The 57671-nt window shown below is 69.3% G+C and carries 49 protein-coding genes (1 of these 49 only partly in view); 22 read left to right on the top strand and 27 right to left on the bottom strand.

All coding sequences use genetic code 11. From position 1 onward, the window contains the following. Nucleotides 1-132, top strand: the end of a protein-coding gene (locus RAB71_RS06085; RefSeq protein ID WP_234006595.1) for a hypothetical protein. It extends 324 nt beyond the left edge of the window; the window shows 132 of its 456 coding nt (coding positions 325-456); the start codon falls outside the window, past its left edge; it ends in the stop codon at nt 130-132. A 231-nt stretch (nt 133-363) separates the two neighbouring features. On the opposite strand, the gene gap is transcribed toward RAB71_RS06085, so the two are convergent. After that, a complete protein-coding gene (gene gap, locus RAB71_RS06080; protein WP_010341487.1) occupies nt 364-1365 on the bottom strand; it encodes a type I glyceraldehyde-3-phosphate dehydrogenase in 1002 nt (333 codons plus the stop codon). Nucleotides 1366-1525: 160 nt separating this feature from the next. Here gap and RAB71_RS06075 point away from each other — a divergent pair, with 160 nt between their 5' ends. From RAB71_RS06075 to RAB71_RS06065, 3 genes are all read left to right on the top strand, one after another. Continuing rightward, complete coding sequence (locus tag RAB71_RS06075) at nt 1526-2152, top strand: OmpW family protein (protein ID WP_010341486.1); 627 nt, start codon at nt 1526-1528, stop codon at nt 2150-2152. Nucleotides 2153-2395: 243 nt separating this feature from the next. After that, a complete protein-coding gene (locus RAB71_RS06070; RefSeq protein WP_010343103.1) occupies nt 2396-3016 on the top strand; it encodes an OmpW family protein in 621 nt (206 codons plus the stop codon). A 143-nt stretch (nt 3017-3159) separates the two neighbouring features. Further along, nucleotides 3160-3972, top strand: a complete 813-nt coding sequence (locus RAB71_RS06065) for a S1/P1 nuclease (RefSeq protein WP_010343104.1) — start codon at nt 3160-3162, stop codon at nt 3970-3972. Nucleotides 3973-4059: 87 nt separating this feature from the next. Here the strand turns inward: RAB71_RS06065 and trxC are convergent, their stop codons facing one another. From trxC to RAB71_RS06045, 4 genes are all read right to left on the bottom strand, one after another. Next, entirely contained in the window at nt 4060-4503 is a 444-nt protein-coding gene (trxC, locus tag RAB71_RS06060) for a thioredoxin TrxC (RefSeq protein ID WP_010343105.1), read from the bottom strand. After that, the gene (locus tag RAB71_RS06055) at nt 4500-4979 is read right to left on the bottom strand and encodes an OsmC family protein (RefSeq protein ID WP_010343106.1); all 480 of its coding nucleotides are present in this window, start codon (nt 4977-4979) and stop codon (nt 4500-4502) included. The genes trxC and RAB71_RS06055 overlap by 4 nt, the downstream gene beginning before the upstream one ends. A gap of 79 nt (nt 4980-5058) precedes the next feature. After that, on the bottom strand, nt 5059-8274 hold the full coding sequence (locus RAB71_RS06050; protein ID WP_010343107.1) for an efflux RND transporter permease subunit: 3216 nt from the start codon (nt 8272-8274) through the stop codon (nt 5059-5061). Between the two features lies 1 nt (nt 8275). Continuing rightward, nucleotides 8276-9319, bottom strand: coding sequence for an efflux RND transporter periplasmic adaptor subunit (locus RAB71_RS06045; RefSeq protein WP_158255555.1), 1044 nt, complete (start codon nt 9317-9319; stop codon nt 8276-8278). Between the two features lie 294 nt (nt 9320-9613). On the opposite strand from RAB71_RS06045, the gene RAB71_RS06040 reads away from it, so the two are divergent. The 7 genes from RAB71_RS06040 to RAB71_RS06010 all read left to right on the top strand — a co-directional run bounded on the left by RAB71_RS06040 (nt 9614) and on the right by RAB71_RS06010 (nt 14029). Further along, on the top strand, nt 9614-9982 hold the full coding sequence (locus RAB71_RS06040; protein WP_010340898.1) for a rhodanese-like domain-containing protein: 369 nt from the start codon (nt 9614-9616) through the stop codon (nt 9980-9982). Nucleotides 9983-9986: 4 nt separating this feature from the next. Further along, nucleotides 9987-10337, top strand: coding sequence for a helix-turn-helix transcriptional regulator (locus RAB71_RS06035; protein WP_010340897.1), 351 nt, complete (start codon nt 9987-9989; stop codon nt 10335-10337). Beyond that, on the top strand, nt 10334-11164 hold the full coding sequence (locus RAB71_RS06030; protein WP_010340896.1) for an MBL fold metallo-hydrolase: 831 nt from the start codon (nt 10334-10336) through the stop codon (nt 11162-11164). Before RAB71_RS06035 ends, RAB71_RS06030 begins: the two co-directional genes overlap by 4 nt. 115 nt (nt 11165-11279) lie before the next feature. Beyond that, the gene (gene modA, locus RAB71_RS06025; protein WP_010340895.1) at nt 11280-12059 is read left to right on the top strand and encodes a molybdate ABC transporter substrate-binding protein; all 780 of its coding nucleotides are present in this window, start codon (nt 11280-11282) and stop codon (nt 12057-12059) included. Between the two features lie 10 nt (nt 12060-12069). Then, complete coding sequence (gene modB / locus RAB71_RS06020) at nt 12070-12765, top strand: molybdate ABC transporter permease subunit (RefSeq protein ID WP_010340894.1); 696 nt, start codon at nt 12070-12072, stop codon at nt 12763-12765. Between the two features lie 28 nt (nt 12766-12793). Next, on the top strand, nt 12794-13411 hold the full coding sequence (locus RAB71_RS06015; protein ID WP_010340893.1) for a molybdenum ABC transporter ATP-binding protein: 618 nt from the start codon (nt 12794-12796) through the stop codon (nt 13409-13411). A 60-nt stretch (nt 13412-13471) separates the two neighbouring features. Then, nucleotides 13472-14029 carry a flavin reductase family protein gene (locus RAB71_RS06010; protein WP_010340892.1) on the top strand — a complete coding sequence of 186 codons (558 nt, stop codon included), beginning with the start codon at nt 13472-13474 and terminating at the stop codon, nt 14027-14029. 45 nt (nt 14030-14074) lie between these two features. Here the strand turns inward: RAB71_RS06010 and RAB71_RS06005 are convergent, their stop codons facing one another. Genes RAB71_RS06005 through RAB71_RS05995 form a run of 3 tightly spaced genes read right to left on the bottom strand, consistent with a single transcriptional unit; the run spans nt 14075 to nt 16471 of the window. Continuing rightward, the gene (locus tag RAB71_RS06005) at nt 14075-14671 is read right to left on the bottom strand and encodes a hypothetical protein (RefSeq protein ID WP_010340891.1); all 597 of its coding nucleotides are present in this window, start codon (nt 14669-14671) and stop codon (nt 14075-14077) included. Then, nucleotides 14668-16113, bottom strand: a complete 1446-nt coding sequence (locus RAB71_RS06000; RefSeq protein WP_010340890.1) for a TonB family protein — start codon at nt 16111-16113, stop codon at nt 14668-14670. The genes RAB71_RS06005 and RAB71_RS06000 overlap by 4 nt, the downstream gene beginning before the upstream one ends. Continuing rightward, nucleotides 16103-16471, bottom strand: a complete 369-nt coding sequence (locus tag RAB71_RS05995; RefSeq protein ID WP_010340889.1) for a BlaI/MecI/CopY family transcriptional regulator — start codon at nt 16469-16471, stop codon at nt 16103-16105. The genes RAB71_RS06000 and RAB71_RS05995 overlap by 11 nt, the downstream gene beginning before the upstream one ends. A gap of 196 nt (nt 16472-16667) precedes the next feature. Here RAB71_RS05995 and RAB71_RS05990 point away from each other — a divergent pair, with 196 nt between their 5' ends. The 8 genes from RAB71_RS05990 (at nt 16668) to RAB71_RS05955 (ending at nt 28291) form a co-directional block, all read left to right on the top strand. Beyond that, nucleotides 16668-18617 (top strand): acetyl-CoA hydrolase/transferase C-terminal domain-containing protein, encoded by a 1950-nt coding sequence (locus RAB71_RS05990; protein WP_175300575.1) that lies wholly within the window; start codon nt 16668-16670, stop codon nt 18615-18617. Nucleotides 18618-18846: 229 nt separating this feature from the next. After that, complete coding sequence (locus tag RAB71_RS05985; protein ID WP_010340887.1) at nt 18847-19965, top strand: phosphatidylinositol-specific phospholipase C1-like protein; 1119 nt, start codon at nt 18847-18849, stop codon at nt 19963-19965. Nucleotides 19966-20097: 132 nt separating this feature from the next. Next, nucleotides 20098-22836, top strand: coding sequence for a TonB-dependent receptor (locus RAB71_RS05980; protein WP_010340886.1), 2739 nt, complete (start codon nt 20098-20100; stop codon nt 22834-22836). 303 nt (nt 22837-23139) lie between these two features. Beyond that, entirely contained in the window at nt 23140-23574 is a 435-nt protein-coding gene (locus RAB71_RS05975) for a hypothetical protein (protein WP_010340884.1), read from the top strand. 126 nt (nt 23575-23700) lie between these two features. Next, complete coding sequence (locus RAB71_RS05970) at nt 23701-24432, top strand: DUF3348 domain-containing protein (protein ID WP_010340883.1); 732 nt, start codon at nt 23701-23703, stop codon at nt 24430-24432. A 10-nt stretch (nt 24433-24442) separates the two neighbouring features. After that, entirely contained in the window at nt 24443-26899 is a 2457-nt protein-coding gene (locus tag RAB71_RS05965; protein ID WP_010340882.1) for a DUF802 domain-containing protein, read from the top strand. After that, the gene (locus RAB71_RS05960; protein WP_010340880.1) at nt 26896-27552 is read left to right on the top strand and encodes an OmpA family protein; all 657 of its coding nucleotides are present in this window, start codon (nt 26896-26898) and stop codon (nt 27550-27552) included. The genes RAB71_RS05965 and RAB71_RS05960 overlap by 4 nt, the downstream gene beginning before the upstream one ends. Continuing rightward, nucleotides 27542-28291 carry a DUF2894 domain-containing protein gene (locus RAB71_RS05955; RefSeq protein ID WP_010340879.1) on the top strand — a complete coding sequence of 250 codons (750 nt, stop codon included), beginning with the start codon at nt 27542-27544 and terminating at the stop codon, nt 28289-28291. Before RAB71_RS05960 ends, RAB71_RS05955 begins: the two co-directional genes overlap by 11 nt. Nucleotides 28292-28503: 212 nt before the next feature. Here RAB71_RS05955 and tkt read toward each other — a convergent pair whose 3' ends face one another. The 13 genes from tkt to RAB71_RS05890 form a co-directional block, all read right to left on the bottom strand. Further along, on the bottom strand, nt 28504-30504 hold the full coding sequence (gene tkt, locus RAB71_RS05950; protein ID WP_010340878.1) for a transketolase: 2001 nt from the start codon (nt 30502-30504) through the stop codon (nt 28504-28506). 237 nt (nt 30505-30741) lie between these two features. Then, nucleotides 30742-32031, bottom strand: coding sequence for a dicarboxylate/amino acid:cation symporter (locus RAB71_RS05945; protein WP_010340877.1), 1290 nt, complete (start codon nt 32029-32031; stop codon nt 30742-30744). A 196-nt stretch (nt 32032-32227) separates the two neighbouring features. Further along, entirely contained in the window at nt 32228-33988 is a 1761-nt protein-coding gene (locus tag RAB71_RS05940) for a BatD family protein (protein WP_029561813.1), read from the bottom strand. Then, entirely contained in the window at nt 33985-35835 is a 1851-nt protein-coding gene (locus RAB71_RS05935) for a VWA domain-containing protein (RefSeq protein ID WP_010340875.1), read from the bottom strand. The genes RAB71_RS05940 and RAB71_RS05935 overlap by 4 nt, the downstream gene beginning before the upstream one ends. Further along, nucleotides 35832-36854, bottom strand: coding sequence for a VWA domain-containing protein (locus RAB71_RS05930; RefSeq protein ID WP_010340874.1), 1023 nt, complete (start codon nt 36852-36854; stop codon nt 35832-35834). Before RAB71_RS05930 ends, RAB71_RS05935 begins: the two co-directional genes overlap by 4 nt. Further along, complete coding sequence (locus RAB71_RS05925; RefSeq protein WP_010340873.1) at nt 36851-37321, bottom strand: DUF4381 domain-containing protein; 471 nt, start codon at nt 37319-37321, stop codon at nt 36851-36853. The genes RAB71_RS05930 and RAB71_RS05925 overlap by 4 nt, the downstream gene beginning before the upstream one ends. Then, nucleotides 37318-38265: a DUF58 domain-containing protein gene (locus tag RAB71_RS05920; protein ID WP_104609593.1), complete on the bottom strand. Its 948-nt coding sequence runs from the start codon at nt 38263-38265 to the stop codon at nt 37318-37320. Before RAB71_RS05920 ends, RAB71_RS05925 begins: the two co-directional genes overlap by 4 nt. Nucleotides 38266-38323: 58 nt before the next feature. Then, nucleotides 38324-39343, bottom strand: coding sequence for a MoxR family ATPase (locus RAB71_RS05915; RefSeq protein ID WP_010340870.1), 1020 nt, complete (start codon nt 39341-39343; stop codon nt 38324-38326). A gap of 154 nt (nt 39344-39497) precedes the next feature. Next, the gene (locus RAB71_RS05910; protein ID WP_029561812.1) at nt 39498-41417 is read right to left on the bottom strand and encodes a type IV pilus secretin PilQ; all 1920 of its coding nucleotides are present in this window, start codon (nt 41415-41417) and stop codon (nt 39498-39500) included. A 20-nt stretch (nt 41418-41437) separates the two neighbouring features. Continuing rightward, entirely contained in the window at nt 41438-41977 is a 540-nt protein-coding gene (locus RAB71_RS05905; RefSeq protein WP_010340868.1) for a pilus assembly protein PilP, read from the bottom strand. Further along, complete coding sequence (locus tag RAB71_RS05900) at nt 41974-42648, bottom strand: type 4a pilus biogenesis protein PilO (RefSeq protein ID WP_010340866.1); 675 nt, start codon at nt 42646-42648, stop codon at nt 41974-41976. The genes RAB71_RS05905 and RAB71_RS05900 overlap by 4 nt, the downstream gene beginning before the upstream one ends. Beyond that, nucleotides 42645-43427, bottom strand: coding sequence for a PilN domain-containing protein (locus tag RAB71_RS05895; protein WP_104609592.1), 783 nt, complete (start codon nt 43425-43427; stop codon nt 42645-42647). The genes RAB71_RS05900 and RAB71_RS05895 overlap by 4 nt, the downstream gene beginning before the upstream one ends. Further along, on the bottom strand, nt 43427-44485 hold the full coding sequence (locus tag RAB71_RS05890; protein WP_010341533.1) for a pilus assembly protein PilM: 1059 nt from the start codon (nt 44483-44485) through the stop codon (nt 43427-43429). Before RAB71_RS05890 ends, RAB71_RS05895 begins: the two co-directional genes overlap by 1 nt. Before the next feature lie 218 nt (nt 44486-44703). Here RAB71_RS05890 and RAB71_RS05885 point away from each other — a divergent pair, with 218 nt between their 5' ends. Further along, nucleotides 44704-47130: a penicillin-binding protein 1A gene (locus RAB71_RS05885; RefSeq protein ID WP_010341534.1), complete on the top strand. Its 2427-nt coding sequence runs from the start codon at nt 44704-44706 to the stop codon at nt 47128-47130. A 153-nt stretch (nt 47131-47283) separates the two neighbouring features. Further along, nucleotides 47284-47928 (top strand): hypothetical protein, encoded by a 645-nt coding sequence (locus RAB71_RS05880; RefSeq protein WP_010341535.1) that lies wholly within the window; start codon nt 47284-47286, stop codon nt 47926-47928. A gap of 157 nt (nt 47929-48085) precedes the next feature. Here RAB71_RS05880 and RAB71_RS05875 read toward each other — a convergent pair whose 3' ends face one another. The 3 genes from RAB71_RS05875 to RAB71_RS05865 all read right to left on the bottom strand — a co-directional run bounded on the left by RAB71_RS05875 (nt 48086) and on the right by RAB71_RS05865 (nt 50992). Further along, a complete protein-coding gene (locus tag RAB71_RS05875) occupies nt 48086-49375 on the bottom strand; it encodes a citrate synthase (RefSeq protein WP_010341536.1) in 1290 nt (429 codons plus the stop codon). Nucleotides 49376-49665: 290 nt separating this feature from the next. Then, nucleotides 49666-49908 (bottom strand): type B 50S ribosomal protein L31, encoded by a 243-nt coding sequence (locus RAB71_RS05870; protein WP_010341537.1) that lies wholly within the window; start codon nt 49906-49908, stop codon nt 49666-49668. A gap of 145 nt (nt 49909-50053) precedes the next feature. Beyond that, nucleotides 50054-50992 carry a nucleoside hydrolase gene (locus tag RAB71_RS05865; RefSeq protein WP_010341538.1) on the bottom strand — a complete coding sequence of 313 codons (939 nt, stop codon included), beginning with the start codon at nt 50990-50992 and terminating at the stop codon, nt 50054-50056. A 455-nt stretch (nt 50993-51447) separates the two neighbouring features. Between RAB71_RS05865 and RAB71_RS05860 the strand changes: the two genes are divergently transcribed. After that, entirely contained in the window at nt 51448-52419 is a 972-nt protein-coding gene (locus RAB71_RS05860) for an IS110 family transposase (RefSeq protein WP_353940057.1), read from the top strand. 106 nt (nt 52420-52525) lie between these two features. On the opposite strand, the gene recG is transcribed toward RAB71_RS05860, so the two are convergent. From recG to RAB71_RS05845, 3 genes are all read right to left on the bottom strand, one after another. Next, the gene (recG, locus tag RAB71_RS05855) at nt 52526-54673 is read right to left on the bottom strand and encodes an ATP-dependent DNA helicase RecG (protein WP_104609504.1); all 2148 of its coding nucleotides are present in this window, start codon (nt 54671-54673) and stop codon (nt 52526-52528) included. Between the two features lie 9 nt (nt 54674-54682). Beyond that, entirely contained in the window at nt 54683-55066 is a 384-nt protein-coding gene (locus RAB71_RS05850; RefSeq protein WP_010341827.1) for a RidA family protein, read from the bottom strand. Nucleotides 55067-55410: 344 nt separating this feature from the next. Further along, nucleotides 55411-57582, bottom strand: coding sequence for a bifunctional (p)ppGpp synthetase/guanosine-3',5'-bis(diphosphate) 3'-pyrophosphohydrolase (locus RAB71_RS05845; protein ID WP_010343102.1), 2172 nt, complete (start codon nt 57580-57582; stop codon nt 55411-55413). Nucleotides 57583-57671: the final 89 nt, after the last annotated feature.

Here is a 57671-nt window from a genome sequence, read left to right as displayed (position 1 = left end):
AACGAGGCGCAGGAGCACGGCGTCGGCGCGCGCAACGTCAAGTCCTACGACCTGGAAGTGGAATTCGACGCCAAGGGCGTGGTCACCGATTACCAGCAGAGCGAAAGCAACGTCTCCAAGGACGCGCTGTAACGGCGAGCAGATGGCGGCGGCGCGGATCGCGCCACTTCCCCCGTTGCATCCACGCCGACGTCGCGGCGGGCAAGCCCCTCGTAGCACAGCCACAAAAAAGGAGCGCCGAGGCGCTCCTTTTTTGTGGGTACGTTCGCGATGGCGTGTGCAGCGTGCCAACGGCGGCGGGCTGCAGCGGTCGCTGCCGCACAAGGCCGCGTCGCCCGCCACCGGCGGACGACGCGCGGCGGCTTACTTCGCCACCACCTTGACCATCTCCAGGCACTTGTTGGAGTAGCCCCACTCGTTGTCGTACCAGGACACCAGCTTGACGAAGGTGCCGTCCAGAGCGATGCCGGCATCGGCGTCGAAGATGGAGGTGCGCGCGTCGCCGCGGAAATCGGTGGCGACCACCTTGTCCTCGGTGTAGCCGAGGATGCCCTTCAGTGCGCCTTCGCTCTGCGCCTTCACCTCGGCACAGATCTCGGCGTAGGTGGCCGGCTTCTCCAGTTCCACGGTCAGGTCGACCACCGACACGTCCGAGGTCGGCACGCGGAAGCTCATGCCAGTGAGCTTCTTGTTCAATTCCGGGATCACCACGCCGACCGCCTTGGCCGCGCCGGTGCTGGACGGAATGATGTTCTCCAGGATGCCGCGGCCACCGCGCCAATCCTTGTTGCTCGGGCCGTCCACGGTCTTCTGCGTGGCGGTGGCCGCGTGCACGGTGGTCATCAGGCCGCGCTTGATGCCCCACTTGTCGTTGATCACCTTGGCCAGCGGCGCCAGGCAGTTGGTGGTGCAGCTGGCGTTGGAGACGATGGCCTGGCCGGCGTAGGTGCTGTCGTTGACGCCGTACACGAACATCGGCGTGTCGTCCTTGGACGGCGCCGACAGGATCACCTTCTTGGCGCCGGCGTCCAGGTGCTTCTGCGCGGTGTCCTTGGTCAGGAACAGGCCGGTGGACTCGATCACCACGTCCACGCCGACCTCGCCCCACTTCAGCGCGGCCGGATCGCGTTCCTGGGTCAGGCGGATCTTCTTGCCGTTGACCAGCAGATGATTGCCCTCGACCGACACCTCCGCCTGGAAGCGGCCGTGCACGGAGTCGTACTGCAGCATGTAGGCCAGATAATCCGGCTCCAGCAGGTCGTTGATGGCGACGATCTCGATGTCGCTGCCGAAATTCTGCACCGCCGAGCGCAGCACATTGCGCCCGATGCGACCGAAACCGTTGATGCCGACCTTGATTGCCATTTCAGTAGCTCCTGCGGCCGCGCCTGGCGCGGCGGATGGAAGGGGAAATCCCATTCTAGCAGGCCGGCCGCGTCACGCCGGACACGCCGGTTTGATCAGGATCAAGGCGGCATGGGGCAGCGCGCCGGACACTGCGCCCACACCCAACCGAGACTCCACCATGCGCACCACCTCCCCCCTCCTGCTCACCGGCCTGGCCGCCCTGTCCCTGTGCGCCCTGCCGGCGCTGGCGCAGTCGCAAGGCGACTGGACCCTCGGCATCGGCGCCCACCAGGTCAACCCGAAGTCCGACAACGGCACGCTGGCCGGCGGCACCCTGCCGCTGCGCATCGACAGCAACATCCGCCCGACGGTGACCTTCGAGTACTTCGTGCACCAGGATCTGGGCGTGGAAGTGCTGGCCGCGCTGCCGTTCGAGCACGACATCAGCGTCAAGGGCGTGGGCAAGGTCGGCAGCACCAAGCACCTGCCGCCGGTAGTGTCGCTGCAGTACCACTTCAACAGCGCCGGCAAGGTCTCGCCGTTCGTCGGCGCCGGTATCAACTACACCACCTTCTTCAGCGAGAAGACCACCGGCGCGCTGGCTGGCAGCAAGCTCAAGCTGGACGACTCCTGGGGCCTGGCCGCGCACGCCGGCGTGGATTTCGCACTCACCGAGAAGTCGGCGCTGCGCGTGGACCTGCGCTGGATCGACATCGACAGCAAGGTCAAGGTCAACGGCAGCGACCTGGGCACTGCGCACATCGATCCGCTGGCGTACGGTCTGGCCTACGTGATGAAGTTCTGAGACGGGCGCCGGCGCCGCTGCGAACTGCGGCGCCGGCGGTCACACGGTCGGCGCCGCGCGTCGCAGCGGCGCCATCGCGCGCGGCGGCCCAGGCCGACGCGGCATGCCGCAAGCGGCAGCCCCGGCGCGCAGCGCGTCCGCGGCGCTTCTCTGGCAGACTACGCGCCACACGGATGTGGATCGGCGCCCGCTGGGCCGACACGGGGTTCGCATCCGCCCACTCGTCGTCCACCGGGGTCCCCCATGCCGCCACGCCTGTTCCGTCGCCTCGCCGTCGCCGCCCTCGCCAGCATCGCCCTGCCCGCCGCGGCGCAATCGGCCGGCCATTTCACCACCAGCTACGGCTTGCACGGCATGGTGCCGGGGTCGTCCAACGGCACGCTGCGCGGCAGCGATCAGCGCTTCGACGCCGACGTCGCGCCGGCCGTGTCGTTCACGTACGAATACTTCTTCCGCGGCAACCTGGGCCTGGAGATCCAGGGCCTGGTCGGCCAGCAGAAGATCGGCGTGGACCGCGGCGGCGATATCGGCAGCGCCTGGATGCTCTCGCCCACCATCTCGCTGCAGTACCACTTCAACGGCAACGGCGACATCTCCCCGTTCGTCGGCGCCGGCCTCAACTACACCGCTTTCCTCGGCAGCGACGGCAAGGGCGCGTTCGCGTCCAACGACGTGAAGTTCAAGGACACCATTGGTCCGGCGCTGCATGCCGGCGTGGATTTCGCGGTCGGCGAACGCAGCGCGATCCGCGTGGATGCGCGCTGGACCGGCATGCGCAGCGACGTGCAGGTGGACGGCAGCACGCTCGGCAAGGCCAAGCTCGATCCGGTCACCTACGGCGTCGCGTATCTGATGTATTTCTGAGCCTGCAGCCGGGTCGTGTCCTCGGACGCGGCTCGGCGCGCTCGGCGACGCCGTCTGGTACCGGCGTCCGCCGTGCTGAGCGGCAACGCAACAGACCTGATGCGCGTCATGGCCGCGTCGTCGGCGCCGGCTAGAATCGGCGCATGAAAATCTCTCCCTTCGTTTGCACCGCGCTCGCCGCAGCCCTCACCGCCGCACCGTCCGCCGCCTTCGCCTGGGGCCCGCTGGGCCACCGCCTGGTCGCCGATCTCGCCGACACCCAACTCACCCCGCAAGCCCGCGCGCAGGTCCGTACCCTGCTGCAGGGCGAACCCGACCCGACCCTGGCCGGCGTCGCCAACTGGGCCGACCAGCTCCGCGAACACGATCCCGACCTGGGCAAGCGCAGCGCGCGCTGGCATTACGTCAACCTGGCCGAAAACGACTGCCACTACGAACAAACCCGCGACTGCCCGGACGGCAACTGCGCGGTCGAGGCGCTGCGCCGCCAGGCCGCGATCCTCGCCGACCGCAGCCAGCCACAGGCCGCGCGTGCGCAGGCGCTGAAGTTCGTCGTGCATTTCGCCGGCGACGTGCAGCAGCCGCTGCATGCCGGCTACGCCCGCGACAAGGGCGCCAACACCGTGCAGATCCAGTTCGAGGGCAAGGGCAGCAATCTGCACTCGCTGTGGGACAGCGGTCTGCTGCGCAGCCGCGGGCTGGACGAACAGGCCTACCTGGCCGAACTGGAAAAGCAGCCGCTGCCGGCGCCCTCGCCGGCGGGCAGCGCGCTGCCGCCGCCGGCCGCGGCGTGGGCCGAGGCCTCCTGCAGGATCATGATGCGTCCGGGCTTCTATCCGCCCGGCGCCACGCTGCCGGCCGATTACGTGGCGACCTGGCGCCCGGTCGCCGAGGCGCAGTTGCGCCAGGCCGGTGCCGACCTGGCGGCCACCTTGAACGCGGCGCTGGGCAAGTAAGCGCGGCGCACCGTGTAGGAGCGGCTTCAGCCGCGATGGGCTTTCCTGGGCAAGCCCATCGCGGCTGAAGCCGCTGCTACGAGAGCATTACGCAGAATTCAACTGTGCCCGCGTCCAGCGCACGATCTCGGCGGTGCCGATGGCGCCGCTGTGTCGGCCGAGTTCGCGGCCCTGGCGCAACAGAAGCAGCGTCGGGATGCTGCGAATGCCGAAGCGCCCGGCCAACGCCGGCTGCGCGTCGCTGTCCAGCTTGCCCAGGCGCAGCCGCGGCTCGAGCTGCGCGGCCGCGGCGGCGAAGTGCGGGGCCATGGTCCGGCACGGGCCGCACCACGGCGCCCACACATCCACCAGCAACGGCAGCTCGCTGCGCTCGGCGTGCGCGGCAAACGTCTCGGCGGTCAGCGTGACCGGTGTGGCGTCGAACAAGCCGCGATGGCAGCGTCCGCATTGCGGCGCGTCCGCCAGTTTCGCCTCCGGCACCCGGTTGAGCGCGGTGCAGTGCGGGCATGCGACATGCAGCAGCGTGGTCATGCGCCGGCCTCGATGCTCTTGTCGCCCAGCAACACCGTGCCTTGCGCGTCCTTGACCGTGACCTGCACGTCGATGCCCTGGCGCACGCTCTGGGTGACCACGCAGAACTGCTCGAACTGCGCCAGGATCCGTTCCAGCTGCGCATAGTCCTGATTCGCGCCGGGCAGTTGCAGTTCCACCGAGGCCTGCGGAATGCGCCAGAACCCTTCAGGATTGCGCATCGGCGTGGCGGTGATGTGCGCGACCACCCCGGCCGGATCGTTCTTGTACTTGCGCATCGCGAACAGCAGGCTGACGGCCAGGCAATTGGCGATGCCGGCCAGCAGGATGCGCGTGGGATTGGGGCCGCGCTCCTGGCCCAGCGGCGCGGTTTCGTCGCTCAGCCAGGGCTCCAGCGCGGTTTCGTCGAAGCGAATGCGGAACGCGAAGTCCGTGTCCTGCTCCAGGGTGACGCGGATCGGATCGCCGATGGGCATCGTGGAAACTCCACTTCGCAGAAAGGGATTTCCGACTCTACGCCGGCACCGGTAACGGCGTGTGGACGCAGCGTCGTGCTCACGCCGCCGCTTCGCGCCGTGCCAGCGGGTAGTACAGCAACGGGATGACCAGCAGGGTCAGCGCCGTGCTGACCAGGATGCCGAACAACAGCGCCACCGCCAGGCCGTTGAAGATCGGATCGTCGAGGATGAACAGCGCGCCCAGCATCGCCGCCAGGCCGGTCAGCACGATCGGCGGTGCACGCACCGCACAGGCCTCGATCACCGCCTGTTCGGCGCTGCGTCCCTGCGCCAGGGCATGACGGATGAAGTCAACCAGCAGGATCGAATTGCGCACGATGATGCCGGCCAGGGCGATCATGCCGATCATGCTGGTCGCGGTGAACTGCGCGCCGAGCAGGGCATGACCCGGCATCACCCCGATCACCGTCAGCGGAATCGGCGCCATGATCACCAGCGGCAGCAGATAGCTGCGGAACTGCGCCACCACCAGCAGATAGATCAGCAACAGGCCCACCGCGTAGGCGATACCCATGTCGCGGAAGGTCTCGTAGGTGATCTGCCATTCGCCGTCCCATTTCACCGCGAAGTCGGCGGTGTCGGTCGGCGGTGCGATGAAATACTGCTGCAGCGTCTGCCCATCGAGCCGGTGGCCGCGTAGTTGCCCGACCAGGTCGAACATGCCGTACAGCGGGCTGTCCAGGCGCCCGGCTTCGTCGCCGGTGACGTACACCACCGGCCGCAGGTCCTTGTGCGCGATGCTGTCGTCCCAGGGCAGGCGCTGCACCGCGACCAGTTCCGACAGCGGCACCAGTTGCCCATCGCCACCGCGCACGCGCAGCGCCAGCAGGCGTGCGCTGGCGGCCTGCGCGGCGCCCGGCAGGCGCAGCCGCACCGGCTGCGCCACCTTGGACGTGCCATCGTGCAGCCAGGTGACGTCCAGACCCTGCACCGCCGTGGTCAGGGCATCGGCGATGGAGGCCTGGCTCACGCCCAGGCGCGCGGCGCGCACGCGGTCGACCACCAGCGTTTCGCGGGTGGCCGCACTCTCCACGCTGGTGTCGACATCGACCACGTTCGGCGTGCGCAGGAAGCGTCGCTCCAGCGCCAGGGCGAGCTGGCGGCTGCGCGGATAGTCCGGCCCATAGACCTCGGCCACCAACGGTGACAGCACCGGCGGCCCCGGCGGCACCTCCACCACCTTCAGCGACGCGCCATGCCGGCGTGCGATCGCCGCCAGCGGCGGCCGCAGCGCGCGGGCGATGGCATGGCTGTGGCGCGTGCGCTGGTGCTTGTCGACCAGATTCACCTGCAGGTCGCCGACGGTGTTGCCGCTGCGCAGGAAGTACTGCCGCACCAGGCCATTGAAGTTGACCGGCGCCGAGGTCCCGGCATAGCCCTGGTAGTCGTGCACCTCGGGCGTGCGGTCGAGCACCCCGGCCAACTCCACCAGCAACGCATCGGTGTCCTGCACAGTGCTGCCTTCGGGCAGGTCGACCACGATCTGCAGCTCGGACTTGTCGTCGAACGGCAGCATCTTCAGCACCACCCACTGCAGCCCGACCAGGCCCACCGCGGCCAGCAGCAGCGCCGCGATGCCGGCGAACAGCCAGCCACGCCGGCGCGCGCCGCGGATAGGATCCAGGAACGGGTGCAGCAAGTACCCGAACACGCGCTGCAGGCGCGGCGGCGCATCGTTCCCCGCCGCTACCTGCGCGGCGTGCGCCGGCACATGCCGCTTCAGCAGCTTCAGCGCCAGCCACGGCGTCACCACCAGCGCGATCGCCAGCGACAGCAGCATGCCGACCGAAGCGTTGATCGGGATCGGCCGCATGTACGGCCCCATCAGGCCGCTGACGAAGGCCATCGGCATCAGCGCCGCGATCACGGTGAAGGTGGCGAGGATGGTCGGGCCGCCGACTTCGTCCACCGCCGGCGGAATCGCCTCGCGCAAGGTCTTGCCGCCGGCGCGCAGATGGCGGTGGATGTTCTCCACCACCACGATGGCATCGTCGACCAGGATGCCGATGGAGAAGATCAGCGCGAACAGCGACACGCGATTGAGGGTGAAGCCCATCGCCCACGAGGCGAACAGCGTGAGCGCCAGGGTCAGCACCACCGCGCTGCCGACCACGATGGCCTCGCGCCAGCCCAGCGCGAACAGCACCAGCAGCACCACCGAGGCGGTGGCGAACACCAGCTTGTGGATCAGCTTGGCGGCCTTGGCCGCCGCGCTGGCGCCGTAGTCGCGGGTGACCTCGGCATGCACGCCCTGCGGCAGCAGTTCGCCGCGCAAGGCCTGCAGGCGCGCGCTCACCGCGCGGGTGAGCGCCGAGGCGTCGCTGCCCGACTTCTTGGCGATGGCCAGGGTCACCGCCGGCGCGCGCCCCTGCGCCGGGCCGCCGCGCGTGGGTGGCGCGCCGTACCACACGTAGGCCGTGGGCAGGTCGGCACCGGCCTGGATCTGTGCCACATCGCGCAACTGCAGCGGCCGGCCGTCGTGCACGCCGATCACCAGCTCGCGCACGGCATCGGCATCGGCCAGGAACCGCCCGGCACTGAGCGGCACCGCACGGCCGCCGCCGATACGGTCGCCGAGCGGGCGCACCACGTTCGCCCCCTGCAGCGCCTGGCCGAGGTCGGCCACGGTGAGGTCGTAGGCGGCCAGCCGCGCCGGATCCAGCGTCACCGTGACCACCCGCGGCGGCGCGCCGATGCTGTAGATGTCGCGCGTGCCCGGCAGACGCTTGAGGTCGGTCTCCAGGGTGCGCGCGATCGCGCCCAGGTCGGCGGCGCTGCGCTGCGGATCGTCGCTCCACAGGGTCACGCTCATCACCGGCACGTCGTCGATGCCCTTGGGCTTGACCAGCGGCGCGCTGGCGCCCATCTGCGTGGGCAGCACGTCCAGATTGGAATACACCTGGTTGTACAGGCGCACCAGCGCGGTCTGCCGCGGCACCCCGACCTGGAATTCGACGGTCAACACCGCCTGCCCGGGGCGGCTCACCGAGTACACGTGCTTGATGCCCTCGATCTCGTCGAGCTTCTGTTCCAGCGGCGTGCTCAGCAGCTGTTCGACCTCGCGCGCATCTGCGCCCGGCAGCGACACGAACACGTTGGCCATGGTCACGTCGATCTGCGGCTCTTCCTCGCGCGGCGTGATCGCCACCGCCGCCAGGCCGAGCAACAGGCCGAGCAGGGCCAGCATCGGCGTCAGCGGATTGGCCTGGAAGAATGCCGCCAGGCGGCCGGACATCCCGAAACCGGTGGCCATCTCAACGCTCCGCCAGCGCGCGCCGCTGCGCGGCCAGCGCCTGTCCCGCAGCGACCGGATCGCGCGCCACCCGCTCGCCTGCGCGCAGCCCGGCCAGCACTTCCACCCGCTGCGCACCGCGCTGCCCGATCCGCAGCTGCCGCAGGCTGAGCCGACCGTCGGCCAGCACATAGGCCGCGCTGAGTTCGCCCCGTTGCAGCAGCGCCGACAGCGGAATGCGCAACGGCGCCGCCTCCGCGGCATCGCCGGCAGCCAGCGGCACCTCGACCTTGGCCGTGGTGCCGGGTGCCGGGGCCGGCTGCAGCAGCGGCAACGGCACCCGCACCGTCACGCTGTGGCTGCGCGGATCGGCGGTGGGGAACACCGTCACCTGCGGAATCTGCAGGATGCGCCCATCGTCCAACCGCACCTGCGCGCGCGGCACGGCACGGATGGCGTCGGCATCGGACTGCGGCACCTGCACCTCGATGCGCTGCGCGCCGGGCACGTACAGCGACAGCAAGGCCTGCCCGGCCGCCACCGCCTCGCCCGGCTGCACCTGGCGCGCGCTGATGACACCCGCGAACGGCGCGCGCACCACGGTGTAGTCGGCCGGCTGCTGCGCCTGCGCCAGTTGCGCGGCGGCGGCAGCGCGTGCGGCAATGGCCGCATCGCGGGTGGCGCGGGCCTGGTCCAGTTGCGCGCGCGACACGTATTGCGCCCCGGCCAGGGACGCATAGCGGCGATAGCTGGCCTCGGCCTCGTCGGCGCTGGCCGTCGCGGCACGCACTTGCGCCCGCGCACCGGCCACGCCGGCGCGCTGTTCCACTGCGCTGAGTTGCAGCAGCACCTGGCCAGCGGCGACCCGGTCGCCCACGTCCACCGCGACGCTGCGCACGCGCCCGCCGGTCTGCGCGCTCAGATCGGCGTACTCCACCGCGGTCACGACGCCGTCCCAGGAGCGCGATGCCATCGCCGCGGGCTCCACCGGCGCGGTCGCCAGCGCCGGCAACGGCGGCGGCGCGACCGCGGCGGCGTCATGCCGACAGCCGGCGAGCGCCAGCATCGCCAGCGCCGCGAGCGTGCCCGCCAGGGGCGCCCGGCCGTTGCCGCGGGCCGCTGTAGCGGCAGGTGCAGCAAGCCTCCCGCGCAGCCGTCCGCCACGCCAGACACCCCGGATCGGCCAACGAAGCACACGCATGCTCGAACTCCAGAAAAAGGGCGCATCCGCGCCGTCGGTGGGTATTCCGCCGCGGCAGGCCGGGCGCGGCCGCCCCAGGCTGGCCGCTAGATAAATTAGAATTTTCTTATATTAGAGTCAACTGATATGATGGCCGCACTTTCCCGCCGAGCACCCCCAATGCCCGCCTCCTCCGCCCAAGCCCTGGTCGACCGCGCACGCGCGCAGATCCACGAACCCCCTGTCCACACCGATGCCGCCGCCACGCCCCTGCCCGGCGAATGGATCATCGACGTGCGCGAACCCGGCGAGTTCGCCATGGGCCACCTGCCCAACGCCATCAACATCCCGCGCGGCATCCTCGAATTCCGCCTCGATGCCGATCCGGCGCTGGCCCGACGCGACCAGCCGATCCTGCTGTACTGCGCCAGCGGCGGCCGCTCCACCCTGGCGGCGCTGAGCCTGCAGCACCTGGGCTACACCGCGGTGCGCTCGCTGACCGGCGGCTTCCTGGGCTGGACCGCGGCCGGTGGCCCGGTCGATTTCTGAGCCCATGCCGCGCCGCGCCGCAACCGCCATGGACCCTGCCGCGATGCGCGCGCACGCCAGCGAGGCGGCGCGCCTGCTGAAGGCGCTCGGCAACGAGAAGCGGCTGCTGCTGCTGTGCCTGCTGGTGGACCACGAGCAATCGGTCGGCGAGCTCAACGCGCGCGTGGAGCTCAGCCAGTCGGCGCTGTCGCAACACCTGGCGCTGCTGCGCGAGGATGGACTGGTGCAGACCCGCCGCGAGGGTCAGACCATCTATTATTCGCTGGTGCCCGGCCCGGTGCAGCGCATCCTTGAGGTGTTGCACGGCATCTACTGCAGCGCCGCGCCACCTGCCGCCCCCCGGAGCGATCGATGAGCCAGCATCCGCACGTCCACGCTTTCCACCATGCTGGTTCCGGCACCTGGAGCTACGTGGTCGAGGATGGCAACGACGCCGCGGTGATCGACCCGGTGGTGGGCTACGACCCGCAGACCGGCGCGCTGGACGACGCGCCGGCGCAGGCGCTTGCCGCGTGCCTGGACGCGCGCGGACTGCACCTGCGCTGGATCCTCGAGACCCACGCCCACGCCGATCATGTCTCCGCCGCGCAATGGTTCAAGCGACGCTGGCCGCAGGCGACGCTGGCGATCGGCGACGGCATCCGCGAGGTGCGTGCCCGTTTCGCGCCGCAGTACGGCCTGGACGCGGACCCGCAGGCGCGCTGCGGCTTCGATCACCTGTTCGCCGATGGCGAGCGTTTCGCGATCGGCAGTGTGCAGGCGCAGGTCATCGCCGTGCCAGGCCACACCGGCGACAGCGTCGCCTACCTGATCGGCGATGCGCTGTTCCCGGGCGATTCGCTGTTCATGCCCGACAGCGGCACCGCGCGCTGCGACTTCCCCGGCGGCGACGCGACCACGCTGTACCGTTCGATCCAGCGGCTGTACGCGCTGCCGGAGGCGACGCGCGTGTTCGTGTGCCACGACTACGGCGCAGGCGGCCGCGCGGTGGCCTGCCAGACCAGCATCGGCGAACAACGCCGCAGCAACATCCACGTGCGCGACGGCATCGACGAAGCGGCCTTCGTGGCCCTGCGCCAGGCGCGCGATGCGACGCTGGCCGAGCCGCGGCTGATGCAGCCGTCGGTGCGCGCCAACATCCAGGCCGGCCGCACCGACGACCTGGCGCCGCCGCCGGCGTGAGCAGGCAGCGCGCCGCCGGCGCGCTAGGATGCGGGTTTGCGACAGCGCTGCGCGACCGTACGCGCGCGCCGCCGCGCACTGCCGCATCGCCTACCTGCCCCCGCTGGAGTGACCCATGACCCGACCGCTGCGCCGCCTGCTGTGCCTGTGCACCTTGATCGTCGCCACCGCGATCGCGCCGGTCTCGGCGCAGACGCCGCTGACCGTGTTCGCCGCCGCCAGCCTCAAGGAATCGCTGGACGAGGCCGCCAGCGCCTACCAGCGCGCCAGCGCCCCCCCCGTGCAGGTGTCCTACGCCGCCAGCTCCACGCTGGCCCGGCAGGTGGAACAGGGCGCGCCGGCGGACGTGTTCGTGTCCGCCGACCAGGAGTGGATGGACTACCTGCAGCAGCGTAAGTTGATCGATCCGGCACTGCGCCGCGACCTGCTAGGCAACACCCTGGTGCTGGTGGCGCCGGCCACCAGCAAGGCGCAGGTCGACCTGCGCAAACCCGGCGCGCTGCTCGCCGCGCTCGGTGCGCAGGGGCGCCTGGCGATCGGCCAGACCGCCAGCGTGCCGGCCGGCAAGTACGCGCGCGCCGCGCTGCAGGCGCTGGGCCAGTGGGACGCGGTGCAACCGCGCCTGGCCGAAAGCGAGAGCGTGCGCAGCGCGCTGATGCTGGTGGCGCGCGGCGAGGCGCCGCTGGGCATCGTCTACGGGTCCGACGCCCAGGCCGAGCCCAAGGTGCGGGTGGTGGCGACCTTCCCCGCCGACAGCCACGCACCGATCGTGTATCCGGTGGCGCCGCTGCGCGCGAGTGCGCAGGCGAAGCGCGCCGCCGATTTCGTACGCTGGCTGGGCACGCCACCGGCACAGGCGATCTTCCGTCGCCACGGTTTCTCGCCCGCCCACTGAGAACCTGCCATTGTTCGACTTCACCGCGCAGGAACTGACCGCGATCGCGCTGAGCGTCAAGGTCGCGCTGGTCGCGGCGCTGGCCAGCCTGCCGTTCGCAGTGGCCTGCGGCTGGCTGCTGGCGCGGCGACGCTTCTTCGGCAAATCCTTGCTGGACGCGCTGCTGCACCTGCCGCTGGTGATGCCGCCGATCGTCACCGGCTATGCGTTGTTGCAGCTGTTCGGCCTGCAGGGCCCGATCGGCGGCTGGGTGTTCGAGCATCTCGGCGTGCAGTTCGCGTTCCGCTGGACCGGCGCGGCGTTGGCCAGCGCAGTGATGGGCTTTCCGCTGATGGTGCGGGCGATCCGCCTGGCCCTGGAAGCCACCGACCGCCGCCTGGAAGCGGCCGCCGCCACGCTCGGCGCCGGCCCCTGGCGGGTGTTCTTCACCATCACCCTGCCGCTGGCGTGGCCCGGCGTGGTCGCCGGCGGCGTGCTCGGCTTCGCCAAGGCGCTGGGCGAGTTCGGCGCCACCATCACCTTCGTCTCCAACATCCCGGGACAGACCCAGACCCTGGCGTCGGCGATCTACAGCCTGCTGCAGGTACCCGGTGCCGAAGCCGGCATCTGGCGGTTGGCGGCGGTAGCACTGGCGATCTCGCTGGGCGCCCTGCTGGCCTCGGAGTGGCTGGTCCGCCGCCAGCGCGGCACGGAGGTGGACGCATGAGTCGCACGTGCGCCCGGAGCCGGCGCCGATGCTGAGCATCGACCTGCACCTGCAGCGCGGCCGCTTCGCCCGCCACGTGCGCATCGAGGAACAGGCGCGCGTGGTCGCCCTGGTCGGTCCGTCCGGCGCCGGCAAGACCAGCCTGCTCAACGCCATCGCCGGCGTGCTGACGCCGCGCAGCGGGCACATCGCCATCGATGGCCGGGTGCTGTACGACAGCGCCGCCGGCATCGACCTGCCGGCGCATCGCCGCGGCATCGGCTACGTGTTCCAGGACGCGCGCCTGTTCCCGCACATGGACGTGCGCCGCAACCTCGGCTACGGCCGCCACGGCCGCGGCCAGCCGGCGCGCTTTGCACTCGATGCGGTGGTCGAGCTGCTCGGCATCGGCGCGCTGCTGGAACGGCGCCCGGACACGCTTTCCGGCGGCGAAGCGCAGCGCGTGGCGATCGGCCGTGCGCTGCTGTCGCAACCGGCGCTGCTGCTGTTCGACGAGCCGTTGTCGGCGCTGGACGCGGACCGCCGCAGCGAACTGATCCCCTACCTGCAGCGCGTGCGCGACGAAGTGCGCCTGCCGATGCTCTATGTCAGCCACCAGGCCGAGGAAGTGGCGCGCATCGCCGACGCGGTGCATCGGCTGGACTGACGCCGACATCGCGTTCACCGGAGCCGGCGAGACTGAAGGCCCCACCACAGCAGACTGCGCATGCGCCGCTACCGCAAGCTCGACTTCCCCACCCAGGACGTGCGCCGCTTCCTCGAGCCGGGCCCGGTGGTGCTGGTCAGTTCGGCGTGGAAGCAGCAGCGCGACGTGATGACCCTGGGCTGGCACATGGTGCTGGAGTTCTCGCCCTCGCTGCTGGCCTGCTGCATCTCCAGCGCCAACCACAGCTTCGAGCTGATCCGGCGCAGCAAGCAATGCGTGATCAACCTGCCTACCGCCGACCTGGTCGACACCGTGGTCGGCATCGGCAATACCAGCGGCGCGGACCTGGACAAGTTCGCGCACTTCGGCCTCACCGCGGTGCCCGCCACGCACGTGGCGGCGCCGCTGATCGCCGAGTGCTACGCCAGCTTCGAGTGCCGCCTGCACGACGGCAGCCAGATCGGCAAACACGGCCTGTTCGTATGGGAGGTGGTCAAGGCGCACGTCGCCGCGTCGCCCAAGCGGCCGCGCACCCTGCACTACCGGGGCGACGGCCGCTTCATGCTGTCGGGCGCGGAGATCTCGCGGCGGCGCCTGTTCAAGCCGGAGATGCTGTAGTTTCCGGCAACGGACGAGGCAGACCGCACGTGGCGATCGCGGCGCTCAGCGCGCGCCGCCGACGCGTCCCGACTGCACGGTGGCCTTGCCCTGTCGGACCTCGAAGGTGAACGCGTAGGCCAGCGTCACCGGCACCTCCTGCACCGACTGCGCATCGTCGCAGCGCCCCTCCTGCGCCGGCCGCCGCGCCGGATCGGCATAGGTGCAGATCGCCGCCGGCACGAAGCGCCACTGCGCGACCGTCGCCTGCACCGCCTGCAGCAGATCGGCCATCTCCGGCTGCGCGCCCGCGCTGCAGTCCGGGCGATCGTTCAACAGGGCGCTGCGCTCCACCGTGCCTTGTGCGGACAGGATCACCCGCACGCAGACCGTGGTCGGGGCCAGCGTGCGGCGCGGCAACTCGGCTGGCAGCTGCGGCGTCGGCGCCAGCAGTGGTTGCGGCATGCGAAACACTTCCTGCGGCTGCATCCGATACGACTGCACCGCCGCCGCACCGGGCGCCGCGCCGAATCCTGTTTCCAGCATGCGCTGATCCACCGAGTCGATGCGCTGGGTCGGTTGCGGCGCGTCTTTCGGCACGTGGCTGGCGCAGCCGGAAAGGACCAGTGCCAGCAGCATGCCGGCCCGCCCGTGCGCACTCATCGCACGGTCCGCGCCATGCCGCACAGCGGCGAGGCGCCGCCGGTGCCGGGGAATGTGCGGTCGCACAGCCCCTCGACCTCCCCGACGGCATCCTCGCCCAGGCGATACCAGCGGTAGTTCGCAGCATCGGCGACGCCAGCCGGCGCCTCCTCGGGATACATTTCCACATCGAACGCGACCGGAATCTTCAGGCGGCTGGCCACAGCACGTCCGTGCGCAGTCGCCGGCGAGAAGCGCCATTTCCAGGCGGCGGTAACCGCGGCAGCATCCAAGACTGCGCTGCCACTACCATGATCCAGCACGCGCACGCCGCTCGGCGCCCCGTGCGCATCCACGTCGACCAGCAGGACCAGCTTGCCGGAGACGCCCGCACGCACCGCTTCATCCGGGTATTTCGGAGGTGGCATGTCGATCACCTTGGCAGGCCGCGCTCCGGTCCGCGCGGCGACCACTGACGCTTTCTGCGTCGGTCGTGCCGACGTGCCATCCACCTCGCTCGCCACCAGCTCTCGCGCCACGCCCGTGGCATCTGTTCCAGTTGGCAACGCCAGTGCCATTGCACTCCCGCTCAACGCGGCCAACGTCACTGCCGCCAGGCCCAGACGACGCCGCCAACCACGCACCGCCGGACGCCGCAGCAAGGCAATGCGCTGGCACAGGACGCTGCCCGCCTGCCAATGGCAGCCCACCGGCAAGGCAAGCGCGTCCAACTGGGTCTGCAGCATCGCTTCGGCGTAGTGCCGGCGCGTGCCGGGATGGCGAACCAGCACCGCGGCATCGCAGGCCAGTTCCTGATCCAGGCGGAAGCGCGTGGCGGCCCAGTGCAGCAGCGGATTGAACCAGTACACGCAGCGCAGCACGGCGAGCAGCAGATTGCTGCGCGTGTCGCCGCGGGCGATGTGCATGCGTTCGTGCGCCAGCACCAGTTGCGCCTGCGGCGGCGGATAGCGCGCGGCGAAGTCCATCGGCACCACCACCTGCGGCCGCCACGCACCCAGCACCAGCGGCCCATGCAGCGCATGCTCGGCGACCAGCACGCCGTCCTCCCCCGGGCGCAAGCGGCCCAGGCTGCGTCGGTAGCGGCGCTGCTGCCGCCACTGCACGGCTGCCGAGGCCAGCGCACCGGCCAGCCACAACGACAGCAGCCCCACCGCGGCATGACCGCTCGCGTGCACGCCGTCGCCCACCGACATCTTTGCCTGCGGCACGCCGACCAGCACCGTCGGCATATCCAGCGCCAAGCCCGCCGGCAACGCTGGACGCCAGCCGCTGGGCAACAGTGCCGCCAGCAGCGCCAACGGCACCGCGATCCATAGCGCGTAGGCGATGCCGGCGCCGAACGCGCGCCGCATCGGCACGCGCAACGCCAGCACCGCCGCGATGACCACGCTGACGACCAGCGCGGTGCTTCCGAGGTCCCTCACGATCCCGTCAATGCTCATCGTCCAGCTCCTGGATCAGTCGTTTGAGTTCGGCGATATCGGCATCGCTGAGCTTGCCGCGCTCGCTGAAGTGCGCCACCAACGGCGCGATACGGCCGCCGAACAGGCGGTCGAGCAGGCCTTCGCTCTGTTGCTGCACCCACTGCGCGCGCTGCAGCAGGGGCGTGTACAGATAGCGGCGGCCTTGTTTGTCGGCGCGGATCGCGCCCTTGTTGAGCAAGCGGTTGAGCAGGGTCTTGACCGTGGGTTCGGCCCAACCGCCGTGGCCGGACAAGGCGGCGAACACCTCCTCGGCGCTGAGCGGGTGCCGCTCCCACAGCACCTCCATGACCACGGCTTCCGCGTCGCTGATCGACATTGCGTTTACGTCCGTAAATTTTCAATGATTACGCGCGTAAACAAAACGCATGTCAAGCGTTTTTTTGCGCAGCGGCCGATGCGCTGGCGATCGGCATGCCCCCATGCCCGGAGGCCGTCGCCGGCCGCCGCGTGCGCCGCGGCACCGCGCGCACCACGATCAACGCAATCCACGGCGCACCCTCTAAGCTATGCCGATGACCGATCACCTCGACGACCTCGACGCCGCTGCCGACCTGATCCTGCAGCGCATCGCCGGCCCGCTGCGCGTAGGCGCGCCGCTGGGCCTGGGCAAACCGCATCGCCTGCTCAACGCGCTGTACGAGCGCATCGAACACGATCCGACGCGGCCGCTGCAGATCTACACCGCGCTGTCGCTCAATCCGCCGGCGCCCGGTGGCGGAATGCAGGGCCGTTTCGCGCGGCCGTTCGTGCAGCGCCATTTCGGCGAGGACTTCCCGCGCCTGCGCTACGTGCAGGCGATGCAGCGCAATGCGCTGCCGGCGCACATCCAGGTCGAAGAGTTCTACATGCAGTCCGGCGCGCTGCTGCGCTCGACCCAGGCGCAGCGCAGCTACACCAGCCTCAACTACACCCATGCCGCCGACGCGGTGGCGCAGCGCGCGCCGAACCTGATCGTGCAGAAGGTGGCGCGCGAACCCGACGGCACCCGGCTGTCGTTCTCGTGCAACAACGACATCACCCAGGACACCCTGGCGGCGGTGCAGCGGCGCGGCCTGCCGCGGCCGCTGCTGGTGGCCGAAGTCGATCCGCAGTTGCCGTGGATCGGCGGCTGCGCGGCGGTGGAGCCGAGCTTCTTCGACGTGGTGGTGACGCCGCCGGGGCCATATCCGCGCCTGTTCGGGCTGCCGCGGCAGCCGGTCGCCGATGCCGATTACGCCATCGGCCTTTACGCCAGTACCCTGGTGCGCGACGGCGGCACCCTGCAGATCGGCATCGGCACCCTGGCCGATGCGCTATGCCACGCGCTGGTACTGCGGCACACCGACAACGCGCGCTACCGGCAGGTGCTGGCGGCGCTGGACCCGGAACTGGAGCGGCATCCGGCGGTACGCGAATGCGGCGGCCTGGAGCCGTTCGCGGTCGGCCTGTTCGGCTGCAGCGAGATGCTCAACGAAGGCTTCCGGCAACTGGTCCAGTGCGGGGTGATCCGGCGCAAGGTGCTCGACGACGCGCCGCTGCTGCAGCGCGTGGCCGACGGCACTGCCGATGCGCAGGACCTGCAGCGGCTGGAGCGCGAGGGCGAATACCTGCAAGGCGCGTTCTACCTGGGTTCGCCGGAGTTCTATGCCTGGCTGCGCGACATGGACCCGCAGGCGCGCGCGGCGATCGGCATGCGCCGCATCAGCGAGATCAACCAGCTCTATGGCGGCGAGACGCTGCGCCGGCTGCAGCGGCGCGAGGCGCGCTTCTTCAACTCCTGCATGATGGCCACAGCGCTCGGTGCGGCGGTGTCCGATGCGCTGGACGATGGCCGCGTGGTGTCCGGCGTCGGCGGCCAGTACAACTTCGTGTCCATGGCGCACGCGCTGGACGATGCGCGCAGCGTGCTGATGTTCCGTGCCGTGCGCAGCGACGGCGGCGCGGCGCAGTCCAACGTGCGCTGGAACTACGGCCACACCACCATTCCGCGGCACCTGCGCGACCTCTACGTCAACGAGTACGGCATCGCCGACCTGCGCGGCCTGACCGACGAGGATTGCATCGCGGCGATGGCCGGCATTACCGATGTGCAGGCACAACCCGGGTTGTTGGAGACGGCGAAGGCCAACGGCAAGCTGGCCGCCGGCTTCGCCGCGCCAGCGCACTGGCAGCGCAACCACGGCGCGCGGGTGCGCGACGCACTGGCGCCGTTCCGCCGCGACGGCACCCTGCCCGACTATCCGTTGGGCAGCGATTTCACCGAGGTCGAGCAGCGCCTGCTGCGCGCCCTGACCTGGCTACAGCGACACACCGCCAGCACCGGCGCCAAGCTGAAGACGCTGGCCAGCGCGGTGCTGGCGCGTCCTGCCGCGGATGCCGCCTGCCTGCAGCGCATGGGCCTGGACGCACCGCGCAGCATCGGCGAGCGCCTGGAGGCGGCGTTGCTGGCGTTCGCCCTGCAGCGCACGCGCACGCCGCTGTGACACGCGCACGGGCCTGACGCACAGCACGCAGGCGCGGCGATCGCGGACCGCGACGCGAGACAGTGACCGCGGTCGCGCGCGAAAGCGACGTGTCGCACGATCGCCGCACATGAGGGACGCTGACACGATTCGGCAACACGCTGGCAGGAAACACGTCAACTCCGCTGGCGATGCTGTCGGGATATCGTTACCAAACGTGGCCGCGATGCATTCCCACCGTTCTGCCCCGATGTCGTCGTCGCTCTCCCATCGCATCACGCTGCGCGTGCTGCTGGCGATGCTGGCGCTGCTGCCGTCGGCGCTGTTCGCCGACCCCAGACTCAACGACCTGCAGTACATCGGCAGCCACAACAGCTACCACGCCGGCTTCGCGCCCAGCGAAGCGGCACTATGGAAACGCCTGGACCCGGCGACGTTCGCTGTGCTGGATTACCGGCACCCGCCGCTGACGCAGCAACTGGACGACGGCGTGCGCCAGATCGAACTGGACATCTACGCCGACGCCAAGGGCGGGCGCTACGCGCACCCGGCGATGATCGAGCAACTCGCCAAGGCGGGGCTGCCGCCGGCCCCGCCGATCGCCGCGCCGGGTGTGATGCAGCGACCCGGCTTCAAGGTCATGCACATCCAGGACCTCGACCAGCGCAGCACCTGCCAACCGCTGCTGGCCTGCCTGCGCGAGGTGCGGGCGTGGTCGCAACGGCATCCCGGGCATCTGCCGATCTTCATCCTGCTGGAAACCAAGCAGTCGAGCGTGCCTGCGGCCTTCCCTACGGTGCAGCCGGAACCGTTCGACGGCAAGGCGCTGGACGCGCTGGATGCCGAACTGCGCTCGGTGTTCGCCGCCAACGAGTACATCAGCCCGGACCAGGTGCGCGGCACGGCACCGACGCTCAACGCCGCCGTGCTCGCGCAGGGCTGGCCTGCGCTCTCCGCGGCGCGCGGCAAGGTGGTGTTCCTGCTCGACCAGCGTTCGGTCGGCCCGGCCTACCTGGCCGGCCATCCTTCCCTGCGTGGCCGCGTGTGCTTCACCAACGCCGACCCCGGCACCGACGATGCCGCCTTCGTCGAGCGCAACGACGGCAGCGCCGAGGACATCGCGCACTTGGTGAAGGCCGGCTACCTGGTGCGCACGCGCACCGATGCCGACCTGAAGGAAGCCAAGGACAACGACACCGCGCGGCGCGACGCCATGCTCGCCAGCGGCGCGCAACTGCTCAGCACCGACTTCCCCGATCACGAACCGGCCACCTCCGGCTACGTGGTGCGCTTTCCCGGCGACGCCGTCGCCCGCTGCAATCCGCAACGTCCGCACGCCGACTGCCAAGGCGTCGACCTGCGCCACTGATCGCCCAGTGCCGCGCCGGGTCGCGGCCACCCCCTAGACGCACGCAATGGAAGGCCTTGGCGATCCGCGCGCCGGCATCGGCGCGCCTGGACCTCGGATCGCAACCGCTGTTTCCCCCAACGAGCCACCCCCATGCTCCCGTTCCATCGCCCCCGCCCCTTGTGCTGTGCCATCGCCCTCGCGCTTGCGCTCTCGCCGGCCGCGCACGCCAGCGACGCCAACGACCCCGCTGACGCCAGCGCGCGCACCACCACCCTGGACTCGGTCAACGTGCAGGCCGCCCAAGCCACCGTGCCGGGCTCATTGGACGAACAGCGCCTGTCCAACGGCGTCAACAGCGTGATGAGCAAGCAGCAGATCGATGCGATTCCCTCCGCCGGCATCGCCGACGTGGTCGCGCACCTGCCCGGGCTGTCGGCCTACAGCGACATGCACCTGGGCCAGGCCACCACCGGCGAGAACGCCTACGTCAGCATCCGCGGCCTGGACGCCAGCTACAACAGCTACCGCCTCAACGGCTTCGGCATGCCTGAGACCGATTCGTCCACGCGTGCGATCTCGCTGAACATGCTGGCGCCGTTCGGCATCCAGTCGGTCAAGGTCTCCAAGTCGCCGACCCCGGACCTGCCGGGCGACGCGATCGGCGGCGCGATCGACATGCGCACGCCCAGCGCGTTCGACTTCGATGGCGACTTCTACGGCAAGACCACCGCGCAAGGCCAGTTCAATGCGCTCGCTTCCGACCTCGGCGGCAAGCACACCGGCGGCACGCTGCAACAGGAGCTGGCCTGGAAGTTCGGCGACGACCACGCGTTCGGCGTCTATGCCTCGGCCTACTACGGCAAGAACAACAACATGGCGCAGGCGCCGGCGCCCAACAGCGCGTACTTCCCGGCGGACCCGGCGCAGGCCAAGGCGGTGGATCTGCGCGACGTCGGCCCGCTGCTCAGCGCGCGCTACAAGTACAGCGTCTACACCAGCCAGATCGAGCGCTATGGCGGCAATCTCGCCTTCGACTGGCAGGGCGACCACACCTCCCTCTTCGCCCGCGCCATCTACGGCAGCTACAACGTCACTGGCCAGCAGGACCAGTCCAGCGCACGCCTGGAAACTGTCAACAACCAGCCGACCGCGGTGCGTGGCGGCTACTTCAATACCCACGACATCAAGGAGACCCTGGCCACGCTGCAACTGGGCGGGCAGACCACGCTGGATCGCCTGCGCTTCGACTACGGCGGATCGTTCGGCCGCGGCACCCGCAGCCGCCCGGACTACGTCGCCGCGAGCCTGTACGGCTTCACTCCGGGCAGCTTCGCGTTCGACCTGAGCGATCCCACCTATCCCAGCATCGAACCCAGTTCGCCGGCCCTGAAGAACTTCTTCTACAGCCTGGATTCTGCGCTGTTCTGGAAGACCCAGGGCCACGATGCCGGCAGCCACGACAACCGCGCCAGCGCGCATGCCGACATCAGCTACCGCGTGGACGGCGACGTGCTCGACGAGGTCAAGACCGGCCTGTCGCTCGACCATGCCGACCGCGGTTCCTACGATCACCCGTTCTTCCACAAGGATGGCAACTTCGTCTACAACGGCCCCTACTTCGGCGGCCGCAACTACGTGTTCCCCAACGCCGGCGGCCCGCCGCTGAGCGCGCTGCCCGGCCGCCTCACCTACGCGGCGTTCGATGGCCACTACGCCGGCCCGTTCAAGATCCTCGACCGCGACTGGGTGCGCGCGCAGGCGGTGCCGTACAAGTACGTCAACGATCCCAATGGCGCCGGCATCTATACCGCCAACGACTACAACGCCAACACCACCTCCAGCACCGAGGCGATCTACGCCGGCTACGCGATGGCCACGCTGCATGTCGGCGCGGTGACCGTGCTGCCCGGCGTACGCTACGAACTGACCCGTTATTCCGCTGACGCGTGGCAATCGAACGGCGACGGCATCAACGGCCGCTTCGTCGGCAGCGGCCGCAGCTACGGCGAGGTGTTACCGGGCATCAGCCTCAACTATCGCCCGGACGAGCTGACCGTCTACCGCGCCTCGCTGCGGCGCAGCTTCAGCCGCCCGGCGTTCGGGCTGATCTCCGGCGAGACGGTGTACACGGTCGACCCCACCCAGAAGGTCATCGGCATCTCCAAACCCAATCCCGACCTGCAGCCGAGCAAGGCCGACAACGCCGACCTGTCCGCGGAGTTCTACGACCGCAACGGCGGCGTGCTCAGCGCCTCGACCTACTACAAGCGCATCACCGGCTTCATCTACACCTCGCAGTCGGCGACCAGCAACGACAACACGCTCGGCGGTCTGGTCCCGACCGGCACCACCTTCGAAGACGGCGTGCCGGTGACCATGCCGCAGAACGGCGGCACCGCCAAGCTGTACGGCGTGGAGCTGGCCGGCAGCAAGCGCCTGCAGGATTTGCCCGGGTTCTGGGGCAACTTCGGTATCGCCGCCAACCTGACCCTGCAGCACAGTTCCGCCGACAGCAAGCGCGCCGACCAGCCCGAAAAGACCTGGCTGCCGCGTGCGCCCGAGCGCATCTACAACCTGGACCTGTTCTACGACGACAGCCGCCTGCGCGCCGACCTGAGCTACAACTACACCGGCCTGCAACTGCTCGGCCTGACCAGCGACCGGCTCAACTACTACCTGCAGCCGGTCAAGTCGCTGGACTTCACCGCCACCTATCACCTGCCGCACGGCATCGACGTCGGCATCGCCGCCAAGAACCTGCTCAATTCAGCCACGTTCTACGAGACCCAGGGCAAGTCCACCCGCTACATGGCCTACGACCCCGGTGCCGACGGCGCCTACGTGGAAACCGGGCGCGTGTACATGCTCACGCTGAGCTACACCTACTGACGCCCCCTGTGCCTCCGGCGCGCCGCGTCGGAGGCCTTGCGTGCAGACTGCACGCAAGGCATTGGGCAGGATGCACCAGCGCCGCGACCCGCCCTCAGAAGCCACTCCTGGCGCCGAAGCATCGAGGGGTGAGGCAATCCTTCGCAAGCTGCATCGCGCGTCCTCGGCCTGAAGGCCGGGGCATCTAGGGACATTTCCCGATCACGCACATGCCAGCGCGCAGCGACATTGGCTGCGCGCCGACCATGTCTGCATGGCGCGCAAGCCGACCATCCATCCCATTGCGACCAAGGATTCCCTTTTATGAACATGCGCCCATCGCTCTGCGTTCTCCTGCTGGTGCTGTCGACGCTGCTGCCCTTTGCTGCGCTGGCCGCTCCGCCCGCCACCGTCGCCAGTTGCGCAGGCATCGCCGCCGCCTATCCGACAGACCTCGGCCCGCGTTGCAACAGCAACTACGCGAAGATCAACCACCAGCCGCAAGACGCCGCGCAGCGCCTGCAGACCTACTATGCACGCGTGGAAGTGCTGAAGATCTTCAGGAAAGCCCTGCTGTGCAATGGGCTGTATGGCGCCGGGGCATCGGCGCAGCAGAGTTTCGGCAGTGGCGAAAACGGCCATTTGCAGGCGCTGGCCAATCTTTACCAGAGCATGCAGAACGACCCGAATCGCCCCACGGCGCTGTACACCTCGGCCGATCTGAAAGAGATCAAGATGAACAAGTCTCAGTGCAAATGAGGCAGCGCATCCGCGCGAAACGCCAGGCGTATTGAGTCCGCTTGCGCTTGCTCCTGGCCCGGCATCGGCCGTCTCCGGACAGCCGATGTCATTCGCGTGTAAAATTGCGGGTTTTTGACCCCTCACATGGCGAAAGCCCTTCCGCGGGCGCCCGTCCCGGGCCCGGCCTTCATTCGCCTGCTGGCGCGCCTGAGCGATGCGCCGATGCCCGCGTCCAGCCCCGCGCTGGCCGACCGGCTCGGCCAATGGATCGACTGGAACCGCGCAGTGGCGGTGTCTCGGGCGCTGGACGGCAAACTGCCCGAGCCTGCCGAGGACGCCCCCGAGGCGCCGGAACCGTCGGCGCTGGAGGCCGAATGCGGCCGCGTGCGCGCCGCGCTGGAAGAGAGCATCGCTCTGGACATCGCCAAGGAAACCGGCAAGCCCGTGGGCAAGCGCCAGCACGATCCCGACGCACCGATCGACTACGCGCCATTCCGCCAGCGCTACCTGGCGCTGCAGCGCGCGATGCTCACCGCCACCGGGCGCCTGCGCGGCCTGCTGCGCGATGCGCTGGTCCCGCTCTCGCCGGAGATGGCGCGGCTGGCCGAGGTCGATGCGGTGATGGAACTGACCCTGAGCCCGCGCGAGCAGACCCTGCTGGCAACGGTGCCCAACCTGCTGGAAGCGCATTTCCAGCGCCTGCGCGCCGCCGCGGCGCCCGCCCCCGATCCTTCCCTCACCGACGTTCCGCCGGCGCCTGCCGACACGGCTTGGCTGGACCTGTTCCGCCAGGACCTGCACAGCGTGTTGCGCGCCGAACTGGACGTCCGTTTCCATCCCATCGAAGCGCTGCTCGCCGCGCTTCGCAGCCGTTGATTCGACCCTCATGCCCAAGACCCTGCTCCATTCCGTCCTGTTCCTCGCCGGCCTCGCCGTGGTCTGCTGGATCGGCGTCGGTTATCTCGGCTCCAACCCGCTGGGCGCCAGCTTCGCCGCGCTGATCGGCCTCTGCTACCTGGCCGGCATCGCCGAGTTGTACCGCTACCGTCAGGCTACGGCGACATTGCAGACCGCGCTGAGCGAGGCCGAGTCCGCGCGCGACGACCTGGGCGGCTGGCTGCAACGGCTGCACCCGAGCCTGCGCAACGCGGTGCGCCTGCGCATCGAAGGCGAGCGCGCGGCCCTGCCGGTGCCGGCGCTGACCCCGTACCTGGTCGGCCTGCTGGTGCTGCTGGGCATGCTCGGCACCTTCCTTGGCATGATGGCGACGCTGCGCGGCACCGGCCTGGCGCTGGACAGCGCCACCGATCTGAATGCCATCCGCGCCTCGCTGGCGGCGCCGCTGAAGGGCCTGGGCTTCGCCTTCGGCACCTCCATCGCCGGCGTGGCCGCGTCGGCGATGCTCGGCCTGCTCGCCGCGCTGTGCCGGCGCGAGCGTCTGCAGGCGGTGCAGCACCTGGACCTGCATGCGGCCACCGCGCTGCGCACGCATTCGCTGGCCTACCAGCGCAACGAGGCGTTCAAGCTGCTGCAGGCGCAAGCCACGCTGATGCCGGGCCTGATCGAGCGCATGCAGACGATGATGGCGGCGCTGGAACAGCACAGCGCGGTCAGCGGCGAACGCCTGGCCAGCGGCCAGGACGCCTTCCACAGCCGCACCGAGGCCGCCTACACGCGCCTGGCCGGCGCGGTCGAACACGCCCTGCAGGCCGGCGTGGCCGCGCATGCGCGTGCGTTCGGCGATGCGCTGGAGCCGGTGGTGCAACGCACGCTCGACGGCGTGGCACGCGAGACCGCCGCGCTGCAGGACAGCGTCGGCCAGGCGGTGCAGCTGCAGCTGGACGGCCTGGCCAATGGCTTCGCCCAGGCCGCCGAACAGGCAACGCAGCGCTGGGACAGCGCGCTGGCCGAGCAGCGACGCATCAATGGCGCGCTGCTGCAGGAACTCGGCAGCGCGCTGCAACGCGCCGGCGACGGCCTGGAGCAACGTGCCACCACGCTGGTGGAGGCGACCGCGGCACGCCTGCAGGGCGCCAGCGACGACGCCAGGCAGGCCTGGAGCGAAGCCCTGACGCAACAACGTGAGGTCAATGACAACCTCACCGCGCGCCATGCGCAGGCACTGGACACGGTAGCGAGCCGCCTGGATGCCACCGCCGAGGCGACACAGCAGGCCTGGAGCGCAGCGCTGGCGCAGCAGCGCGAGGTCAACGACGCGCTCGCCGCGCGTCATGCGCAGGCACTGGACACCGTGGCGACGCGCCTGGACGCCACCGCCGAGGCCGCACAACAGGGCTGGAACGCGGCGCTGACGCAGCAGCGCGACGTCAACGACACGCTCGCCACGCGCCATGCGCAGGCGCTGGAGACCGTGACCACCCGCCTGGATGCCACCGTCGAGGCCGCGCAACAGGCCTGGAGCGCGGCGCTGGCGCAGCAGCGCGAGATCAACGCGGCGTTGGCCGCGCACAACGCGCAGGCACTGGACGCCGCCGCCGCCAGCCTGGAGCAACGCGCCGCCGCGCTGGCCGAGACGCTGCAGCAGGCGCACGCCGACCTGCAGGACGCGCTGGAAGCGCGCGACCAGGCGCGCCTGCAGGCCTGGACCGACAGCTTCGCCGGCATGGCCGCGACACTCGGCGCGCAATGGGAACAGCACGGCGAGCGCATCGCGCAGCGCCAGCAGGAGATCTGCAGCACCCTGCAGGAAACCGCGGCGGCGATGTCCGAACAGAGCCAGGCACAGGCGCGCGACACCATCGCCGAGATCGAACGGCTGGTGCAGGTCGCCTCGGAAGCGCCGAAGGCCGCGGCCGACGTGGTCGCGGAACTGCGCCAGAAACTCTCCGACAGCATGGTCCGCGACACCGCCATGCTCGACGAGCGCAACCGCCTGCTGGCCACGCTGCAGACCTTGCTGGAAGCGGTCAACCACGCCTCCACCGAACAGCGCAGCGCGGTGGACGCCCTGGTCGCGACTTCGGCCGACCTGCTGGAGCGCGTCGGCAGCCGCTTCACCGACCGGATCGAGGCCGAGACCGGCAAGCTCGGCGACGCCGCCGCGCAGGTCGTCGCCGGCGCCACCGAGGTGGCCAGCCTGGGCGATGCGTTCTCCGGCGCGGTACAGGCCTTCGGCGAGTCGAACATGGCCCTGCTGGAACGCCTGCAGGGCATCGAGCAGGCCCTGGACAAGTCGCTGGCGCGCAGCGACGAGCAACTCGCCTACTACGTGGCGCAGGCGCGCGAAGTGATCGACCTGAGCATGCTCTCGCAGCAGCAGATCACCGAGGAATTGCGTCAGCTCGCCACGCGCCAGGCGCCCGACCAGGCCGACGCGGCATGAGCGACGAGCTGGAACTCGAGGCCGACAGCGGCGCGCCGGTCTGGGCGGTGTTCGGCGACCTGATGTCGGTGCTGCTCGGCGCCTTCGTGCTGATCCTGATCGGGGTGATCGGCGTGCAGCTGCAGCTGTCGAACAAGCTGGATGCGGAAATGCGTCAGCGCCAGCTTGAAGCGCAGCAGCGCAAGACCCTGGAACAGGCGCTGGCCGCGCCGCTGGCGGCCGGCCGGGTGACCCTGGTCGACGGCCGCATCGGCATCCGCGGCAATGTGCTGTTCGCCCTGAACTCCGATCAGTTGCAGCCGGAGGGCCGCGACCTGCTGAAGAGCCTGGCCGCGCCGCTGGCCGGCTACCTCAAGGCGCGCGACGAGATCCTGATGGTCAGCGGCTTCACCGACGATCGCCAGGTGCGCGAGAGCAATCGCCAGTTCGCCGACAACTGGGAACTGTCGGCCGAACGCGCGTTGACCGTGACCCGTGCGCTGATCGAGGCAGGCGTCCCCGCCGATGCGGTCTTCGCCGCCGCCTTCGGCGCGCAGCAGCCGGTGGCGCCGAACGTGGACGAGGCCGGACGCGCCAGCAACCGCCGCGTGGAAATGGCACCGCTGCCGCGCATGCGCAAGCGCAAGCGTGCCGCGACACCGCATGCACCCTGATCGGATCCCGGCTGCCGACCGCCTCGCCGCCTTGCGTGCACAGCATGCCGAGCGGCTGGACGCGCTGCGCTTCCGTTTCCTCGAAGCGCTGGCGCGCCGCACCGAGGCGCAGCAGGGCAAGGCGCGGGAACTGCTGGAGCAGAAGCTGTCCGCGTTGCTCGACGCTTACGCCGCGACATTGGCCATGGCGCCGCAGAATGCCGCTGATGCCGCGATGCGAGCGCCGCAACCAGGCCCGCTCGGCACCTTGCTGGCGCAGTACCGGCCTGCGACTGCGGCGACCACCGCCTACAGCGGCCAGGACACCAACGTCGGCGCCCATGAGGATGCCGACACCGAGACGTGCAAGGCGACCGGCGCAATCGACGCAGACGCCGCTGCGCCGTCGCACGCGCCAGCAGCAAGCGCCGCAGCGCGCCTCGCCGCACCACAGTTGCCAGCGGTCGAAGAGGCACGCCGGCTGTGGACAGAACTGCGCAGCCGCAGCCAATTGCGGCAGTCGCTGCAACCGGCCCCCGCCGACGCCGGCCCGCTCAACTCCGGCGTGCTGGTGCATCGCGCATTGGCGTTGATGCGCACGCTTTCGCCCGGCTACCTGCAGCACTTTCTGTCCTACGTCGACGCACTGTCCTGGTTGCAGCAACTGCAGGAGGCGGGCGCATTGGCGACGCCACAGAAATCCGGCAGCGCTGCCGGCAAGCCTGCGACGCCGCGCAGCAAGCCGCGCAAGCGCGGTTGAGCACCTCGCCAATGCACGTAACGCCGACAGCGTCATGGCAGGAGTGGCTTTAGCTGCGACGGGCGTTACAGGGAACAGCGGTCGCGGCTGATCCCCGAAAAGGGGACAAGAGCCGCTCCTACGAGATCCACTTCCCTCATACGTCACACCCGCACAGGCAAGAAAAAGGCCGGCATGCGCCGGCCTTTTTCGTCACCATCGTGGCTCTCGGCTTACAGCGCCTTCGCCGCCGCCACCACGTGTTCGGCGGTGATCTGGAAGTGCTTGTACAGCACGTTCGCCGGCGCCGAGGCGCCGAAGCTGTCGATGCCCACCACCGCGCCGTCCAGGCCCACGTAGGCTCGCCAGAAGGCGGTGACGCCCGCTTCCACCGCCACGCGCTTGCGCACCGCCGCCGGCAGCACCGACTCGCGGTAGGCGGCGTCCTGGCGATCGAACACGTCGGTGCACGGCATCGACACCACGCGGGTCTTCAGGCCCGCGGCATCCAGCGCCTGCTTGGCTTCCACCGCCAGGCCCACTTCCGAGCCGGTACCGATCAGGATCATGTCGGGCGTGCCGCCTTCGGCATCGGCCAGCACGTAACCGCCGCGCTCGATCAACTTGATCTGCTCGGCGCTGCGCGGCTGGTGCGGCAGGTTCTGGCGGCTGAACACCAGGCAGCTCGGGCCGTCCTTGCGGGTGATCGCGGCCTTCCAGCTCACCGCCGACTCCACCGTGTCGCAGGGGCGCCACACGTCGTTGTTGGGGATGTAGCGCAGCGACGCCAGATGCTCCACCGGCTGGTGGGTCGGGCCGTCCTCGCCCAGGCCGATCGAGTCGTGGGTGTAGACGTGGATCGCATGCGCCGGGATCAGCGCGCTCATGCGCACGCCGTTGCGCGCGTAGTCGCTGAACACCAGGAAGGTGGCGTCGAACGGAATGAAACCGCCGTGCAGTGCCAGGCCGTTGGCGATGGCGGTCATGCCGAACTCGCGCACGCCGTAGTACACGTAGTTGGCGTTCGGGTCATCCGTGGCGACCGACTTGCTGGCCTTCCACAGGGTCAGGTTGGAATGCGCCAGGTCGGCCGAACCGCCGACCAGTTCAGGCAGCAGCGGCGCGAACGCCTCGATCGCCATCTGCGAGGCCTTGCGCGAGGCGATGGTCTGGCCTTCGGCGGCTTGCTTGGCGATGTAGGCGTCGGCCTGGGCGAGGAAGTCTTCCGGCAGCTCGCCATGCGAGCGGCGGGTCAGTTCCGCAGCTTCGGCCGGGTACTGCTTGGCGTACTTGTCGAAGGCCTGCTCCCACTCGGCCTGGCGCAGCGTACCCGCACCGCCGGCGCGCCAGCCGTCGTAGATCGCCTGCGGGATCTCGAACGGCGCATACGGCCAGTTCAGCGCCTTGCGCGCGCCTTCCAACTCTTCCTTGCCCAGCGCGGCGCCATGCGAGGATTCCTTGCCGGCCTTGGTCGGCGCACCGAAGCCGATGGTGGTGCGGCAGCAGATCAGGGTCGGCTTCTCGCTCTCGGCGATCGCCGCCTCGATCGCGGCCTTGACCGCGTCGGCATCCTGGCCGTCGACGTCGCGGATCACGTGCCAGTTATAGGCCTCGAACCGGGCCGGGGTGTTGTCGCTGAACCAGCCGGCGGTGTTGCCGTCGATGGAGATATGGTTGTTGTCCCAGAACGCCACCAGCTTGCCCAGGCCCCAGGTGCCGGCCAGCGAGGCGGCCTCGTGGGACACGCCCTCCATCATGCAGCCGTCGCCCATGAACACCCAGGTGCGGTGGTCGACGATCTGGTGCTCGGGGCGATTGTAGCGCTGCGCCAGCAGCTTCTCGGCCAGCGCGAAACCGACCGCGTTGGCAAAGCCCTGGCCCAGTGGACCGGTGGTGGTCTCCACCCCCGGGGTCTCGCTGCGCTCGGGGTGGCCGGCGGTCTTGCTGTGCAGTTGGCGGAAGCGCTTGAGCTCCTCGATCGGCAGGTCGTAGCCGGACAGGTGCAGCAGCGCGTACTGCAGCATCGAGCCGTGGCCGTTGGACAGCACGAAGCGGTCGCGGTTGAACCAGTGCGGATTGTTCGGGTTGTGGCTGAGGAAGTCGTTCCACAGCACTTCGGCGATGTCGGCCATGCCCATCGGCATGCCGGGATGGCCGGAATTGGCGGCCTCGACCGCATCGGCGGCAAGGAAACGGATCGCGTTGGCGAGTTCGCGGCGGGTAGGCGTCGTCATGAGGGATCTGTCGGAAGCGGGCGCGTGGCGTCGGGCCCACTATTGTCCCACAGGCGGGGATTGGGGATTGGGGATTAGGGATTGGTAGCGTCACCGGCTTTAGACCTCAGATGACGTAGGAGCGGCTTCAGCCGCGACAGACGTTCACCAGGAAGCCCATCGCGGCTGAAGCCGCTCCCACGCCTGGCCCGTCAGGCGGCGACACTGCCGCCTTCACCAATCCCGAATCCCGACTCCCTAATCCCCGCCATCCTCGCCCTTGGCTACCATCGTGGTCAGGGCCAGGTCGCCGGTCACGTTCAGCGCGGTGCGGCACATGTCCAGGAAATGGTTGACGCCCAGGATCATGCCGATGCCGACCGGGTCCACCCCGACCATCGCGCAGATCAGCGCCACCACCGGCAGCGAGCCGGACGGGACGCCCGCAGTGCCGATGCCGCCGAGGATGCACACCAGCATCACCATGCACTGCTGCGCGATGCTCAGCTCCACGCCGAAGAACTGGGCCAGGAAGATCACCGTCACGCCCTCGAACAGCGCAGTGCCGTTCTGGTTGGCGGTGGCGCCGACGGTGAGCACGAACCGCGACACCTTGTGCGGCAGCCCCATCTGGTCGGCCACGCGCAGCGCGGTCGGCAGGGTGGCGTTGCTGGACGCGGTGGAAAACGCCATCACCGTCGCCTCGCGGGTGGCGCGGAAGAACCACAGCGGCGAGCGCCCGGCCAGGCGCACCGCCACGCCGTAGCTCACCACCATGTGCAGGCCCAGCGCCAGCACCACCACGCCCACGTAGGCGCCCAGCCGCACCAGCAGCTCGAAGCCGAACAGCGCCGCCAGGTTGAACATGAAGCAGGCCACCGCATACGGCGCCAGGCGGATCACCAGCCCGATCAGGGTCATCGAGATCTCGAACACGCCCTCGATGCCGCGTCGCAGCGTCGCCACCTTGGCGTCTTCGCTGAGCACCATGCCCACGCCGAACATCACCGCGAAGAACATCAGCGACAGGATCGCGCCATTGCTGGAGGCGGCTGCGACCACGTTGTCGGGCACGATGGACAAGAGCATGTCCATGCCGTGCGGCTGGTGCTTGCTCTGGTCGACGATCTGCGCGGTGCGCTCCACGTTCTGCTGCAGCAACTGCTGCGCCAGTTCGCGATCCACGCCGATGCCGGGCTTGAGCACGTTGACCAGCACCAGGCCCAGCAGCACCGCCACACCGGACAGCACCACCGTGTAGCCCAGAGTCTTCCAGCCGATACGCCCAAGCGCACGGATGTCGCCCATCTCCGAAATGCCCATCACCAGCGCCGAGAACAGCAGCGGCACGATCAGCATGAAGATCAGGCTGAGGAACAGCTTGGAGAACGGCGTGGTGAGGTACTTGGTCAGCGCCTGCACCCAGGCCGCGTCGCCGCCCACGCTCATGTGCACCGCCAGGCCCAGCACCAGCCCGAGGACGAAGCCGATCGCCATTTTCCAGTGCAACGGCATGCCGGTTTCGGCCTTCACGGGGGTGTCGGTCATGAGTACGCCTTGCGAGGAGAGGCACTCAGCTTAACAAACCGTGAGCAGACATCGACCAACACACGCTGACACAGGCTGCGCTGCGGGTGCCTCGGCTTGCCAAGGGGCGCCGACAACGTGAGGCTTGCCGAGGCTGGCGAACCGCACCGCGCGCCATCGCGTCATCGGACGGCTGGCTGGCGAGCCCCCCGCCGGCTCAGGCGTTGCGCCTCGGATACAGCGGCGGCAGATCGTCTGCGGCCGCGCCGCGCGTTGCGACGCGCCAGCGTGGACCGGACGCGAACGCCGCGCGCAACGCAGCACGCGCACCGGCCACATCGCCGCCACTGCCCCAGCGCGCGTGCTGCATACGCAGGACGGCGTCGCGCTGCGCCGGATCGTCAAGACGCTGCACCACCATATCCAGGTCGGCGACGCCGGCCTGCGCGCACAGGATCGCCGCGACCTCGTCGAGTCCGCCGCTGTCCAGCGCCTTGCGCAGTTCCGGCAGTGCGGCGCGTGCACGCGCAGGCGTCGATGTCGCGCCAGGCGCCGCATTGCCCGTCGTGGCCGGCAGTGCCGCGACGGCGCGCGAGTGGCGCACGCGGCGCCAGGCCCAGACAAGGGTCACCAGCCACAGCACCGCGAAGCCCACGGCCAACCCCATCCACAGCGGCAAGGAGGCAAGCCGCCCCTGCAGTGTGTGCGTCGGCGTCACCGCGGTGTCGGCAGGAACCACGCTCAGCGTCGGCGCCGCCGGGCTGACCGGCGCCGGGGCCGGCGCGGGCACGCCCTGTCCGGGCTGCACCTGCAGGGTCAGGTCCGGCAGGCTGGCCTCGCGCGCCGCGCCGGCGCCGACGTCCCACCAGGGCATGCGCAGGCCGCGCACCAGCAGCGGGCCGGCCGCCTGCGGCACGATCGAGTAACGGCGGGTGACGGTCACCTGCGGGCCGCCGTCGACGAAGCGTTCCTGTACCTGCGGCGGCTCCGCGAACACCTGCGCGCCATCGACGCTGGGCGTGGGCAGTTCGGGGAACTGCGCCTGCGTCGCGCCGCGTGCGGTGGCCTCGACCACGATGTCGGCAGCCTCCCCGGCCTTGGCACGCTGCGGCGTGGCGGTGTAGCGCAGGCGCAGTTCGTGCAGCGGCAGCCAGGGCTGCGGCGCATTGGCCGGCTGCGCGCGTACCTGCAGGGTCTGCGCAGTGCCGCGCGCATTGAGTTCGCCGCCGCGGCCGAAGTAGTCGTCGAAGAAGCCGGTGGGGCCGCGTCCGTTGAATCGCGCCCCCGGCAACAGCAGCGTGCCGCTGCGTTCGGGGACCAGCAGGTAGTGCCGCTCGATCACCGTATACATGCGTCCGTCGATCTGGCGACGATTCTGGATGTCGTCGCCGACGCGCTGCAGCGACGCCCCGGCCGGCGCATCCAGGTCGAGCTCGCCCGAACTCAGCGGCACGCCGAGATACAACCGCACCACCACGCCCACGCTCTGCTGCACATACGGCTTTGCATCGTCGACGACGGTCTGCACGAACACATCGGCATTGGCTACCTGCGCCGGCACATCGGCATTGGTGGTGGCCGGCACCGCGGCACTGGCCGCAGCGACTTCCAGCCGCAGTGGCGCGGTGCGCTCGTTGCCGACCTGCAGCGACGGGATCTCCAGGGTGCCGGTGTCGCGCGGGGTCAGCATCACGCCGAACAAGGATTTCGCCGAGACCGCGCCGTTGACGATCTGCATCTGCCGGCTCTTGACCTCGTTGCTGAGCGCGAAATCCGCGCGCAACGGCGTGTAGTCCGGCGTGGCCACGCCCTGGTCGGTCTCGATGTTGAGGGTCACGCCCTCGCCGGCGCCGACGTTGTCGCGGTCCAGCCACGCGCGCGTGGCCGCACCCGCCGGCAGCGCCAGCAGCAGCGCGGCCGCTACCATCAGCACCGCGCACAGCCGTGTCCCCTGGCCGAGTCGCCTGAAGTGGATCATGGTTCTTGTTCCCGCTGCCTGCGTTCGTGTTCCAGCCTGAATTTGGCGCGCAGCAGATTGCCCGGATCGTCCGGCACCCGCCGCAACCATGCCTCCACCGCCTGGCGCTGCTCGCGCTGCTGCGGCGTCTCGTTGGCGGCGGCAGCGGCGCGTTCGGCAGCCTGCTTGTCGGCGCCGCCTTGCTGCGCCATCGCCTGCTGCATCTGCTGGCGCTGCGCCGCATCGGCCTGTTGTTGCGCCTGCGCATCGCCGGGCTTCGGCGGCGCCTGCTGCGCGTCCTTGGCGCCATTGCGTCCCTGCTGGCCGTCCCGCTGCTGGCCGTTCTGTTGCTGCCCGTCCTTCTGCTGCTGGTCCTTCTGCGCACCGTTCTGCTGTTGACCCGACTGTTGCTGGCCGTTTTGCTGCTGGCCGCTCTGTTGCTGACCGTTCTGCGACTGCCCGCCCTTCTGCTGCTGCCCGTCCTTGCCCTGCTGGCCGGATTTGGAGTTCTGCGACGACTGCCGCTTGCGCGCCGCCTCCACCGCCGCACGGTTGGCGATCGCATCGGCCATCTGCGGATGCAGCTTCAGCGCCTTGTCGTAGGCGTCGATCGCCTCGTCGTAGCGGCCCTGGCGCGCCAGCGCATTGCCGAGGTTGTACCAGCCGGCGTCGCTGTCGATGCCTTCGAACTGCTGCTGCGCGGCGGCGAAATCGCCCTTGCGATAGGCCTGCACGCCCGCGTCCAGCCGTTGCTGGCGGATCTGGTCGGCACGTTTCCACAACCCGCCTGCGACAGGACCGGGTGGCGGCGTCGGGATCTGTGGCGGCGCCGGTGCCTGCGCATGCACCGGGAGCGGCATCGCCAGCGGCGCCAGCACCAGCAGCAGCACCGCCGCCCCACCGCGACGGCGGAACGCGAGCAATGCCAGCAGCATCAGCGGCGGCAGCAGCCAGTAGCCCTGGTCCAGCCAGACCCGGCCATGGCTTTCGTCGGCGGCCGTCGCATCCTCTTCCTGCGGCCGCAGCACGCCAAGCGCGCGCAGATCCGTCTCGTCGGGCGTCAGCCCGGCGTAGCGACCGGTGCCGGCCGCCGCCAGCGCGCGCAACGCGCCCGCATCCAGTTGTGCGTGCGCGAGCCGGCCCTGGTCGTCGCGGTAGGCGGCGCCCTGCGCGGTCCCCAATCCCAACGCGGACACGTGATAGCCCTGCCCGGCCGCACGCGCCGCCGCCTGTTGCGCCTGCGCATCGGCCTGGTCGCTGAGCACCAGGATGTCGCCGCGGGAGAAGCCGGCCTGGCGCAGCAACTGCGCCGCCCAGTCGATCGCCAGGTCGGTGCGCTGCCCCGCCACCGGCATCACCTGCGGCGACAACGCGTCCAGAAACAGGCCCACGTTCGCCGCATCGTCGGTCAGCGGCGCCACCGTATACGGCTCGCCAGCGTAGGCCACCAGCGCCACTTCGCCACCGGCGCGCTCGTGCAGCAGCCGCGCCAGCTTGGCCCGTGCCTGCAGCAGCCGCGACGGCGGCAGGTCGCGCGCGTCGATCTGCGCGGACAGATCCAGCGCGATCACCAGGGGCGTGCGCGCCTGCCACAGCGGCTGCTGTTCCTGCCGCCAACTCGGCCCGGCCAGCGCCAACACGGCCAGCGCATACCCCAGCGCGCCCAGCAACAGGCCGGCGCGGCCCTTGGCATCGCCGCGCGCCAGCAGGTGCGGCAGCAGATGCGAATCCACCGTGCGCCGCCAGATGTCGCGGCGCCGGCGCCGCCGCCACCAGCTCCACGCCAGCAGCGGCAGCAACAGCAGCGCCCACAACCACTCCGGGCGCAGCAGATGCAGGGCCTGGAGGAACTCCGCCACGCGGGTCATTGCCGCCTCCAGGGCCAGATGAAGGACAGCAATGCCAGGACCAGCGCCGCGGCCAACGGCCAGGCGTAGCGTTCGATCCGCGGCCGCACCGCCGGACCGGCCGAACGCACCGGCTCGAGCCGGTCCAGTTCGGCGTAGATCGACGCCAGCTCGGCGGTGTCGCGGGCGCGGAAGAAGCGCCCGCCGGTGTCCTGCGCGATCTTGCGCAGCGTGTCCTCGTCGACCTGGTCGTCGCCGCCGCTGCCGGGGATGGGCAGGCCGAACAGGGACATGCCGCCATCGCCGCCGAAGGCGATGGTGTACACGCGCACGTGTTCGGCCTTGGCCAGTTCCGCGGCCTTCAGCGGGTCGAGCACGCCGGCGGTGTTGACGCCGTCGGTGAGCACGATCAGCACGCGCTCGCCCTGCTTCTGCTCGCGCAGGCGCTTGACCGCCAGCGCGATCGCATCGCCCAACGCGGTCTCGCGCCCGGCCAGGCCGACCACGCTGTCGCGCAACTGGTCGCGCACCGTGGCCAGATCGGCGGTCAACGGGGTCAGCGCATAGGCCTGCTGGCCGAACACCAGCAGGCCGATGCGGTCGCCGTCGCGGCGGTCGAGGAAGTCGGCCAGCACCGCCTTGGCCGCGGTGAGGCGATCGACCACGCGTCCGCCCAGGGTCATGTCCGGCTCGCTCATGCTGCCGGACAGATCCACCGCCAGCATCAACTGGCGTGCCTGCTGCGGCGGCATGATGGGTTCGCCCAGTTGCAGCGGACGCGCCGCCGCTGCGCACAGGCAGAACCAGGCCAGCCATGCCAGCCACACGCTGGCACGCCACAATCCGCCGCGCGCCGGCGCGGCGGCCACGGCCTGCAGGCGTTCGCCATAGGGCACGCGCAAGGCCGGCGCATTGCCGCGCCGCGCCGGCAGCAGCAGGTTGGCCAGCAACGGCAGCGGCACCGCCAGCCACATCCAGGGCCAGGCGAAACCGGCCACCAGGTCGCTGAGACTCTGCAACGATGACGGCAACAGGCTCATCGCCGTCCTCCGCGCCGCGTCGCCGCCATCAACGTCAGAAACCGGCGCCGCGCCAGCGGCAGCAATGCCTCCACCTGTGCCGGGTCGAGGCTGGGACGATAGCCGCCGTCGAGCAGCACACGGCCGGGGCCGGCGGAGAACGCCTGGTGTTTGTCGCCACCATCCAGGAACCGCAACCACTCTTCGCCCTGCAGCGCCGCAGCGGCCGGATCGTGGCGTTGCGCCGCGCGCCGCAGCAGTTCCGAGACCTCGGCCACCTGCGCCGGCGGTTCGCCCGTACGCGTTGCCGCGTCGAACTGGCGCTGCCAGCGCTGCACGCGCTGGCGCCGACGCAACCACACGAACAGCGCCGCACCGATCGCCAGCAGCAGCACGGCCGCCAGCATCCACCAGCCCGGTGCGGGCGGCCACCACGCCGGTGCCGGCGGCAGGTGCACATCGCGCAGGGGAAGTTGCTGCGGGCTCATGGCGTCGCGCCCCGCTGCACCGGCAGCAACCACGACTCGCTGGGCGCGTCGCTCAACAGCACCCGCACCTGCACGCCGCGGCCCGGCAGTTCCGCGGCCAGGGTTTCCAGCGGCTGCACGAACTGCGCGCGCCAGCGCTGCTGCGCGGCGCTCGCCAGCAGATCCACTTCCACGCGGCGGCCGCTTGCCCAGAACGGAAGAGACGCGCGAGGCGGCTGCACTTCCAGCGGATCGGCAAGCAGCAGCAGCTCCACTTCGTTGTGCAGCGCCAGCGCGGCCCAGCGGGCGGCGGGCACTGCCTGCGCGCTGGCCGGATCGGCCAGCACGGTCAGGCGCGATCCCGGTCGCAGCAGCTTGGCCGCGTGATCCAGCGCCATGCCCAGGCCAGCGTCTTCCTGCGGCGGCTGTGCGTACCAGCGTGCCAGCGCATCGAGCACACGCAGCACGCCGCGCGGTCCGGACGCGGGCGGCACCGGCGCTTCGCTGCGGCTGCCGCGCAAGGCGGCCAGCCGATCGCCCTGTCGCTGCGCCGCCCACGCCGCCACCGCGCCGGCACGCGCGGCCTGCACCGACTTGAAGCGGACGCGGGTGCCGAAGTACAGCGACGGCGCGGTATCGGCGACGATCAGGCTGAGCCGTTCGCGCTCGGCCTGGAACAATTTGGTGTGGGTGCGGCCGCTGCGCGCAGTCAGCCGCCAATCGATGTGCCGCACGTCATCGCCCACCACGTACTCGCGCGATTCGGCGTATTCCATGCCGCGCCCACGCATCGGCGACGGGGCGGCCCCACTGAGGCCATGACGGCCGCGGCGCGGCGGTGGAATGCGCGCGACCGCCGCGCGCAGGGCCACCAGCTCGGCCAGGCTGGGGCGAATCCCCGCCTCGGCCGGCGCGGCGGCGTGCGGCATGCCCGGCGCGGTCGGCGCGGTCGGCTGCGGTGCCATCGTCGTTACTCCGCGCGCAGGCGGACGGCGGACAGCAGCCGTGCTTGGCGGCGCCCGCTCACGGCGGCGGCACCTTGTCCAACAGGGCCGCGACCAGGCGATCGCCGTCCCAGCCTTCGGCGGTAGCTTCGTAGCTGGGCAGCACGCGATGGCGCAGCACATCGGCGGCGACCGCGCGCACGTCGTCGGGCGTGACGAAGTCGCGTCCGGCCAGCCACGCCCGGGCGCGGGCGCAACGCTCCAGCGCGATCGAGCCGCGCGGGCTTGCCCCCCAGGCGATGCGCCGCGCCAATGCGGCGTCGTAGCCGCTGGCGTCGCGCGAGGCCAGCACCAGTTCGATCAGATAGCGCTCCAGCGGCGGCGCCATGTGCAACGCCAGCACCGCGCGGCGCGCCGCGAACACGTCTTCCAGCGGCATGCGCGGCGGCGGTGCCTCGCCCGACTCCAGCGTCTCGCGAGCGCGCTCGCGGGCCAGGCGCAGGATCTCCGCTTCCGCGGCCGCCTCCGGATAGCCGATCCGCACATGCATCAGGAAGCGATCCAACTGCGCCTCCGGCAGCGGGAAGGTGCCTTCCTGCTCGATCGGATTCTGCGTCGCCATCACCAGGAACAGCTTCGGCAGCGCATAGGTATGCCGGCCGACGGTCACCTGGCGCTCGCCCATCGCTTCGAGCAGCGCCGACTGCACCTTGGCCGGTGCGCGGTTGATTTCGTCGGCGAGCAGGATCGGATGGAAGATCGGCCCGGGCAGGAACTCGAAGCGGCTCTCCTGCGGACGCCACACCTCGGTGCCGGTAAGGTCGGCCGGGAGCAGGTCGGGCGTGAACTGCACGCGGGCGAAGTCCGCTTCCAGGCGTGAGGCCAGGGCGCGGATCGCCGTGGTCTTGGCCAGGCCGGGCGCGCCTTCGACCAGCAGATGGCCGTCGGCGAGCAGCGCGATCAGCAGGCGTTCCACCAGCGCCGACTGGCCGACGATGGTCTGGGACAGGCCGTCGCGCAGGGCGACGAACGCGGCGTGCAAGCGCTGCTGCTCGGGCGCGGCCGGCGGGGAATCGAGGGGTGAGGAGGACGTGTTCATTTGCGCAGTCTGACCGATCACCGGTGAAAATGGTTCAGCGCGCGGCCGACGCCGCGTGCGGCGAATTCAGGATTTCCTCATCCACGCAGCATAAACGCCGACGGGAGAGGCTTGCGCCTCTCCCGTCGGGAGTTACAGCTGTCTGCGCCGACGCTCAGCCGGCGGGCGAGCGCTTGGCCACACGCATCAGCTTCGGGGTCACGAAGATCAGCAACTCCGCCTTGTCCTTGCTGCGACCACGCTTCTTGAACAGGTTGCCCAGGAACGGCACATCGCCCAGGAACGGCACCTTGGAGATGCTGCTGCGATCGGTGAATTCGTAGACACCACCGATGACTACGGTCTGCCCATCATCGACCAGGACGGCCGTGTTGATCTCGCGCCGGTTGATGACAGGGACCTGGCCGTAACCGCTGAGCGTAATGTAGCTATCAACCTCATCCTTCTTCACGTTCATGTTCAAGAAGATGCGGTTGTCGTCGGTGATGGTCGGCGTCACCTTCAGCTCAAGCAGCACTTCCTTGAACTGCACATTCGGCGTGGCGGCAACTCCGCTGCTGCCGCCTGTGATGGTGACATAGCCGATTTCCTTGCCTTGCCGGATCACTGCCTCACGCTGGTTGGAGGTCACGATGCGCGGATTGGAGATCACCTCGCCACGGCCCTCCTCCTGCAGTGCGGACAATTCCATGTCCAGGGAGAAATTGGCACCCAGCAGGGTGTACGCAATCGCACCAGGCGTACCGGTGGTGAAGGTGCCGGCGGGCATATTGAAATTCAGCCCGCTCGGAATGTTATGCACGCTGCTGTTGAGGATCGACGTGTTGTTGGCCACGTTGCCGCTGATCACCGCGGTGTTGTCGCCGTACTGCCGGCGGCCAGCGATACCGAAGCGCGCGCCCAGATCACGCGCGAAGGTATCGGTCGCAATGACGATGCGGCCTTCGATCAGCACCTGGTCGACCGGCCGGTCGATCACGTTGATCAGCTCGCGCATCTGCGCGACCTTCTTCGGGATGTCGCTGATCATCAGCGTGTTGGTGCGCTCGTCGGCGACGATGCGCCCACGCGGCGACAGGAAGCCGTTGTCGTTCTGGCTGTTACCGTTGCTGCCGCCGTTTCCACCACCACCGCCACCGCTGCCACCGATGCCCTTGGCCTCGGTCAGCGCCTTGAAGATCGCGGTGGCGCTGTGATAGTTGATCTGCACGTAGTCGGTGATCAGGTCCTCGCGGTTCTCGATCGCGATGCGCGCGTCTTCCTTGTCCTGCTCGAACTTGGCCAGTTCCTGCTGCGGCGCGACCCAGATCACCTTGCCGTCGCGGCGCTTGTCCAGGCCCTTGGCGCGCAGCACGATGTCCAGCGCCTGGTCCCAGGGTACGTTGACCAGGCGCAGGGTGACGCTGCCCTGCACGGTGTCGGAGGCGACGATGTTGAGATTGGACTCCTCGGCGATCAACTGCAGCACCGTGCGCACCGGCACGTCCTGGAAGTTGAAGGTCACCGGCTTGCCGCTGTAGCCGCGGGCAGCGACCTGCGCGGCGGCCTGGCTCACCGTGGTGGCGGTGACCGCGCCCACCGCCGGCGCGGCGGCGCGCGGGGTGATCTCGACCACGTACTCGTTCCCGGACTGATAGGCCAGGGATTCGAAGCCGCCATTGGTGTTCAGCACCAGCTCGGCACCGCCGGCATAGGGCTTGGCATCGATGCGCTGCACCGGGGTCGCGAAGTCGGTGACGTTGAGCGGACGCTGCAGTTCCGGTGGCAGCACGGCATTACCGACGTCGACCACGACGTTGTTGCCCTGGGTACGCAGGTCCGGGCTGGCGCCGCTGCCGTTGAACGACAGGATCAGCCGCCCCGCGCCGCCGTCGCCGCGCTTGAAGTCGATCTTCGACACCGTGAGCTTGGCCGGCGCCGCCGCGGGCGCGGCAGGTGCAGCGGCAGGCGCGGCAGGCGTTGCCGCACTGGCGACGACCGCGTTCCCGAGCATCGCCGCCAACCCCAAGGCGCATAGCCGCATCGTCGCGTGGCGCCGGATGGGGCGCAGGCTCAGGGCTTTGGAAAAAGTCATCGTGCTATCCCCATAATCAATCATTGATCGTCCAGCGCGACGGAGGCGGGACGTTCCAGCCAGCCGCCGGCGCCATCCGGCACCAGTTCAATCAAATCGATGCGATCCTCGTGCACCCCGGTCACGCGGCCATCGCTCTGCCCCATGTACACGCCCGGACGCACGCGGTAGGTCACCTTGTCCGGCGCCATCACCAGCGCCACCTGGCCGGCACCGCTGCCCAGCGTGCCGACCATGTTGAGGCTGTCCAGCGGGAACTGTTCCAGCGGCTCCTTGCGGCGGTTCGGATCCGGGCGCAGGCCGCTGCTGCCGTCGGGGTTGGCCCAGGCATCGCTGAACGGATCGCGCAGGCCCTGCGCCGCATATTCGAACGTCTCGAACTGCTGCATCACCGGCAACGGCTCCAGCGGCTGCGCCGGTCGTGCGCGCACTTCCTTCACCCAGTTCTCCAGGTTCGGCGCATCGCCCGGCGTGCTGGTAATGGTGCGACCGCAGGCGCCAAGCACCAGCGCCAGCGCGGCCGCGGCGAGAATCCTGACCATCCGCTGCTGCCGGCTCATGCTCCACCGCCTTGCTTGCCGGCCTTCTTGGCGGCCGCTGCGGCCTGTTCCTGGTCGGCCATTTCCTTGTCGTCCAGATAGCGATAGGTCTTGACCGTGCCGGACAGTTCCAGCTCGCCGCGCGCGGTGATGCCGTTGCTCTTGTCGCGCGGTTTCAGGTTGATGTCGTGCATGGTCAGGATCACCACCCGCGGCAGCGAGGCCACACCGCTGACGAAGGCGCCGAACTGGTGGTAGCTGCCGACCATGCGCAGGGCGATCGGCTTCTCCGCGTAGAACTCCTTCGGCGACTCCGGACCCGGCTGGAACAGCTCGTTGGTCAGGCCGCTGGACAGCGCAGTCTGCGAGATGTCGATGATCAGGTCGGGCATCTCGGTCTTGCTGGGCAACTGCCGCAGCATCTGCTGCAGCACCTGCTCCATCTGCACCAGTTGCTGCTTCAGCGGCTGCAGGTTCACCGCCCGGCTCTGTTCCTTCTCGAAGGAGGCGCGCAGCTCGGTTTCCTTCTGCTCCAGCGTCTGCAACTCGTCGCTCTTGCTGCTGATCAGCAGGAACCAGGAAATGGCCAGGATGAACAGGGTCACCAGCACGCAGAACACGATCTTGGCCTGCTGCGGCCAATTGCCGAGATTGTTGAAATCCAGCTCTTTGATGTTGAATTTCTTGCTCATGACGCCGGTCCCTGTTGCACTGGCTTGGCGGCGGGAGCCGGCGCGGTGGCCGGCGCCGGTGCGGCGGCGCTCCCCGTGGCAGGTGCGGGGGCAGCCGGTGCCTGCGCCGGCGTGCCTGGCGCGCCGCCGGCAGGTGCTGCGGCCGGCGTGGCGGGCGTCGCCGCACCGCCGGGTGCCGTGGCGTCGGCCGCCGGATCGGTGCTCTCGCCGGGCACCGGCAGCTTGACCCGCAGCGTGAACACGTACGGCAGCGCCTTGGTGTCGACGATCGGACCCTTGGCTTCCTTCTCCTGCGCCTTGGCCTCGATCACCGTCAGCTCCGGGTTGGTCATCCAGCCCGAACCTTCCAGGTTGCGCATGTAGGTACTGACCCGTGCATTGGACTGCGAGCGGCCTTCCAGGGTCAGCATGTCGCCCTCCTGCTTCACGGAGGTCAGCACCACGCCATCGGGAATGGTCCGCACCAGCGAGTCGAACAGGTGCACCATCTGCGAGCGCTTGGCCTGCAGTTCCTCGATGACCTGCTTGCGCGCCAGCAGCCGGCGCTTCTTCTCGTCGAGGGTGTCGATTTCCTTGTTCTGCGCCTGGACCTTCTCGATCTCGGCCTGCAGATACGCGTTGCGCTCGTTCTGGCCGCTGATCTGCAGGTCGTAGTAGAACCAGATCAGCCCCGCCAGCAGCACCCCGGCGAACGCGGCCAGGCCAAGCATCGAGTAGAACTCGCGTTCGCGCTGCTTGCGCCGTTCCGCCCGCCAGGGCAGCAGATTGATCTTCGCCATCAGTCGAAGCTCCTCAGCGCCAGGCCGGTGGCGATCATCAGCGCCGGCGCGTCCTGGGCCAGCGCATGCGCCTGCACCTTCGGCCCCAGGGTCATCTGCGCCAACGGGTTGGCGACCACCGTGGCCACGCCCAGTTGCTCCTCCACCATCTCCGGCAGCCCGGCCAGGGCGGCGCAGCCGCCGGCCAGGACGATGTGGTCGACCCGGTTGAATTCGCTACCGGCGTAGAAGAACTGCAGCAGGCGGCTGATCTGCTGCACCGTGGCTTCCTTGAACGGTTCCAGCACCTCGACCTCGTAGCTCTCCGGCAGCCCGCCCTGGCGCTTGGCCATGCCGGCTTCCTCGTAGGTCAGGCCGTAGCGGCGCATCACTTCGTCGGTCAGTTGCTTGCCGCCGAACACCTGTTCGCGGCTGTACAGGCTGCGCCCGCCGCGCAGGACGTTGAGGGTGGTCATGGTGGCGCCGATGTCGACCAGGGCGACGATGCCGTCGGCGGCCACCGGCAGCTCGCTGGCCACCAGCGCGAAGGCGTTCTCGACCGCGAAGGCCTCCACGTCCATCACCTTGGCCACCAGACCGCCCAGTTCCAGGGCCGACTGGCGCAGTTCCACGTTCTCCGAGCGCGAGGCCGCCAGCAGCACCTGCACCATCTCGGGGTTGTTGGGGATGACGCCCAGCACCTCGAAATCCAGGTTCACTTCGTCGATCGGATACGGGATGTAGTTCACCGCCTCCAGCTCGACCTGGGCTTCCAGCTCGTTCTCGTCCAGCTCGGCCGGCATCGGGATCACCTTGGTGATCACCGCCGAGCCGGCCACGGCGGCCGCGGCATGCTTGGCGCGGGTACCGGAGCGGGTCACGGCGCGGCGGATCGCCTCGCCCACCGCCTCGACCTCGACGATGTTCTTTTCGACCACGGCATTGGGCGGCAAGGGTTCGACGGCGTAATGCTCGACGCGGAACCGGTTGCCGTTACGCGAAAGCTGCAGCAGCTTGACCGCGGTCGAGCTGATGTCGATGCCGATCAGCGGCTGCTGACTCTTTGGGATAAGCCCCACGGATTTTCCCCTGCCGGCGGGCACTTGGACGCCAATGTTGCGCCAGCGCATTAATAACAAATTTTTTGCAATTGGCAACCGCCCGGTTGCATACCGCGATCCGTGTCACGGCATGACCTGCGGCAGCAAACCCGTCGCATCCCCGGAACCGGCCCCAGCCGTTCCCCGGCGTACTCTATACTCTGCGCCCAAGAAATCTGCAATCGGAATCTCTCGCGATGCCCCGTTTTCGTCGTTGGCTGCGCTGGGCGCTGGTCTTGTTCGTCCTCCTCGGCCTGGTCGGCGCCGCCGTGGCAGGCGGGCTGTACTACGTCGTCTCCTCCAAGCTCCCGGACGTGCAGACCCTGCGCAAGGTCGAACTGCAGGAGCCCATGTACGTCTACTCCAGCGACGGCAAGCTGATGGCGCTGTTCGGCGAGACCCGACGCTACCCCATCACCATGAAGGACGTGCCGGAGCGGCTGAAGCAGGCCTTCCTGGCCACCGAGGACGCGCGCTTCTACGAGCATGGCGGGGTCGACTACAAGGGTATCGCCCGCGCGGTGTGGCTGCTGGCCACCACCAACGACAAGCGCGTGCCGGGCGGCTCCACCATCACCCAGCAGGTCGCCCGCCAGTTCTTCCTGAGCTCGGAATACAGCTACACCCGCAAGCTGGCGGAGATCCTGCTGGCGCGCAAGATCGAGGCCGAACTGACCAAGGACGAGATCTTCGAGCTGTATCTGAACAAGAGCTTCTTCGGCAACCGCGCCTACGGCATCGCCGCCGCCGCCGAGTACTACTACGGCAAGAAGCTCAACGAGCTGAGCCTGGACGAGATGGCCTCGCTGGCCGGCATCCCCAAGTTCCCCTCCAGCGGCAACCCGATCAGCAACCCCGAGCGCGCCAAGCAGCGCCGCGACAACTACGTGCTCAGCCGCATGGCCGCGCTGGGCTTCATCACCCCGGCCGAGGCCGAGGCGGCCAAGGCGGTGCCGATGCACGCCGCCCCGCACGAACGCCCGGTCGAGGTCGAGGCTCCGTACGTGGCCGAACTGGTGCGCCAGGAGATGATCGCGCGCTTCGGCGGCGACGTGCTGGACAAGGGCTACCACGTCTACACCAGCATCGATTCGACCCTGCAGACCGCGGCCAACCATGCGGTGCGCGAGGGCCTGGTCGTCTACGATCGTCGCCATGGCTGGCATGGCGTCGAGAAGCACTTCGACGTCCCCGCCAATGCCGATGCGGCGGCGCTGGCCAGCCACCTGAGCGGCGTCTACGTGCAGGGCGGGATGCTGCCGAGCATCGTCGCCAGCACCGGCAGCGACGGCAGCGCCACCGTAGTGCTCGCCAACAAGACCGAACTGGTGCTGCCGGTGGCCGCCAGCCGCTGGACCGGGCGCAGCCCGGCCACCCTGCTCAAGCGTGGCGACCTGGTGCGCATCCAGGCCGGCGACAAGCCGGGCGAGTGGGAGATCACCCAGATCCCGCGCGGCCAGGCCGCCCTGGTCTCGCTGGACGCCAACAACGGCGCGCTGCGCGCCATGGTCGGCGGCTTCAGCTACGCCGGCAACAAGTTCAACCGCGCCACCCAGGCGCGCCGCCAGCCCGGCTCCAGCTTCAAGCCGTTCCTGTATGCGGCCTCGTTCGAGAAGGGCTTCAACCCGGCGTCGATCGTGCTCGACGCGCCGGTGGTGTTCCGCGACCGCCGCGGCAAGACCTGGTCGCCGCAGAACGACGGCGGCGGCTTCCGCGGCCCGATGCGCCTGCGCGAAGCGCTGGTGCAGTCGCGCAACCTGGTCTCGGTGCGCCTGCTGGACGCCATCGGCGTGGACTTCGCGCGCAAGTACATCAGCCAGTTCGGCTTCCAGGAAGCCGAGCTGCCGCCGAACCTGTCGATGTCGCTGGGCACCGCCTCGCTGACCCCGCTGTCGGTGGCGCGCGGCTATACCGTGTTCGCCAACGGCGGCTCGCTGGTCAACACCTGGATCATCGACAAGGTCACCGACCGCGACGGCAAGGTGCTGTTCCAGGAGCATCCGCTGACCGCCTGCCGCAGCTGCGGCAGCGTCGGCGGCAATGCCGCGCCGGTCAGCCAGGTGGTGGATGGCTTCAACTTCGGCGCGGCCACGCCGCCGCCGGCGGCCAAGCCGGCAGAGACCGCGGCCACGGCGGCGGCAGCGGAGAAGCCGACCGACCCCGAGGCCAAGGTGGCGCCGCGCGCCATCGACGAGCGCACCGCCTATCAGTTGGTGTCGATGATGCGCGACGTGGTCCAGCGCGGCACCGGCACCCCGGCCAAGGTGCTCGGCCGCGAGGACGTCGGCGGCAAGACCGGCTCGACCAACGACCACCGCGACGCCTGGTTCTCCGGCTTCGGCGGCCCGTACGTGACCACCGTCTGGGTCGGCCGCGACGACTACCGTTCGCTGGGTTACCGCGAGTACGGCGGCAAGGCGGCGCTGCCGATCTGGATTGACTACATGCGGGTCGCGCTGAAGGACCAGCCGATCGCCCGCAACGACCCGCCTGGCGGCATGGTCCAGGTCAGCCTCAACGGCGCCACCGAGTGGGTCAAGACCGAGGACATGGACCGCATCCAGCAGTTCGACGAAAGCCTGCAGGACCAGAAGACCGACGACGCGGCTTTCGACATCTTCTGATCGCGTCGCGCCGCCCCGCCCCGGCGCTGGCCGGGGCAGTTGCCGCCGGGCGCGCCTCGCCCGGCGGACGCCGCATCAGGCAGCGGCGCCGGCTACACCCGAATTTCGCAAGGCTGCGGTACAGTCGGGGCAGGCTTTGAGGGGAGGCGCTCCATGCACCACGCTCGGCAACATGCCCGGACCCGCACGCACGAACGCCGCCGCCGGCTGGCGCACGAAGCCGCCCGCCTGATGGCCGAAGGCGGCATCCGCGATTTCCACCAGGCCAAGCTCAAGGCCGCCGACCGGCTCGGCATCCACGACGATGCCTCGCTGCCGCGCAACAGCGAGATCGAGGACGCCCTGCGTGAATACCAGCGGCTGTTCGCCGGCCCCGACCATGCCGGCGAACTGCGCCGGCGGCGCGAGGCGGCGCTGCGCGCGATGGACTTCCTGCACGCCTTCGCGCCACGCCTGGCCGGGCCGGTGCACGACGGCACCGCCGACGCCAACAGCCCGGTGCAGTTGCATCTGCACAGCGACGATGCCGAGGCGGTGGCGCGCTTTCTCGAAGAGCACCGCATCCCGGCCGAGTTGCGCAGCCGCAGGCTGCGCCTGGACCGCGAGCGCAGCGAGGACTTCCCGGTGTGGCTGTTCACTGCCGAGGAGCTGACCTTCGACCTGACAGTGCTGCCCTACGACGCGCTGCGCCAGGCGCCGCTGTCGCAGGTGGACGAGAAGCCGATGCGCCGCGCCTCGATGCCGCAACTGCGGCAACTGCTGACCGAACAGGACATCGCCGACTACCAGTACGGCTGAGCGCGGCAGCGCGCCACGCATTGGCTGCGGCGTGCGCCGTGACATGACGCATGCGCGCGCGGCGAGGCGAAGCGGACGCCAGCCCTTCCCCGCTTCGACCGCGCAAACAAAAACGCCCCGCGAGGCGGGGCGTTCCTGATAGCGGTGAGGCGATCGATCAGCGCTTGTCGGTGCTGGTGTAGTCGCGCTTGTCGTAGCCGGTGTAGATCTGGCGCGGACGGCCGATCTTCATTTCCGGGTCGACCTGCTGCTCCAGCCAGTGCGAGACCCAGCCGGCGGTACGGGCGATGGCGAACATGACGGTGAACATCTCCACCGGAATGTTCAGCGCCTTGTAGATGATGCCCGAGTAGAAGTCGACGTTCGGGTACAGCTTGCGCTGCACGAAGTAGTCGTCCTTCAGCGCAGCCTCTTCCAGCTTCAGCGCCACTTCCAGCAGCGGGTCGTTGACGCCCAGCTCGCCCAGCACCTTGTGGGTCATCTCGCGGATGATCTTCGCGCGCGGGTCGAAGTTCTTGTACACGCGGTGGCCGAAGCCCATCAGGCGGAAGCTCGAGTTCTTGTCCTTGGCCTTGGCCACGGCGCTCTCGACGTTGTCGGCGGTGCCGATCTCTTCCAGCATCTTCAGCACGGCTTCGTTGGCGCCGCCGTGCGCGGGGCCCCACAGCGCGGTGATGCCGGCGGCGACCGAGGCGTACGGGTTGGCGCCGGTGGAACCGACCAGACGCACGGTCGAGGTCGAGGCGTTCTGCTCGTGGTCGGCGTGCAGGATGAACAGCAGGTCCAGGGCCTTGGCCACGACCGGGTTCATCTGCAGCTGCTCGCTCGGCACCTCGAACATCATGTGCAGGAAGCGCTCGACGTAGCCGAGGTTGTTGCGCGGGTAGCGGATCGGCCAGCCGATGGAGTAGCGGTAGGCGGCGGCGGCGATGGTCGGCACCTTGGCGATCAGGCGGATCGCGGCCAAGCGGCGCTGCTCCGGATCGTTGAGGTCGAGGGTGTCGTGGTAGAACGCCGACAGCGAGGCCACGCTACCGGCCAGCATCGCCATCGGGTGCGCGTCGTGGCGGAAGCCGCCGAGGAAGTTCTTCAGCGACTCGTGCATCATCGTGTGATGCGTCACTTCGTGGTCGAACTTCTTGAATTCGTCGGCGGTGGGCAGCTCGCCGTTCATCAGCAGGTAGGCCACTTCGAGGAAGTTGGACTTCTCGGCCAGCTGCTCGATCGGGTAGCCGCGGTACAGCAGCACGCCGTTGTCGCCGTCGATGTAGGTGATCGCCGACTTGCAGCTGGCGGTCGCGGTGAAGCCCGAGTCGTAGGTGAAGAGACCGGTCTCCTTGGTCAACTTGGAGATGTCGACGCAATCGTTGCCCAGGGTGGGCTTGAGTACCGGAAGAACGACCGACTTGTCGCCGGCGTTCAACGTGACCTGATCAAGATCGGACACAGTGTGCGCTCCTCGATGGAAGGCGCCTGTCCGATTACGTTGCGAACAGACGCGTGAAGGAAGTCCACGGCAATCGCCACGGATCGCGCCATTATCGCACAGCAGCATTTGCGTCGTCGCTCACCCCTCATGCTGCACGATGGCGGCAGGAAAGCGACACAGCGTTGCATCCTCGCCGCACTTTCACGGAAGGATGACACCGGCGCGTCAACGCCGGGAAGACAGGATGTGGCGGATAGCAAAACGGCCGCGCAAGCGGCCGTCGCTTTACATCCGTTCGACGGTTCCGGTCAGCGCGCGTAGCGCTTCTGGAACTTGTCGATGCGGCCGCTGGTGTCGATGACCTTGTGCTTGCCCGTATAGAACGGATGCGAAGCCGAGGAAATTTCGACCTTGATCAGCGGATACTCTTCGCCGTCCTCCCACTTGACCGTCTCTTTCGAGGACATGGTCGAACGGGTCAGGATCTTGAAATCGGAGGTGACATCGTGGAACACGACGTCGCGGTACTGGGGATGGATGTCGGCCTTCATGGGCTCGCACCGTAGGTGGCTGCTGGACAAGAGGGAAACTATAACAGCCCTGCCGCCCTACACGCAACGTGTAATTCACACGTTACGTGTAGTCGCCAGCCGCCGCCCCCGGCTCTGACGCATGCGCAGGCAGGGACCGGCAAGCTCAGCCGGCGCCGACCGCCACGCGGGCCAGGCCCAGGAAGCGGGCGTGGTCGTAGCGGATGAGCATGGTCGCATTGTCCGGCAGGCCCAGCTGGCGGTTCCAATCGACCAGGGTGGCGCCGCGGGTGTGCACCCCGGACAGCTCGATCTGCATGGGCCGCGACTGCACTTCCTGCGCGCCGTCGGGCTGCAGCGCCCAGGCCATCGCCAGTGCGTCGGCGGCGTACCAGTGCTCGCCGCGGGCGTCTTCCGACCACAGCCGGGTCTTGCGCGAGATCAGTTCGTAGAAGCGCGCCTTGGGCGCATCCACCGCCAGCCACTGCTCGACCTCGCGGTGCGGCAGGCCGTGCGCCACGGTCGCCTCCCAATCGGCGACCTCGATGTGCGGGAACGCCTTGAACACGATGTGCGCGGCTTCCGGATCGAAGGCGATGTTGAATTCGGCGGCCGGGGTGATATTGCCGTGGCAGGTGATCGCCCCACCCATCACCAGGAAGCGGCCGACGCGCTGCGGCAGGGTCGGATCCAGCTTCAGCGCCAGTGCGATGTTGGTCAACGGCCCCAGCGCGACCAGCAGCAGGCGCCCGGCGTACTGGTGCGACAGGCGCAGGATCGCCAGCGCGGCGTGCTCGGCCTCGGCGCCACGCGCGGCCGGCGGCAGGTCGACGTCGCCGAAGCCGTCCTGGCCATGCACGTGCCCGGCATCCACCGACGGATGCAGCAGCGGATCGGCGCAGCCGGCGAACACCGGCACATCCTCGCGCCCGGCCACTTCGCACAGCTTCAGCGCGTTGCGCACGGTGTGGCGCAGCCCGACGTTGCCGGCGGCGATGGTCAGCCCGACCACCTCGTGACGCGGATCGGCGAACGCCATCAACAGCGCCAGCGCGTCGTCCACGCCAGGGTCGGTATCGATCAACAGGGGAATCTTGTCGCTCATGCGTCGCTTCGCTCGTCCATTCGAGCCGCCGAGTCTGGCACTGCTGGGCAGGCATGGGAAGAAGACGGGATTGGGGAGTCGGGATGACCAGCCATTCGGCTGTGGAAAGCAGGGATTCGCAAAGGCAGCGCAACCGCTGTTTGTCGTAGGAGCGGCTTCAGCCGCGACTGAGCATTACCGGGAAAGCCCGGTCGCGGCTAAAGCCGCTCCTTGTATCTGGACATGTCGCCCCTAGACAGGCGTCATGTCTTCCGACTGATCATCGGAGGAGGTGTGGCAGGTCCAGTCGCTCCTAAAGCTTCGAGCTTGCATCGTAGATCGGCTCCGCCCTCCACATGCTGGCCCTTGTGTGTCCGAACGGTATCCAGAGTCCGCTCCCGGGCGTGAACTCGCATCGACAAGGCAGGACCGGGCCCAGCGCCGATCATGACCCTGACACGATGGAGGAATCGCGTATGTCTCCCGTCATCGGCATCGACGTCGCCAAACGCAGTTTCGATGCGGCCATCGATCTGACCAATGGCAAGCACCGTACCAAGGCCAAGTTGTCCAACGATGCCAAGGGCTTCCAGGCCCTGCAGGCATGGCTGCAGACGCATGCGCAGCCCGATAGCTGGATCGCCATGGAGGCCACCGGCACCTATCACCAGGCGCTGGCCGAGTTCCTCCACGCACGAGGCTATCAGGTGTGCGTGCTCAACCCTGCGCAGACGGCCGCGTACGCACGCAGCCAGCTCAGCCGGGTCAAGACCGATCGCAGCGATGCCAAGCTGATCGCCAGTTATGCCCTGCGTCACCGCGAGCAGTTACGCCGTTGGCACCCTGATCCGCCGGCGCTCAAGCAGCTCAAAGCGCTGGTGCGCCGGCGCCAGGATCTGCAACAGATGCTGCAGATGGAGCGCAACCGGCTGGACGTCGCTCCGGCCCAGGTGAAGGACTCGATCCAGGTCCATCTGGCCGATCTGCAACACCACATCGCCCAGATCGAGCAGGCCATCGATGACCACATCGACCAGGATCCGACCTTGCGTGGGCAGCGCGAGCTGCTGGTGAGCATCCAGGGGATTGCCGACACCAGCGCGGCCTTGATGCTGGCCGAGCTTGGCGATGTGAGGCGCTTCGCCGATGCCGCGGCGGTGACCGCCTTCGCGGGCCTGAATCCGTGCCTGCAGCAGTCGGGCGACCGCAAAGGCCACGTCTGCATCTCGCGCACCGGCTCGCCCCGCCTGCGTGCGGGCCTGTTCATGCCGGCCCTGGTGGCCATGACCCACAACCCGATCATCCGGACGCTGAAACAGCGGCTGAGCGAACGCGGCAAAGCCGGCAAGCAGATCGTGTGCGCCGCCATGCGCAAGCTCCTGCACCTGGCCTACGGGGTTCTCAAATCGGGTACGGCGTTCGATCCGAAAAGGGGACTTGCCTGCTAGGGGGTAAGACGGTATCTACGAACGAAGCCGTCGCGAAGCCGCTTTTGCGAATCCCCGCTTTCCACAGCCGAATGGCTGGTCATCCCCAATGCCGAATCCCCGCCCCTCACGCCCCGGCGAACCGCACCGCGCCGCCGACCCAGCGCGCGACGATGCGGTCGGCCAGCACCGGCGCCTCGTCGAGCAGCCGGTCGGCCAGGGCGTGCACGCGCGGCAGCAGGCCGGCGTCGCGGGCCAGGTCGGCCACGCGGAACGCGGCCAGGCCGGTCTGGCGGGTGCCGAGCAGTTCGCCGGGACCGCGCAGTTCCAGGTCCTTCTCGGCGATGACGAAGCCGTCGTTGGTCTGGCGCATGGTTTCCAGACGCTGCCGCGCCATCGCCGACAGCGGCGCCTGGTACATGAGCACGCAGCTCGACGCGGCCGCGCCGCGCCCGACCCGGCCGCGCAACTGATGCAACTGCGCCAGGCCCAGGCGCTCGGCGTTCTCGATGATCATCAGCGAGGCGTTGGGCACGTCCACGCCGACCTCGATGACGGTGGTGGCGACCAGCAGGTCGATCTCGCCCTGCTTGAACGCGCGCATCGCCGCCTGCTTCTCCGCCGGCTTCATGCGCCCGTGGACCAGGCCCACGCGCAGTTCCGGCAACTGCGCCGAGAGCGCCTCGAAGGTGGCCTGCGCGGCGCTGGCCTCGAGCCGGTTGCCGGCGCCGCCTTGCGCGGACTTCTCGTTGTCCTCGGCCTCTTCGATCAAGGTGCAGACCCAATAGGCCTGACGTCCTTCGGCGCAGGCCACACGGATGCGCTGCACCAGTTCCGGACGGCGCTCGGCATTGAGCACGATGGTCTGCACCGGCGTGCGCCCCGGCGGCAGTTCGTCGATCGAGGAAACGTCCAGGTCGGCATAGGCGGCCATCGCGAGCGTGCGCGGGATCGGCGTGGCGGTCATCACCAGTTGGTGCGGCACGCCCGCGCCGGAAGCACCCTTGTCGCGCAGCGCCAGCCGCTGGTGCACGCCGAAGCGATGCTGCTCGTCGACGATGGCCAGGGCCAGGTCGTGGAAGCGCACCGCGTCCTGCATCAGCGCATGCGTACCGACCACCACCTGCGCCTCGCCGGAGGCGATCTGCGCCAGGGTCGCGCTGCGCGCCTTGCCGGTGACCTTGCCGGCCAGCCAGGCCACGCGCACGCCCAGCGGCTCCAGCCAGCCGCGCAGGTTGGCCAGATGCTGTTCGGCAAGCAGTTCGGTCGGCGCCGCCAGCGCCGCCTGCTTGCGCTTGTCCACCGCCAGCATCGCCGCCAGCGCAGCGACCACGGTCTTGCCGCTGCCGACGTCGCCCTGCACCAGCCGCAGCATCGGCGCCGGCTGCTCCAGGTCGGCGCGGATCTGCGCGAACACGCGCTGCTGCGCGCCGGTCAGCCGGAACGGCAGCGACTGCTGCAGGCGCTTGGCCAGCAGCCCGCGGCCGCGCAGCGATGGCGCCGGCTGGCACTGCATGGCGATGCGCTGGCGGCGCAGGCTCAGGTGATGCGCGAGCAGTTCCTCCAGCGCCAGGCGCTGCTGCGCTGGATGCAGCCCGGCGGCGAGCGCGGCCAGGTCGGCCTGCGGCGGCGGCCGGTGCGCGACCAGCAGCGCGCTGCGCAGCGACGGCAGGCCGAGTTCGGCCAGCAGCGACGCCGGCAGCAGTTCCAGCGCCGCTTCCTCGGGCAGCCGGTCCAGCGCCTGGCCGATCAGCCGGCGCACGGTCGCCGGGCCGACGCCTTCCACCGCCGGGTACACCGGATCCAGGCGATCGCCCAGCGCCGCGTCGTCGTCCTCGCCGAGGATCTGGTAACTGGGATGCACGAACTCCAGCCCGTGCTGGCCCGGCTTGGGCGTGCCGAAGGCGCGCAAGCGCGCGCCGACCGCGAACTGCGCCGCCTGCGCGGCGCGGAACTGGAAGAAGCGCAGCACCAGGGTGCCGCGCGAGTCGTCGGCCACCGCCACGCGCAGCATCGGCCGGTAGCGGAAGCCGCGGTCCACCGCCTGCACCCGCCCCTCGACCTGCGCCGGCACGCCCGGCTGCAACGCCGCGACCGTGGTCAGGCGGGTGCGGTCCTCATAGCGCAGCGGCAGGTGCAGCCACAGGTCCTGCAGGGTGGACAGGCCGCGCGCGGCGAATTTCTCCGCCAACTTGGGACCGACGCCGGGCAGCGTGGTCAGCGGCGCCTCGCCTGCCGCCGACAGCGCCGGCGCCGGAACCTGCACGCGCGGCACGGCGGGGAATCAGTCCAGCACCATCACCGCGTCCACTTCGAAGCCCGCGCCCTTGGGCAGCGCCGAGACTTCGATGGTGGAACGCGCGGGGAACGGCGCCTGGAAGTAGTCCTGCATCACCGCATTGACCTGCGCGAACTGCGCCAGGTCGGTGAGGTACAGCCCCAGGCGCACGATGCGGTCCAGCGAGCCGCCGGCCGCCTCGGCCACCGCCTGCAGGTTGTCGAACGCGCGGCGCGCCTGCGCGGCGATGTCGCCGGCGACGATCTCGCCGGTGGCCGGATCCAGCGGGATCTGCCCGGAGAAGTACACGGTGTTGCCGGCGCGCACGGCCTGCGAATACGGGCCGATCGCGGCCGGTGCACGGTCGGTATGGATGATCTGGCGGGACATGGCGACTCCGTTGGAAGAATGTCCGCCTAGTTTAGCTGGCGTGCGCGGTTGGGGATTGGGGATTGGGGATTGGGGATTGGGGATTGGGGATTGGGGATTGGGGATTCGGGATTCGGGATTCGGGATTCGGGATTCGGGAACAGCTTGCCGGCAGGACACAGCGCTGCGCTCGCTTTCAGACGATTTTCGCAGGAGCGGCTTCAGCCGCGATGCGTCATCGGTAAGGCGTCGCGGCTGAAGCCGCTCCTACGACAGCAGCGCCAAGCGCGTGTCGAATCCCCAATCCCCAATCCCCAATCCCTAATCCCGAATCCCGAATCCCCAATCCCCAATCCCGGCACCACCTACTGGCGCCGCACGCTTTGCACCGCATTCAAGCGCCGCAGCCGGCGCATCACTTCGGCCAGGTGGTTGCGGTCGCGCACCTGGATGTTGAAGCGCAGCACCGCGGCGTTGAAGTCGCGGTCCAGGTAGTCGACGCGCTCGATGTTGGACTGGCTCTGCGCGATCGCTGCGGCCAGTTGCGCGAGCACGCCGGTGCGGTTCTCCACGTCCACCACCAGCGCGGTGTCGTAGTCGCCGATGACGCTGGTATCCCAGCCGATCGGCACCCAGCGCTCCGGCGATTTGCGCAGTTCGGCCAGGTTCGGACAGTCCAGGCGATGCACCACGATGCCCTTGCCGGCGGTGTGGTAGCCCATGATCTCGTCGCCTGGGATCGGCTGGCAGCAATTGGCGAAGCTGACCACGCCGCGCTCGGTGCCGTTGATCAGGATCTTTTCCTGCGAATGCTTGGAATGGCCGCCGCCGCGCAGTTCGGCGTACGCCATCAGCGCCTGCGCGGCCTGGTTGGGCATCCAGTTGCCCAGCGCCACGTCGGCCAGCAGGGCTTCGAGACGCGGATAGCGGTGCTCGCTGAGGAACGAATCCAGGCGCCCCTTCGGCAGCCGTTCCAGCGAACTGTCCATCGCCTCCAGCGCGCGGTCGAGCATGCGGTGGCCGAGCTGCACCGCGTCCTCGTGCTCGAGCTGCTTGAGCTGGTGGCGGATCGCGGTGCGCGCCTTGCTGCTGACCACGAACTCCAGCCACTGCGGCTTGGGCGTAGCCGAGCGCGCGGTGATCACTTCCACCGTCTGTCCGCTGACCAGCTTGGTGCGCAAGGGCACGAGCTTCTTGTCCACGCGCGAGGCCACCGCGCGGTTGCCGACGTCGGTGTGCACCGCATAGGCGAAGTCCAGCGCGGTGGAATTGCGTGGCAGCGCCAGGATCTTGCCCTTGGGCGTGAACAGGTAGACCTCGTCCGGGAACAGGTCGACCTTGACGTTGTCCAGGAACTCCAGCGACGAGCCGGCGGCGCGCTGCGATTCGATCAGCTCGACGATCCACGCATGCGCGCGGCTCTGCGCGCTGTTGGGCGAGTCGCCGCCGAACTTGTAGGTCCAGTGCGCGGCGACGCCGCGTTCGGCGATCAGGTCCATTTCCTCGGTGCGGATCTGCACCTCGATCGGCGAGCCGTAGGGGCCGAACAGCACCGTGTGCAGCGACTGGTAGCCGTTGGCCTTGGGAATGGCGATGAAGTCGCGGAAGCGCGCGTCCAGCGGCTTGAAGGTGGCGTGCACCGCGCCGAGGGCGTGGTAGCAGTCGGGCACACCGCGCACCACCAGGCGGAAGCCGAACACGTCCATCACCTGGTCGAAGGATTTGTTCTCGTCGCGCATCTTGTTGTAGATGCTCCACGGCGTCTTGATCCGGCTCACCAGCCGGTGCTCCAGCCCTTCCTTGGCCAGACGCTGCGACAACTGCACTTCCACCTGCGCCATCGATTCGCGGCGCACCACCGGCTGGCTGCGGATGTGTTTTTCGATGATCGCGTGGCGCCACGGATGTAGGGCGCGGAAGCCGAGGTTCTGCAGTTCGGACTTCATCAGGCTCATGCCCAGGCGCTGGGCGATCGGCGCGTAGATCTCCAGCGTCTCGCGGGCGATGCGGCTGCGCGCCTCGGCGCTCTGCGCGCCCAGCGTGCGCATGTTGTGCAGGCGGTCGGCGAGCTTGATCATGATCACGCGCAGGTCGCGCGACATCGCCAGCAGCATCTTGCGGAAGCTCTCGGCGGCCGCTTCCTGACGGTCGCGGAACTTGAGCTTGTCCAGCTTGGTGACGCCGTCGACCAGTTCGGCCACCGCCTCGCCGAACTCGGCGGCCAGTTCGGCACGGGTCAGCGGGGTGTCCTCGATGGTGTCGTGCAGGATCGCCGCGATCAGCGCCTCTACGTCCAGGCCGAGCTCGGCCAGCACGCCGGCCACCGCCACCGGGTGGGTGATGTAGGGCTCGCCGGACTTGCGGGTCTGCCCCGCATGCGCGGCCGCACCGACCTCCCACGCGCGCCGCAGCAGCGGGATCTGCTCGGGCGGCAGATAGCTGGCGCTGCGTTCGAGCTGCAGGACGTAGTCGGGGACCGCCTCGTCGGCCGACGACGGCACGGCGTGGGCGACCTGGGCAGAAGGGCCTGGGTTCATGCGGAAAGACTATGCCAGCGGCGCGTGGACGGCAAACCCGCAAAACGAAACAGCCCGCGGATGCGGGCTGTTCGCAGGACGATCGCGAC

This window comes from Xanthomonas sacchari (assembly GCF_040529065.1).
Lineage (GTDB): Bacteria > Pseudomonadota > Gammaproteobacteria > Xanthomonadales > Xanthomonadaceae > Xanthomonas_A > Xanthomonas_A sacchari.
Note: the sequence above shows the minus strand (reverse complement) of the source record. Positions and strands in the feature narration are given on the sequence as shown.

Excerpts from the sequence above, each read along its gene's own strand:
- gap (WP_010341487.1), bottom strand. The coding sequence starts at position 1,365 with ATGGCAATCAAGGTCGGCATCAACGGTTTCGGTCGCATCGGGCGCAAT.
- RAB71_RS06075 (WP_010341486.1), top strand. The coding sequence starts at position 1,526 with ATGCGCACCACCTCCCCCCTCCTGCTCACCGGCCTGGCCGCCCTGTCC.
- RAB71_RS06070 (WP_010343103.1), top strand. The coding sequence starts at position 2,396 with ATGCCGCCACGCCTGTTCCGTCGCCTCGCCGTCGCCGCCCTCGCCAGC.
- RAB71_RS06065 (WP_010343104.1), top strand. The coding sequence starts at position 3,160 with ATGAAAATCTCTCCCTTCGTTTGCACCGCGCTCGCCGCAGCCCTCACC.
- trxC (WP_010343105.1), bottom strand. The coding sequence starts at position 4,503 with ATGACCACGCTGCTGCATGTCGCATGCCCGCACTGCACCGCGCTCAAC.
- RAB71_RS06055 (WP_010343106.1), bottom strand. The coding sequence starts at position 4,979 with ATGCCCATCGGCGATCCGATCCGCGTCACCCTGGAGCAGGACACGGAC.
- RAB71_RS06050 (WP_010343107.1), bottom strand. The coding sequence starts at position 8,274 with ATGGCCACCGGTTTCGGGATGTCCGGCCGCCTGGCGGCATTCTTCCAG.
- RAB71_RS06045 (WP_158255555.1), bottom strand. The coding sequence starts at position 9,319 with ATGCTGGCGCTCGCCGGCTGTCGGCATGACGCCGCCGCGGTCGCGCCG.
- RAB71_RS06040 (WP_010340898.1), top strand. The coding sequence starts at position 9,614 with ATGCCCGCCTCCTCCGCCCAAGCCCTGGTCGACCGCGCACGCGCGCAG.
- RAB71_RS06035 (WP_010340897.1), top strand. The coding sequence starts at position 9,987 with ATGCCGCGCCGCGCCGCAACCGCCATGGACCCTGCCGCGATGCGCGCG.
- RAB71_RS06030 (WP_010340896.1), top strand. The coding sequence starts at position 10,334 with ATGAGCCAGCATCCGCACGTCCACGCTTTCCACCATGCTGGTTCCGGC.
- modA (WP_010340895.1), top strand. The coding sequence starts at position 11,280 with ATGACCCGACCGCTGCGCCGCCTGCTGTGCCTGTGCACCTTGATCGTC.
- RAB71_RS06015 (WP_010340893.1), top strand. The coding sequence starts at position 12,794 with ATGCTGAGCATCGACCTGCACCTGCAGCGCGGCCGCTTCGCCCGCCAC.
- RAB71_RS06010 (WP_010340892.1), top strand. The coding sequence starts at position 13,472 with ATGCGCCGCTACCGCAAGCTCGACTTCCCCACCCAGGACGTGCGCCGC.
- RAB71_RS06005 (WP_010340891.1), bottom strand. The coding sequence starts at position 14,671 with ATGAGTGCGCACGGGCGGGCCGGCATGCTGCTGGCACTGGTCCTTTCC.
- RAB71_RS06000 (WP_010340890.1), bottom strand. The coding sequence starts at position 16,113 with ATGAGCATTGACGGGATCGTGAGGGACCTCGGAAGCACCGCGCTGGTC.
- RAB71_RS05995 (WP_010340889.1), bottom strand. The coding sequence starts at position 16,471 with ATGTCGATCAGCGACGCGGAAGCCGTGGTCATGGAGGTGCTGTGGGAG.
- RAB71_RS05990 (WP_175300575.1), top strand. The coding sequence starts at position 16,668 with ATGACCGATCACCTCGACGACCTCGACGCCGCTGCCGACCTGATCCTG.
- RAB71_RS05985 (WP_010340887.1), top strand. The coding sequence starts at position 18,847 with ATGTCGTCGTCGCTCTCCCATCGCATCACGCTGCGCGTGCTGCTGGCG.
- RAB71_RS05980 (WP_010340886.1), top strand. The coding sequence starts at position 20,098 with ATGCTCCCGTTCCATCGCCCCCGCCCCTTGTGCTGTGCCATCGCCCTC.
- RAB71_RS05975 (WP_010340884.1), top strand. The coding sequence starts at position 23,140 with ATGAACATGCGCCCATCGCTCTGCGTTCTCCTGCTGGTGCTGTCGACG.
- RAB71_RS05970 (WP_010340883.1), top strand. The coding sequence starts at position 23,701 with ATGGCGAAAGCCCTTCCGCGGGCGCCCGTCCCGGGCCCGGCCTTCATT.
- RAB71_RS05965 (WP_010340882.1), top strand. The coding sequence starts at position 24,443 with ATGCCCAAGACCCTGCTCCATTCCGTCCTGTTCCTCGCCGGCCTCGCC.
- RAB71_RS05960 (WP_010340880.1), top strand. The coding sequence starts at position 26,896 with ATGAGCGACGAGCTGGAACTCGAGGCCGACAGCGGCGCGCCGGTCTGG.
- RAB71_RS05955 (WP_010340879.1), top strand. The coding sequence starts at position 27,542 with ATGCACCCTGATCGGATCCCGGCTGCCGACCGCCTCGCCGCCTTGCGT.
- tkt (WP_010340878.1), bottom strand. The coding sequence starts at position 30,504 with ATGACGACGCCTACCCGCCGCGAACTCGCCAACGCGATCCGTTTCCTT.
- RAB71_RS05945 (WP_010340877.1), bottom strand. The coding sequence starts at position 32,031 with ATGACCGACACCCCCGTGAAGGCCGAAACCGGCATGCCGTTGCACTGG.
- RAB71_RS05940 (WP_029561813.1), bottom strand. The coding sequence starts at position 33,988 with ATGATCCACTTCAGGCGACTCGGCCAGGGGACACGGCTGTGCGCGGTG.
- RAB71_RS05935 (WP_010340875.1), bottom strand. The coding sequence starts at position 35,835 with ATGACCCGCGTGGCGGAGTTCCTCCAGGCCCTGCATCTGCTGCGCCCG.
- RAB71_RS05930 (WP_010340874.1), bottom strand. The coding sequence starts at position 36,854 with ATGAGCCTGTTGCCGTCATCGTTGCAGAGTCTCAGCGACCTGGTGGCC.
- RAB71_RS05925 (WP_010340873.1), bottom strand. The coding sequence starts at position 37,321 with ATGAGCCCGCAGCAACTTCCCCTGCGCGATGTGCACCTGCCGCCGGCA.
- RAB71_RS05920 (WP_104609593.1), bottom strand. The coding sequence starts at position 38,265 with ATGGCACCGCAGCCGACCGCGCCGACCGCGCCGGGCATGCCGCACGCC.
- RAB71_RS05915 (WP_010340870.1), bottom strand. The coding sequence starts at position 39,343 with ATGAACACGTCCTCCTCACCCCTCGATTCCCCGCCGGCCGCGCCCGAG.
- RAB71_RS05910 (WP_029561812.1), bottom strand. The coding sequence starts at position 41,417 with ATGACTTTTTCCAAAGCCCTGAGCCTGCGCCCCATCCGGCGCCACGCG.
- RAB71_RS05905 (WP_010340868.1), bottom strand. The coding sequence starts at position 41,977 with ATGAGCCGGCAGCAGCGGATGGTCAGGATTCTCGCCGCGGCCGCGCTG.
- RAB71_RS05900 (WP_010340866.1), bottom strand. The coding sequence starts at position 42,648 with ATGAGCAAGAAATTCAACATCAAAGAGCTGGATTTCAACAATCTCGGC.
- RAB71_RS05895 (WP_104609592.1), bottom strand. The coding sequence starts at position 43,427 with ATGGCGAAGATCAATCTGCTGCCCTGGCGGGCGGAACGGCGCAAGCAG.
- RAB71_RS05885 (WP_010341534.1), top strand. The coding sequence starts at position 44,704 with ATGCCCCGTTTTCGTCGTTGGCTGCGCTGGGCGCTGGTCTTGTTCGTC.
- RAB71_RS05880 (WP_010341535.1), top strand. The coding sequence starts at position 47,284 with ATGCACCACGCTCGGCAACATGCCCGGACCCGCACGCACGAACGCCGC.
- RAB71_RS05870 (WP_010341537.1), bottom strand. The coding sequence starts at position 49,908 with ATGAAGGCCGACATCCATCCCCAGTACCGCGACGTCGTGTTCCACGAT.
- RAB71_RS05865 (WP_010341538.1), bottom strand. The coding sequence starts at position 50,992 with ATGAGCGACAAGATTCCCCTGTTGATCGATACCGACCCTGGCGTGGAC.
- RAB71_RS05860 (WP_353940057.1), top strand. The coding sequence starts at position 51,448 with ATGTCTCCCGTCATCGGCATCGACGTCGCCAAACGCAGTTTCGATGCG.
- RAB71_RS05850 (WP_010341827.1), bottom strand. The coding sequence starts at position 55,066 with ATGTCCCGCCAGATCATCCATACCGACCGTGCACCGGCCGCGATCGGC.
- RAB71_RS05845 (WP_010343102.1), bottom strand. The coding sequence starts at position 57,582 with ATGAACCCAGGCCCTTCTGCCCAGGTCGCCCACGCCGTGCCGTCGTCG.